This is a genomic window from Rhizobium sp. SYY.PMSO (assembly GCF_046840415.1).
In the GTDB taxonomy this organism is placed as follows: Bacteria; Pseudomonadota; Alphaproteobacteria; order Rhizobiales; family Rhizobiaceae; genus Rhizobium.
In genome coordinates, this window is record NZ_CP177349.1 from 1581930 (window position 1) to 1638622 (window position 56693).

The window sequence follows — 56693 nt, forward strand, 5'->3', positions numbered from 1 at the left end:
CGAACAATCCGGCGATCGGATCATTCCCATCGGCATGCGTCATGCGCTCCTCGCGCCGATAATCGCTCGGCCTCTCGAAATCGCCGGCCCAAAGGCCGGCCTTTGCCTGCCGCGCGATGCGCTCTTCGTTGGAATAACCGCCATACGAAACGGCCATGCCCTTGCGAACCATGGCAGCGTTGATATCGAAATCTCCGGCGACGCAAGTCACCAGCAGGCGGCCGTAGCGATCCCTCTCCCGCCCGCGGCACTCGGGCGCGGCAGTCTTAATCATTGTGGCGAGCGCGTTTCGCGCCTCTTCGCCGCAGGCCCAGTCAGCGCCGTCGCGCCGGCAGCGTTGCCGATATTCGGGGGCATCGATCCCTTTGAGCCTCAGGCGCTCGCCATTGGTGGAAAGCGTATCGCCATCGACAACATAAAAGCTACCGTTTTGAACCAGTTCCGGTCGATTGTTCATCTTCAGTGCGAGCAATGCGAGAATGGCGAGCAGAGCGAAAGTGGCCACGCCGTCGCGAAACAGGCGGCCTGACCGCATCACCTTCTTGCCTCCTTTAAGAACAAATCCTTGGCGAAGATGGCAAACAAATCATTTCGGCGCAGCATCTTCTTAAGGTTTGGACGCTAGTCTGTAGCCTCAGGCAGGCCAAGTATCAATGTAACCATGAGCACCGGCGTCAGCACATCGACAGATAAAAACATTGTCGACCGATCGCGCAGTCACCGTAACAGGGCTGTATCGAAGGCCGTGCGGCAAACGCGCGAGCGCCTGCAAAGCGGCCATAGCCGCAATTTCGATCGAGAACTTATCATGATGCATATCGACACGTTGCGGCAGAGCGCCGCCGTCGTGCCGATCTTCGTCATCGTCGTTGCCGTTCTCGGCCTCTACCTGACGCGCGAGGCGGGCATTTTCTTATGGACCGTCCCGATCCTGACGGCGCATGCGGTCAACATGCTGATCGGACGGCGTGCGAAGAAACAGGAAATCACCGCCGAACGCGCCAGGAAGTGGCGGCAACTCCTGTTGCTGGGCCAATTGCTCGTCGGCTTCTGTTGGGCTCTCTTCGCCATGCAGGGCTGCGCGACATGCGGAGGCGACAGTTTTGCGCTCTATAAGGGCACCATCCTGCTCGTGGCGATCTGCATCACGGCGATGTCCAGCTTCATGCTGCCGCGCGCAGTGCTCTTCTCTTTCGCGCCGGCCACGGTTGCGCTTGCAGTGACGGCCGCCCTCACCCACAAGCCATCGGACATCGCGCTTACCGCGGCCGTCTCGGTTGCCGTGGTGTTCTTCACGTTCATCACCAACCGCATGTATCAGTCCAACCTGAAGATCCTTTCCTTCCAGTCGGAGAAGGACGATCTGATCGCCGAGCTGGAAGTCGCGAAATCCATGTCCGACGAGGCCCGCCGGCGCGCCGAGGAAGCGAACCTCGCCAAGTCTCGCTTCCTGGCCTCCATGTCGCATGAGCTCAGGACGCCGCTGAACGCCATACTCGGCTTTTCCGAAGTCATGTCGGCCGAGGTCATGGGGCCGCTGAACAACGCGACCTACCGCGAGTACACCAGCGACATCCATCGATCCGGACAGCACCTGCTCAACCTGATCAATGAAATCCTCGATCTCTCCCGCATCGAAGCCGGCAAATACGAGTTGAACGAGGAGGCGATTTCGCTCCTCGATATCGCCGAGGATTGCATCGGCATGGTGCAGCTGCGCGCCCGCGCCAAGAATATCTCGATCTCCTCGCAATTCGAAGCGCAACTCCCCGCCGTCTGGGCCGATGAGAAATCGTTGCGCCAGGTGATCCTCAATCTGTTGTCGAACGCGGTGAAATTCACGCCGCAGGGCGGCGAGATCAGCGTCAAGGTCGGCTGGACGGCCGGCGGCGGCGAATATGTGGCCATCAAGGACAACGGGCCTGGCATTCCCGAGGAAGAGATACCCGTGGTGCTCTCCGCCTTCGGACAGGGCTCCATCGCCATCAAGAGCGCGGAGCAAGGCACAGGCCTCGGCCTGCCGATCGTGCAGGCCATTCTCGCAAAGCATGACGGTCAGTTCGTGCTGAAATCAAAGCTGCGGGAAGGCACGGAAGTCATCGCCATCCTGCCGGCCAAGCGCGTGCTGCAAAGCCTGCCGGCTGTCGAGGATGCCCCGCTCGTCGAGCGGCGCAGAAAGAGCTTCGCCTGAGAAAAGGCAGGCTCGGCGCATGAATCGGTTCACGCGATTCCGGACGGAAAATCGTCGCGCACTTTTCCTGGAAACGCTTTAGCGGAACAGCAGGTGGCTGCCGATAACGTAGAGAAGGTAGATCCCGGAAGCGACCAGCATGCACAATACGGCGAATGAACCGAGATCCTTGGCATGCTTGCCGACATTGGAGATTTCCGGCGAAATGCGGTCAATCACCTCTTCCACCGCCGTATTCATCGCCTCGATCGCGAAGACGCCGAGGAACAGCACCATAGCAACGACGATCTCGCCGATGGTCGCGCCGACGGCGATCAACAGGATCAGCGCAACGGCAGCAAAGAGCAGTTCCTGTCGGAAGGCCGACTCCTGCAACAGCCGTTGAAAGCCGCCCCAGGAATAACCGGCAGCGGCAAAGAAATGCCGGATACCCGTTTCCTTGGTGACTGCTGGTTTCGAAAACTCGGCCATTCCCGTTCCGCCCGTCATGTTCCGGTTTAAAGTTCGACGCTTTGCGAATACCGCCTCGCCGTGGGCGAAGCAAGGCGGCAGCTCGAGCCAGCCTCGGAATTCATTACAGATTTGTGACGAAAACCGATAGTCTACAGGGAAATTCGGCGGCAAAACGCCCGTCTCAACATATTGCCGCTTTCGTTTTCAGTGCTTGTTGGTAACGCCGGCGCTTTCGAACGTCGCCATGCCGGAATGGCATGCGGCCGCAGCCTTGACGATGCCGGCTGCCAGCGCGGCCCCCGTTCCCTCGCCGAGCCGCATGCCGAGTGCCAGAAGCGGCGTCTTGCCGAGCTTCTCGATGGAGCGCAGATGGCCAGGCTCCGCCGAGACATGTCCGATCAGGCAGTGATCGAGCGCGGAAGGGTTGGCCGCCTTGAGAATGGAGGCCGCAGCCGTCGCCACATAGCCGTCGACGATGACCGGAATGCGCTCCATGCGCGCGGCAAGGATGGCGCCGGCCATGGCGGCGATCTCGCGGCCACCGAGGCGACGCAGGATTTCCAGCGGATCGGAGAGGTGGTCGCGATGCAGCGCCACCGCCTTCTCGACTGCCGCCACCTTGCGCTTCAGCATCTCGCCTTCGGAGCCGGTGCCGGGGCCCACCCAGTCTTCGGCCTTGCCGCCGTAGAGTGCATAATGAATGGCAGCGGCGATCGTGGTGTTGCCGATGCCCATCTCGCCGATGCAGAGCAGATCGGTGCCGCCGGCAATCGCCTCCATGCCGAAGGCCATGGTCGCGGCGCAATCGCGTTCGCTGAGCGCCGGTTCTTCGGTGATGTCGCCCGTCGGAAAATCAAGCGCAAGGTCGAAGACTTTCAGACCGAGATCGTATGCGACGCAAATCTGGTTGATGGCTGCGCCGCCCGCAGCGAAATTCTCGACCATCTGCTGGGTGACGGATGGCGGAAACGGCGTAATGCCCTGCCTGGTGACGCCATGATTGCCGGCGAAGATCGCCACCAGCGGCCGGGTGACGGCCGGCGGCCGGCCGGTCCAGGCGGCAAGCCAGAAGGCGATTTCCTCAAGCCTTCCAAGCGCGCCGGGCGGCTTGGTGAGCTGTGCGTCACGTTCGCGCGCAGCCACGAGTGCCCGGGCATCCGGCCCCGGAAGGTCGCGCAGCAATGCGCGGAAATCGTCGAATGGGAGGCCGCTGACGCTCATGAATGCGTTCCTTGTCTTTTGGTCTCAAATCGGGTTCTTTGCGTGCGACTCTATTAGTCTTCGGAATCGGCGCGAACAACTCCAAAAGCGCCCGATGCTGTCGCTCGCATGGCGGGGAGAGGAAGAAATGCGGGAATATATGCGCGACACGGCGCGCGCCGTCGCCTTTCTCAGCCGTATTCCGGTGGCATCATCCTTTTTCGAGGGTTATGACGGCAGGCTTGCGCGCGTGTCTCGTGCTTTCCCCCTCGCGGGCCTGTTGATCGTGGTGCCGGCCGCCCTCGCCTTCGCCGTGCTGCTCGATCTCAGAGCCGATCCCCTGATGGCGGCGCTGCTGGCGCTCACCGTGCAGACCATCACGACCGGCGCGCTTCATGAGGATGGGTTGAGCGATACGGCGGATGGGCTCGGAGGCGGCAAGGACCGCGAACGCGCACTTGTCATCATGAAGGACAGCCGCATCGGCACCTATGGCGCAGCCGCGCTCATCCTCTCCTTCGGCTTGCGGGGCGCGGCACTGGCCGCCCTTGCCCGCCACCTGCAGCCCTTGGACGCCGGAATTGCCATTCTTGCGACCGCGGCGCTGAGCCGGGGCGCGATGGTCTGGCACTGGTACGCTCTGCCTCCCGCCAAGCCGGATGGAATAGCCGCCTCCGCAGGCAGGCCGGATGGTGATGCCATGCAGCTGGCGCTGATCGCCGCGCTCGGCCTTGCCATATTGCTTGTCGGGCCTGCCCTTGGCGTTCCGGCGCTCGTCGCCTGCCTTCTGGCGACCGGCGCCGCAACCTTTCTCGCCACCACATACATACGGCAAAAACTGTCCGGCCATACCGGCGACACCATCGGCGCGACCCAGCAGATTTGCGAGATCGCGTCCCTCTGCACCCTTGCCATGTGCGTTTGAAGCATCGATATATGATCTCATGCTCACACCCTGCATCCTAGTCTGCTCCATCGACCAAGCGACCGGCTATTGCTTCGGCTGCGGCCGCACATCGGCGGAAATCGGTGCATGGATGACCTATAGCGACGACGAACGCCGCCAGATCATGGAGGCGCTTCCGGAGCGTCTGACGAAAGTCGAGCGCAAGCCGCGCAGGGAAACCCGCCGCCAAAGAATGGCACGGGAGCGCAGCGCCGTATGAACCGCCTGAACATCGTTCTCGCCATTCTCGGCATCGGTCTCGCTCTACTCATCTTCAACAACAATACCGGCTCGACCTTCGGCATGCGCAACGACGACTTCGCGCGGGTCGTCTATCTCCTGCCGATTGCCCTGATGATGAGTGCCGCCGTCTGGGCAAGCCGCTACACCGTCAGCCAGTCGATCCGCAATCTCCTGATCTGGCTGGTCATCATCATGGCGCTCGCCACCGCCTATATCTATCGTCACGATGCCGAGCAGGTCGGCAACCGTGTCTTCGCCGGCCTGATGCCGGGCCACGCCGTCGTCGTCACCACGAGCGAAGGCGGCCAGGAGGTCATCCTTCACAAGCGTTCGAACGGGCATTTCGAAGCCGTGGTCAAGATCAACGGGCAGCCGATCGACATGCTGATCGACACCGGCGCCAGCACCATCGCCTTGTCGCAGGAAGACGCCGAGCGCGTCGGCATCATTCCGGAAAACCTCACCTATTCCATGACCGTTTTGACGGCCAACGGCCGCGCAAGGGCAGCTCCGGTGGAACTCGGCTCCGTGGCAATCGGCCCGATCAGGCGCCGGGACGTCGAGGCGAGCGTGGCCGAAGCCGGCAAGCTCGATCAGAGCCTGCTGGGCATGAGCTTTCTCGAAACCCTGGGCTCGATGCAGATGCAGACCGACGAACTTCGGCTTCGCGATTGATGGAAGCGCACAACCGGATTCGATAGTTCGGCGGGAAGCGAAGCATTCCCCCATCCCTTCACTCTAAAGACGGCAATTCCGAACCGCACGAAGAGTGAGACCCATGGCGCCTGCAAGAGCCAACCCAACCACGGAACTGCTGCTTCTCCTTGCCCTCGCAACTTGCTGGGGCGCCTCCTACACCTTCATCCGCATCGGCGTGGCGACCATTGCGCCGATCACGCTGATTGCCGCGCGCACCTTGATCGCCGGTCTCGTTCTGCTGGCGATCATCCGCTGGCGCGGCCTGCGCCTGCCAAGGGATGCGGCGACATGGAGGCGCTTCCTCATCCAGTCCTGCCTCAACAGCGCCGTTCCCTTCACATTGATTGCCTGGGCGGAACAGACGGTCGATGCCGGTCTCGCCACCATATTGAATTCCGCGACACCCATCTTCGCCTTCCTGATCGCCGCATTCCTGCTGCGCAGCGAACCGCCGACCGGGCGCAAGCTGTTCGGCGTGATGGCCGGCATGGCCGGCATCTGCCTGATCATCGGCCTCGATGCGCTGCATGGCATGGGCAGGCAGTTGCTGCCACAGCTCGCCGTCGTCGCGGCCTCGATCTGCTATGGCTGCGCAGCCCTGTTCGGTCGCAATTTCAAGGAGTTGGACCCGATGATGCCCGCAGCGGGCTCGCTTCTCTGCGGCGCTGCCCTTCTCATTCCCGCCGGGCTGGTTTTCGAGCATCCGTGGCAGATCGTGCCGTCGACGGCTTCCGTCCTAGCGCTACTCGGCCTGTCGGTCGTTTCGACCGCGCTGGCGTTCAGCATCTACTTCCGGCTCATCCAGACCCTTGGCTCGGTCGGCACGACGGCACAGGCCTATCTGCGCGTCCCGATCGGCGTCGGCATCGGCGTGGCCTTCCTCGGCGAGCCGCTGTCCCCGACGGCAGCCATCGGTCTCGTCTGCGTCGTGGCAGGGGTCATGGCGATGACCATCGCACCGCGCGAGAAAATCGCGGCGGGATGAACCCCGCCGGGTTCGACGGGCGCCGGGCGCTCAGGTCAGCAGAGACAAGTCGTCCCATGCGAAAACGAGATTATCAGAGCGCCAGATCGGCCCCGGATCGGTGTACCGGCCGACCGGTCGTCCGCCAAGCGCGCGATAGAAGGCGATTGCCGGTTCGTTGCCGACGACGACGCCGAGCCCGACTGCCGAATACCCCATCGATGCGACCTCGAGCGCCAGCTCGTGCATCAACCGGCGACCAAGCCCCTGACGCTTGACGGAGGCATCGATATAGAGCGACTTTATCTCGCAACGGTGGCCAAAGGCGGGCTCGGATGGCGCGGCAATGGCGCCGATGCCGACGAGCCGCCCGTCCTGGACTGCCAGCAGCACATGCTGATCCTTCCGGGGATTGGCGAGCAGATCGGCCCATCGCACGCGGCGAAAATCCTCGTCCAGCGCGCGATAGACGTCGGCAGGCGCAAGATCGCGATAGGTCTCGCACCAGATCGCGCGATGCAGCCTTGCGATATCGGCGACGTCGTCGACGCGGGCCGGCCTGATGGTGATTTCAGTCGTCACCCGGCATTCCTCAGAACCGTGCTTCGCAACGCGCCGACAAGATAGAGCGAACCGGTCACAAGCACCCAGCCGCCGCGTTCGGCCGCCTTCGAAATGGCGCGATCCAATGCCTTCAGCGGGTCCGGTTCAGCCTCGCCCGCCATGCCCATGGATGCCCAGAGTGCGTCCAGTTCCTCTGCCGCATGGGCATGGCCGGAACCGGATGCTTCGGTGAAGACGGCATGGGAGACGTAGCGCGACAGCACGCGCAGAAAGCCAGGCGCATCCTTGTCGGAAGCCAAGGCGACGACGGCGACACAATCGCCGCCGACGCCGGGCGAACGTGTGATGTCGCGCAGCACAGCCTCGATATTGAACGGCACATGCGCGCCGTCCATCAGCATGGGCACCGCCTGCCGCCCGTTTCGCAATGCAGGCGGCAGCGCGAAGTCGAAGCGCTCCATCCGGCCCGGCAGGCGAGCCTTGGCGACCACGGCAGGTTCGAGCAGCCACGCACCGACGGGCTGGCCCGCTTCGCTCCCAGGATGAACACGCTCGCCTTGTCGCCCCAGATGGTCGAATACCAGGCCGACCAGTGCGATATTCGTGTCCGCAATGGTCGCATCCTTGCGAAGGTCCGTCCGCAGCACCTCGCATCCGAGTTCATCGGCACGCTGCTGCAGGACCTCGCCCGCCTCATCGTTGGCCGCGAGCGTGGTGACAAGCACCGCGCCGGGCTTCAGGATGCCGACCTTCTCGCGCGCGATCGCCTCCCGCGTGCCCCCAAGAATCTCCGTATGTTCGAGCGCGATATTGGTGACGATGGCAATCTCGCCAAAGACGACATTGGTAGAATCCAGCCTGCCGCCGAGCCCGACCTCGACGACGACCCAGTTCAAGCCGGCATCTGCGAATACGACGAAGGCGGCGGCCGTTATCACGTCGAACCAGGTGGCCTCCTCCCCGGCGGTCGCGGCTCGCTTTGCGCTTTCATAACAGTCCAGAACCTGCATGATCGCCTTCGCCAGCGCGTCGTCCCCGACTTCCTGGCCGAGAACGCTGACGCGCTCGTTGACCCGGTCGACATGCGGTGACGCGTAGCGGCCGATTTTCCAGCCGGCCCGCAGCAATCCGGCTTCGACAAGCGCGCTGACAGAGCCCTTGCCCTTGGTGCCTGCCACATGGATGGCGCGAAAACTCCGGTGAGGGTTGCCCAGGCGCTGCATGAGATCGAGCATCGGCTCAAGGCCAACCCGCATCTCTCCGCGCGGCTTGCGCTCCCAGTTGGTCAGTTGGTCGAGCCGGCGAAGAGCATCGGATAATGCCTGCCTGGAATGGGACTGCGACATGGGGTGCCTTTTTCAACGATTTCCATGCGGCGACGAAACCGCAAGCTTCCTTAAACCCGCCGCACCCGCACCGCCATCAGTTTCTCAGCCGATAGCCGGTCCGGAAGATCCATCCCAGGATGGCAAGGCAGATGACGAGGAAAAGCGTGATCATGGCAAGGCTCAGCACCGGGTTGACATCGGCGATGCCGTAGAAGCTCCAGCGGAAGCCGCTGACGAGATAGAGAACCGGGTTGAGATGGCTGACCGCCTGCCAGAAGGGCGGCAGCATGTTGATCGAATAGAAGCTGCCGCCGAGGAAGGTGAGCGGCGGCACGACCAGCATCGGGATCAGGTTCAGCTGCTCGAAATTGCCCGCCCATATGCCGATCATGAAGCCGAACAGGCTGAAGGTCACGGCCGTCAGCACGAAGAACAGGATCATCATGAACGGGTGCTCGATCCTGATGTCGACGAAGAAGCTCGCGGTCGCCAGGATGATCAGGCCGATCAGCATGCCCTTGGTCGCCGCAGCCCCGACATATCCGAGAACGATCTCGGCCATGGCGACGGGGGCCGACAGCACCTCATAGATCGTGCCCGTGAATTTCGGGAAATAGATGCCGAAAGAGCCATTGCTGATGCACTGGCCGAGCAGGGTCAGCATGATCAGGCCGGGCGTGATGAAGGCCCCATAGGAAACGCCCTCGACCAGATTGATGCGCGAACCGATCGCCGCACCGAAGACGATGAAGTAGAGCGAGGTGGAAATGACCGGCGAAACCACGCTCTGCAGCAATGTGCGGCGCGTGCGGGCCATTTCGAAAGCGTAGATGGATTTGATCGCCTCGAAGTTCATTTGCCTGCTCCTACCAGCGATACGAAAATATCCTCGAGCGAGCTCTGGCGCGTCGAAAGATCCTTGAAGTGAATGCCCTCGGCAGCAAGCTTCGACAGCAGGGCAGCAATGCTCGACTGTTCGTTCTGCGCATCGAAGTCATAGATCAGCGTGATGCCGTTCGGCCCGAGCGAAAGCCCGTTGCCCTCGAGACAATGCGGAATGGCTTCCAGCGGTTCGTTCAGGTCGAGGATAAGCTGCTTGCGGCCGAGTTTGGCCATCAGCGCCTTCTTTTCCTCCACCAGCAGCAGCTCGCCGCCATTGATGACGCCGACGCGATCTGCCGCCTCCTCGGCCTCCTCGATGTAATGGGTCGTCAGGATGATGGTGACGCCGGAAGCGCGCAGGCGCTCGACCACATGCCACATGTCCTTGCGCAGCGTCACATCGACACCGGCCGTCGGCTCGTCGAGGAACAGGATTTCCGGTTCGTGCGAAAGCGCCTTGGCGATCAGCACGCGCCGCTTCATTCCGCCGGAAAGCTGGCGAAGCATGTTGTCTTTCTTGTCCCAGAGCGAAAGATCGCGCAGGACTCTTTCGATATATTCCGGGTTCGGCTTCTTGCCGTGAAGACCGCGCGAAAACCGCACCGTGTTCCAGACTGTTTCGAACTGATCGGTGGTCAATTCCTGCGGCACCAGCCCGATCAGGCTGCGCGTGGCGCGAAAATCGCGCACGACGTCATGGCCGCCGACCGTCACGGACCCCCCGCTCGGGTTGGCGATGCCGCAGACGATGGAAATCAGCGTCGTCTTGCCGGCGCCGTTCGGCCCCAGCAGCGCCAGGATTTCGCCCCGCTCGATGTCGAGATCGACGCCTTTCAGCGCCTGGAATCCGTTGGAGTATGTTTTCGTGAGATTACGGATAGAAATGATCGGAGCCATGGCGAGGCAAAATCCGGCTTTTGTGATGATTTTCGCGGCGTTTGCCCGCTATATAGCCGGTTTAGCGCTTTGACCACCCCGCGGTGGTGAAACACAGCGTTCGTCTAAGCCAAATAAGCTGTCATCAAATCGTGACCTTCGTCGGGCATATACCAGCCCCAGGTGAGCAACGTTTGTCGCAACTCCGCCCAATGCCTCTTGGCGGCACCGTCAGCGCCTGTTGTACTGGCCGATTTATTGCCCTCGCATTGATATTGCACGCATCATTGCAAAAATGAAATTCTTTTCTGGAGCAGGCAAGGATCCCCCGTCGTTGCCACGCGCCACTCAAGCCGGCACTCGCCGGCTTTTTCTTTTTCGCCGGCTTGCGAACGGCAAAGCAATCGTCACCAGCTGCCGTTCACGCCGCAACCGGCCGGCGGCAAGGTCCTGTGCTCGAACCGCGCCTTCAGCATCTCGCAACCCTCGTCGCGAATGGGTCCGGGCATCATGGTGTTGAGACCGATGCCCACTTCGTCGAACGGATCGTCGGCATAGGCGACATAAGCATACCAGCGGCCGCCGATGACGATGACGATGGCAACCAGCGCGGCAATGAGCGCCCTTCCCAGGCTTCTTTTTCGTTTCGGTGCGTCTTCCATGAAATCCTCTATGCCGGGGCGGCGCACTTAAGCCCGATTCCCCTCGAAAGGTAAATCGGCCTCACGGTCCTGCAAGGGTGAATGCCGCTCCGGCAGGGAGCCGGTCAAAGGCTGCAGTAGCGCCGGCCACCCTTCCGGTCCCTGAGGTCGAAATGGAAATGATTCCAATGCTCGGGATTGCTGCCCGGCCCGAGAACCGTATCGAAATAGCGGCAGCTGTCGACGCGAACGGCCTTGAGCAGCTGGCCTTCGCGGAAGGAGAAAAGCCCCTTCTTGCGCACGTCGATCACATGACCGTTCTTCAGGATGAAGGTGCCGACATCGATGGCGTTGCCGTGGGCATGCTCGGACATGGGATTGTAGCGTTGCCGGCTGTTGTTCATCCGCCGGCAGGAATAGCCGCCGAGCGGCACGATGGTGCCGATGCCGGACCAGTAACGCGTTCGCGCCGCCGGGGCGAGCTCGTTCTTTACCCATTTGGCGAAAGCCAGCGTCACCTGGCAGTTCAAGGTGACGGCGGGCCTGACGGCGATGTTGCCGGAAAGACCGCTGAGCGAGATCGGATAAGGGACCTGGCAAGCCGCACCGTTGGATATGGCCGGCTTGTCCGTATAGACGACGCCCATGCGCCTCAGTTCCTGGCGGCAGGCGACTTCCGAAGGCGGCATCATGCCCGGCGTCGATTGCGGCGCTTCGAACTGCTGATCGAGACGCGGCAGCGGATTTTCGATGCGCGGCAGCATCGCGACCTGGGTTCCCGGCTGCTGGCGCGGTATCCGCGACTGATTGAGCTCGGCCTGCACGGCTGGCCTCTGGAGCGTGGAGCGATTGGTCTGCACCGGCGTATCCGTGCCGATGCCGCCGACGACGGGCTCGTCCGACTGGCCTTCGGCGATGTTCTGCTGTTCTTCCTGCGCCAGTCCCACCACCGATGGGGACTGCGCCTCCTCGCTTGGCCCGACGCCGAGTTCGGCATCCATATTGACGCCTTGAGACGGAACATCCGATTGGCGCGCCAGCCCGGTTTCGACATCCGACGTGGTCACGGCCTCGCCGGTTCCCGTGGAACGAGCGGGACCATTGTTATAGTTGCTCGAAGCGGAAACGACGGGATCCTGCACGCCCTGATAGGCGAATTGCCGCTGCGGCACGCTGCGATGCGGCTTGATGGAGCCGACGCGCGAGGAGTTGTCGATGCCGGAGGGCGGCACGAGACTGTCTGCCGTGCAGGCGACCAGCGCAGACGACAATAGCAATGGCAGCGCGACCCGCCGTAGAATGGGTAAAATGGTCATACTCCTGATCCGCTGCCCCAGCCACGGTCGGTAACGATGACAAATCCTAAATGGGAAGGGTGAACGAATGCTTACCGCAGCGGATCGCGATGTTCCGGGGCGGCACGCCATGGCGCGGAAACCGGCTGAAGCACCGCCCGCGGCCCACAGAAGTCCCTTGCGGAAATGCCCGATACGGCTTTTCCATTGCGGCCGGATTGCATAGGTTGAATACCGGAATCGGGCAGCACGACAGGAGCAGATGAATGAACGACAGCGTCAAACCGAGAGGCGAGCTGACATTGCGCACGCTGGCCATGCCCGCCGACGCCAATCCCGCCGGCGATATTTTCGGCGGCTGGGTCATGGCGCAGATGGATTTGGCGAGCGGCATCCGCGCTGCGGAACGCGCGCGCGGCCGCGTCGTCACGGCAGCGGTCAAGGAAATGGCGTTCGAGTTGCCGGTCAAGATCGGCGACACGCTGAGCGTCTTCACCGATATCGAACGCGTCGGCCGCACATCGATCACGCTGAACGTCGAGGCCTGGGCGCACCGTGCACGCTACAACACGCTGGAAAAGGTGACTGGCGCAACCTTCATCATGGTCGCGCTCGACGAGAACGGGGCGCCGAAGGCCGTATCGGAGGAGAGCTGACGCGATGGGCGCGCACACACCGGAAGTCTACGTCTATATCAGGACGGTCATGAGCATGGTGATCGGCCTTTCGCTCGCCCAACTCCTCACCCGCCTCGCCGGTTTCGTGCAATCGCCCGGCAAGAACAAGATCTACCTGGTCCACATCGGCTGGGTGCTGTCGATGTTCCTGTTCATCATCCATTTCTGGTGGTGGGAATACCGGCTGCAATCCGTCGCGCAGATCAATTTCGGCGTCTATCTCTTTCTCATTTGCTTCTGCTGCCTTTTCTACTTCCTGTGCGTACTGCTGAACCCGCCGTCGGTCGAGGACTACGGCGGCTTCGAGGAATATTTCATCTCCAGACGCGGCTGGTTTTTCGGCCTGCTTGCCGTGACCTACGCCGTCGATCTCATCGATACGCTGTTGAAAGGCGAGGCCTATTTCCACTCGCTCGGCTGGGAATATCCGACGCGCAACATCGTCTACATCGTCCTGTGCATCGTTGCCGCCATCACCGCCAACCGACGTTTCCAGGCGGCATTCGTGATTGTCGGGCTGATCTATCAGGTCACATGGATCTTTCGTCTCTATGACGTGCTTCCGGGATAGGCATCCCATTCCCGGCGATAAAATGGCAGCCATTTCGATGCGCTGCGATCATTGACCAAGACATCGCCATATTGTTCAGATCGATTGCCGTCCGAGACGCAGGTGGGAGACGCAGCCTTGAAGATGAAGAGCTATGCATTGGGTTTGGCGATCGCTCTTTCGCTGCCGTGGCTCGCCCATGCCGAAGACCCCGCGCCCGGACCGGCCAGTACGACGATCGACCTCAAATACTGGGTGGAATTCGCAAAGCAGGGCAATCCGGCAGCGCAATACGGGCTGGGCTATCGCTATGCCAATGGCCAGGGCGTCGAGCAGGACGACGAACAGGCGGTCGATTGGTATCGGAAAGCGGCCGATCAAGGCAATGCTCAGGCGCAATATGCGCTGGCTTATATGTATGCCAGCGGTCGCGGCGTCGATGCGGACATGAAGCAGGCGAACGACTGGTATATGAGGGCGGCGCAACGCGGCAACGCCGACGCTCAATATGCGCTCGGCTACTCCTATGCCAATGGCCGCGGCATGGATGCCGACAGCGAAGGCGCAGTCGGCTGGTACAGGAAATCCGCCGCCCAGGGGCAGGCTCAGGCGCAATATGCGCTCGGCTACATGTATGCCAACGGCCTCGGCGTCCAGCAGGACCAGGCGGCCGCGCTCGATTGGTACCGCAAGGCGGCCGATCAGGGCCGCTCCGACGCCCAGTACGCGCTCGGCTATATGTACGATAACGGCCAAGGCACCGAAGAAGATCTCGCAAAGGCCGTCGACTGGTACAGGAAGGCGGGCGATCAGGGCAACGCACAGGGCCTGTATGCCGTCGGCTACGCCTATGCCAACGGCAGAGGTGTCGAGCGGGACGATGCCGAAGCCTATGCCTGGTATATGAAAGCCGCCGAAAAGGGCCGCGCCGATGCGCAGTATGCCGTCGGCTACAGCCTTGCGAACGGCCTCGGCGTCGCGCGGGACTACCGGCAGGCGCTGCAATGGTATCGCAAATCCGCCGATCAGGGGCGTTCAGACGCCCAATATGCCATCGGCTATCTCTATGCCAACGGTCAGGGCGTGAAAGTCGACGACGACAGCGCCGTCAGATGGTATCGCAAGGCGGCCGGCCAGGGTGACGCGCAAGGCGAATACGCCCTGGCCTACATGTATGCGGGCGGGCGTGGCGTTGCGAAGAACGACGCCAAAGCGTTCGAATTGTATGCGAAAGCCGCCGGCCAGGGCCATGCCGATGCGCAATATGCCCTGGGCTACATGTACCAGAGCGGCCAGGGAACGAAGCCGGATAAGGCGGCCGCAGCCAACTGGTATCGCAAGGCGGCTGACCAGAACAATTCGCAGGGCCAGTATGCCCTCGCCTACCTTTATTATCAGGGTGACGGCGCGGCCAGGGACTACGGTCAGGCCGCAGAGCTGTTTCGCAAGGCGGCCGAGCAGGGCGATGCCCGCGCGGAATACGGCCTTGGATATCTGTATTATAATGGGTATGGCGTGCCAAAGGACTCCACAATTGCCGCCGACTGGTTCAACAAGGCGGCAGCGAAAGGATTGCCGGAGGCACAGCATGGACTCAGCTATATGGCAGCCAATGGCGAAGGCCCCATCAGGGATCTCGGACCATTGAGACAAGGAGCCACAGGGCAGAAGGCCGCCTCCGATATGACGGGCTGGGTCATATTTCATTTGCTGATGGCGCTCGTGCCCTGACGGTCGCGAAGTGCTTGCCATCTTGATTCAACGGATTTTCGACTGAGGGGTAGATCGTGAACTGGAAGAAGGGGGCCATCGGCTTGCTTTTCGCGCTGGCGTCCATGGGGGCAGCGCACGCCGATGTCGGACGCAACGGCTTCGATCGCGGAGAGTTCAAATCCGGACTGGATTACTGGCGCCCGTTGGCCAACAAGGGCAACGTCGCGGCACAGATAAAACTCGGGCAAATGTACGAGGAAGGCGACGGCGTCGAGAAGAATCTCACCCAGGCTCTGAACTGGTACAGGAAAGCGGCCGATCAGGGGAACGCCGAAGCGCAATTCAACGTCGGCACCATGTACGATCAGGGCGAGGGAATCACCGCCGACAAGAGCCAGGCCATTCTATGGTACAGGAAGGCGGCCGATCAGGGATATCTCAACGCGCAATACAATCTCGGTGTCGTCTACGACACCGGCCAGGGCGTCACGCAGGACAAGCCGCAGGCTTTCGCCTGGTACAGCAAGGCCGCCGAACAGGGCGATGCGGACGCACAGTTCAACGTCGGCACCATGTACGACCAGGGAGACGGCGTCGGGAAGGACAAAGGCAAGGCCGTCCTTTGGTATGGCAAGGCCGCCGCGCAGGGCAAAGTCGAGGCGCAGTTCAATCTCGGCATCATGTACCGCGATGGCGAAGGCGTCGCCAAGGATGGCGCCGCCGCCCTCTCCTGGTTCCGCAGGGCGGCCGACCAGGGAGATGCCAGTTCCCAGTTCAATATCGGCGCCATGTATGCCGATGGCGACGGCGTCAAGCAGGACGATGCCCAGGCGATCGCATGGTTCCTGAAAGCCGCCGCGCAGAACGACGTCGAAGCGGAATACAATCTCGGCGTCATGTTCCGCGACGGCGAAGGCATCGCCAAGAACGGTCCCCAGGCGATCTACTGGTTCAAGCGCGCGGCGGAGCATCGCTATGCCGACGCCGCCTATAATCTCGCCATGATGTACCGCGACGGCGACGGCGTCCCGGCGGATGCGGCCAAGGCGGCGGAATGGTTCCGCAAGGCAAAACACCTGGGCTATGACGGCGGCGGCGAAGCACCGGATGATTCATCGGGCGAACAAAGCATTCCGATATGAACTGGTTGGGCAGGCCGAACGCTCTCGTTCGGCCTCCTGAATCTCCTGTCATTGCTCCCGGCCAATTGCGGCAGAGCAGGCAACGCCTGCGAATCGACGGGCGCGACGCGCCATGTGGGCATCGCGACACGCGTCGACCCGGCGGGAATGCATGGGCTTCCCTCCTTCCATTCATCAAGCCGTAACCATCAAATGATGGGGATTGCCTTGGCAAGTGAAGAGATGGAAGACTATGCGGCGCCGGGCCTGATTTGCTGCTTCTTCTCTTGCAAGGATAGATCGCTGTGAACCTGAAATATCCCATATCCTCCTTCTCGTTCCTGCCGCCTCTTCGCATGGCTTTGCTCGCCTCCGCGATTGTGTTGCCTTTCTCTCCGCTTCCGATGGCGGCAGGGCCGGCGCAAGCGGCGCCCGGCTCGTGCTGGTCGCTGTTGCAAAGCAAATTCGGCCCGCAGATCGAGAAATCGGTGAACGAGGCCGATCCGTGCAAGAAACTGCCGGGCGTCGATCATAAGGACAAGTTCGAGGTGAAGTCGCTCGATGTCTGCGACGCTCCGGGCGGCGGCGTGCAGATCAACGCGCATGCGGAAATGGCCTGCAAGTCTCATGGAGTGCTGAAGACGACGCTCAAAGGCCAGCTGGACGCTTCCATGACGGTCGATGTCGGCGCATGCCACATCACCGACATGCACCTCGGAATCAACGGCCCCATCGGCGAGTTGATATCCTCCGTCGGAGGGCTGCAGGATCTCGCGCGCGGTTTTGCCCAGGCCAAGATCTCCGAAATCTGCGGCAAATAATAATGGCAAAGGGCCGGCGCGAAACACCGGCCCCTCCCAATTCAGATAGCAAAGCGGCTCATACGCGCATGGCGCTATCGGTTCGCTCGGCATCCTTGCTGCCGAACCGGACGCCTTTCTTCTCGAAGCCGAAGCCGGCGAACAGCGCCACCACGACGGCCACGATGCAGGCGACGATCAACAGCGCGAGCGCATAGTCCCCGTTCCACTGCTTTGCCAGCCCTGCCTGGATCGACGCATTGCCCGACGCCAGCAGATTGCCGAGCTGATAGGCAAATCCGGGGAACGTGCCGCGCACCTCGTCCGGCGACAACTCGTTGAGGTGCACGGGGACGATGCCCCAGGCGCCCTGCACGAAAAGCTGCATCAGGAACGCGCCGATCGCGATCATCACCGGCCCCTGTCCATAGACCCAGAGCGGTGCGACAGGGATGGCAAGAAGCGCGGCAATGACGATGGTCCGCCGCCGGCCCCAACGTTGCGACAGGGCACCGAACGCCAGGCCGCCGACGATCGCGCCGATATTGTAGACGATGGCGATGGCGCCGACCGTATAGGAATCATATTGCCGCTGCGTTTCGAGGAAGGTCGGATAGAGGTCCTGAGTGCCGTGACTGAAGAAATTGAACGCCGTCATCAGCAGCACCGCCCAGATGAACAGCGGGACATTCTCGCGCAACACGGTCAGGAACGGCCGCTGCGGTTTCGACTGCCGCTGCAGGAAGGCGGGAGACTCCTCCACATTGCGCCTGATGTAGAGCACCAGCAGCGCCGGCACCGCGCCTACGATGAACATGCCGCGCCAGCCGATCACCGGAAACAGCAGGAAGAAGACGATCGAGGCGATCAGATAGCCGGAGGGATAGCCCGCCTGCAGAATCCCCGACACGAGGCCGCGCGAATCCTCGGGTATCGTCTCCATGACAAGCGATGCGCCGACACCCCATTCGCCGCCCATGGCGACGCCGAAAAGCGCGCGCAGCACGAGGAACATCGTCAGGCCGGTCGAAAAGCCCGTCAGGAACTCGAAGATCGAATATAGAAGCACATCGACCATCAGGGTCGTTCGCCGCCCGAAGCGATCCGCCGCGAGCCCGAAGATCAGGGCGCCGAGCGGCCGCATGGCGAGAGTCAGGAAGATGGCCACGGCGACGGCCGGGACATCGGTGTGAAATTCTTCGGCTATGTGTTTGAGAACGAAAACCAAAATGAAGAAATCGAAAGCGTCCAGCGTCCAGCCGAGATAGGCTGCGATGACGGTGTTGCGTTGCTGGGGCGACAAGGAACGTAAGCTATCCAATGCGGTCATCATGATCCTCCGACCGGATGGCGGCGGCGAAGCGGGCGATACCGGGTGCCGTCGAAGCTGGGGGAACCCGGCATCGGGCCGGGCATGTCGACGTTGCGGCCGGCTCCTCCTTGGGCGCCTGCGAGGATCGCGCTATACGGACTTCGGGATCGGCAATAACGCGTCGGCCGCCCTTGGGTTGTAACATATTTGACATCTCCGGCGAATGGAAAAATCCGCCCCTCTGTTTCCCTTTTGTACTCTTTGCCCCTTCACATCCGTACGATCTGTCGCCATATTCGCCTCATGGCCAGATCACCGAAAAAATCCCCCGCCCCGACCGGTTTCGAAGAGGCGCCGCAGGCACCGTTTGAAGGCGCGCCACTCAGCGGCAGCGTCTCCGATTGGGTCAAGCAGCTCGAAGCGGACGCCGAAGCGTCTGCCGTCGAGACTCAGCGCGAGATTGCCTCGAAGGCAGGCAAGCACCGCAAGAAGGTGGAAATCGCCGCGTCGAAATCGGCGCGCGGCACCTCGATGGGCGGTTCGACCGATCCGAAGACGCGCGCCGCCGCCGGCCTCAACCCGGTCGCCGGCCTCGATATTTCGCTCGAGGATGCCGACAAGGTATCGCCCGGCGGGGTGACGGCGACCGTGGAAGCGCTGTCGAAACTGATCGAAAGCGGCAATCCGCTCTTCAAGGACGGAAAGCTCTGGACGCCGCACCGCCCTGCCCGCCCGAACAAATCCGAAGGCGGCATCTCCATCCGTATGGTCTCGGATTATGAGCCGGCCGGCGACCAGCCGACCGCCATCCGCGATCTCGTCGAGGGTCTGAACAACGGCGACCGCAGCCAGGTCCTGCTCGGCGTCACCGGCTCGGGCAAGACCTTTACCATGGCCAAGGTGATCGAGGCGACGCAGCGCCCGGCCGTCATCCTGGCGCCGAACAAGACGCTGGCCGCCCAGCTCTACTCCGAATTCAAGAACTTCTTCCCCGACAACGCGGTCGAGTATTTCGTCTCCTACTACGACTACTATCAGCCGGAAGCCTATGTGCCGCGTTCAGATACCTTCATCGAGAAGGAATCCTCCATCAACGAGCAGATCGACCGCATGCGCCATTCGGCGACGCGCTCGCTGCTGGAGCGCGACGATTGCATCATCGTCGCCTCGGTCTCCTGCATATACGGTATCGGCTCGGTCGAGACCTATACGGCGATGACATTCCAGATGAATGTCGGCGACCGGCTGGACCAGCGCCAGCTTCTCGCCGACCTCGTGGCGCAGCAATACAAGCGCCGCGATATGGATTTCATTCGCGGGTCCTTCCGGGTGCGCGGCGACACGATCGAGATTTTCCCCGCCCACTTGGAGGATGCCGCCTGGCGCATCTCCATGTTCGGCGACGAGATCGACGCCATCACCGAATTCGATCCGCTCACCGGGCAGAAGACCGGCGATCTGAAATCGGTGAAGATCTATGCCAATTCCCACTACGTCACGCCGCGCCCGACACTGAACGGCGCCATCAAGGCGATCAAGGAAGAGCTGAAAATCCGGCTTGCCGAGCTGGAAAAGGCCGGACGTCTGCTCGAAGCGCAGCGTCTGGAACAGCGCACTCGTTATGATGTCGAAATGCTTGAGGCCACTGGCTCCTGCGCCGGCATCGAGAACTATTCGCGCTACCTGACCGGCCGCAACCCCGGCGAACCGCCGCCGACGCTGTTCGAATACATTCCCGACAACGCATTGCTCTTCATCGACGAAAGCCACGTCTCCGTCAGCCAGATCGGCGGCATGTACCGCGGCGACTTCCGGCGCAAGGCGACGCTTGCCGAATACGGTTTCCGCCTGCCCTCCTGCATGGACAACCGGCCATTGCGCTTCGAGGAATGGGATGCCATGCGCCCGGATACGATCGCCGTTTCGGCGACGCCGGGCGGCTGGGAAATGGAGCAATCCGGCGGCGTCTTTGCCGAACAGGTCATCCGCCCGACGGGCCTCATCGATCCGCCCGTCGAGGTCCGCTCGGCCCGTACGCAGGTGGACGACGTGCTCGGCGAAATCCGCGAGACCGCCGCCAAGGGCTATCGCACCCTCTGCACCGTGCTGACCAAGCGCATGGCCGAAGATCTCACCGAATATCTGCACGAGCAGGGCGTGCGCGTGCGCTACATGCACTCCGACATCGACACGCTGGAACGCATCGAGATCATCCGCGATCTTCGCCTCGGCGCTTTCGACGTGCTCGTCGGCATCAACCTGCTGCGCGAAGGTCTCGATATTCCCGAATGCGGCTTCGTCGCCATTCTCGACGCCGACAAGGAAGGTTTCCTGCGTTCGGAAACGTCGCTGATCCAGACCATTGGCCGTGCCGCCCGTAACGTCGACGGCAAGGTCATCCTCTACGCCGACACCGTTACCGGCTCGATGAAGCGGGCAATGGACGAGACCAGCCGCCGCCGCGAAAAGCAGATGGCCTACAACCTCGAGAACGGCATCACGCCGGAATCGGTCAAGGCGAAGATTTCCGACATTCTCGACAGCGTCTACGAGAAGGATCATGTTCGCGCCGATATCGGCGGCGTCTCCGGCAAGGGCTTTGCCGATGGCGGCCACCTCGTCGGCAACAATCTGCAGGCCCATCTCAATGCGCTGGAGAAAGCCATGCGCGATGCGGCAGCCGACCTCGACTTCGAAAAGGCCGCCCGGCTGCGCGACGAGATCAAGCGCCTCAAGGCCGTCGAGCTTGCCGCGATGGACGACCCGCTGGCGCGCGAGGAAGCCAAAAGCCTTGAGAGCAAGAACGGCCGCGCCAATCCGTCGAGGCTGGCTCCTTCGGGCTCGGCATCTCAGGACGAGAGCGGAGCGGGCGCCGAGGCGCAGCGCTCCTCGAAGAGCTACTTCGCCAAGCCCACCCTCGATGAAATGGGTCCCGGCAGCGACGGCGGCACTCCGCTTTTCCGTAGGAACACGCTGGACGAGATGACGGTCGGCCGCACCGAGAAGCCGGTGCTGGGCAAGGTGCCGGACAAGCCGATCACGCGGGCAAAGCCGGGTGTCGGCTCCTACGAGGATCCGGTGGACGAGAAGCAGCGCAGGGCGCGCACGAAAGGCAAGACAGGCCGGCCCGGACGATAGGACGGATTCCAAAGGCCATGCCCTCTAGCGATGTTGGGCGGACGCTGCTGTTGACGTCGCAAGACCGCGAACCGCGCGGGACTGCTGGCCCTTGCGCGATGTTTACCTCGGCGGAAAACCGGAGTTCCGGAAATCTTGGATCTGTCACTGAGACGCAAAGGCTCTTGCCAAGCGGCGATAAGGCGCCTTTTGCAACCGCGTTTCATGCTGGCGTCTCACCAATAGATAGCAAGCTTATTATACGATTTGAAAATAATAGATTCGTTATGCATCGAAGTGGACGATGCTCAACCGATTGATTTTCCTGTCGTTCCGCTCCCCGTCTAAAACACCCCTTGCCTTTTTCGCAAAACCCTGTCACCCATATACATGCTCGGGCATTTGCTTGCCGGTGACTGGACTGATTTGGTGATCCGCTGGCGGCAGGCAGCGGTTGGGTTTAAAAGACCCGCGCAGACGTTCTTTCCCCGTACGTGACTTCTCGACTAGCTTTCGCATGGCGCGGAAGCAAAGCCGTCCGGGTCTCCCGGATAAACTAAGACTGATGGGTAAAGGACTATCCCCCATGGCCACCAAGGGCACCGTAAAATTCTTCAACCAGGACAAGGGTTTTGGTTTCATCACTCCTGATGGCGGCGCAAAGGACGTTTTCGTCCATATCTCCGCTCTCCAGGCTTCCGGCATCCAGTCGCTGCGCGAAGGCCAGCAGGTCACGTTCGACACCGAGCCGGATCGCATGGGCAAGGGCCCGAAGGCTGTCAACATCCAGGCTAACTAAGCCTCGGGTGAGAGCCTGAACAAGGTTTCGGACGGCGCGGTGCAAACCGCGCCGTTTTTCGTCTGTCAAACCTTTGCGCTGTGAGGTCAGCAGCCTCTCGTCCATCGAACGACGGCCACTGTCGCGGGACAAGGACCGGGTGAGCCGCATGACGCTGCTGAAAGCCGATTTTATCAGGCCGGCCGCAAGCGACGACCAGCCCTAAACGGCCCCGAAGAACCCGCAAACCACGAAACTGGGATCACCGGCCCCTCAGGCACTCACCCGCTCGCGCTCGCCGGTAAAATCCACGGCGGCGAAGGCGGCCGCGATCACTTCCGGCCCCGCCCCTGGCTTGTTGGCATCGGTCGAAAGGATCTGACGATAGCGGCGCGAACCCGGCAAGCCGGTGAAGAGACCGACCATGTGGCGCGCGACATGCTGCAGACGGCCGCCATTTCCGATATGGCGCTCCACATAGGCCATCATCCGGTCGCGCAGCCCATTCCAATCAGCCTCGACGGCTGGTTCGCCATAAAAGCGATGATCGACATCGGCAAGGATCGCGGCATTCTGATAGGCGGCGCGGCCAAGCATGACGCCGTCGACCTGGGCAAGATGCGCCGCGGCCCGATCCAGCGTCTGGATGCCGCCATTGATGCCGATGAAGACATCCGGCCAGCGCTGTTTCATGCGATAGACGATATCGTAGTCCAGCGGCGGTATCTCGCGGTTTTCCTTCGGCGACAGCCCCTTCAACCAGGCCTTGCGCGCATGGATCCAGATCGCGTCCGCACCGGCATCGAGCACGCGCGTCATCAGATCGGGCAATGCCTCTTCCGGTTCCTGCTCATCGACGCCGATGCGGCATTTCACCGTCACGGGTGCCTTCGATATCGCTTTCATGGCCGCGACGCAGGAAGCCACCGTCTCGGGCGTCAGCATCAGGCAGGCGCCGAAGGTGCCGGACTGCACGCGATCGGACGGACAGCCGACATTGAGATTGATCTCGTCATACCGATACGCCTCGGCAATCCGCAGCGCCTCGGCAAGCTTGGCCGGATCGGAGCCACCGAGTTGCAGGGCGACGGGATGCTCGGCCGCATCATGCCCCAGCAAGCGATCGCGCGGCCCATGGATGATCGCATCGGCTACCACCATCTCCGTATAGAGCAAGGCATGCCGGCTGATCTGCCGATGCAAGTATCGGCAATGGCGATCCGTCCAGTCGATCATGGGGGCGACCGCAAAGATCTTGCGGCCATTTTTCAGCGCGTCGCTATACATGGGAAACCTTTCTATCCCGCGCTCTACACCAAATCCCTTAAAAAGGCCAGTTTTCGCGGGAGCAACAATGATGCTAGTTTGCCGAACGGAGTCGGAGGGCGATGCGCCCTTCCGAAAAAGATGAAAGTTTCGAAAGCCTATATGAACGTCCCGCTGACCACAGTCATTCCAGCACCTGCCCCGGTCTTCCTGCCGATCGAGGGCGAGACCGAGCTTTTCCCGGTGCGCCGCGTCTATTGCGTCGGCCGCAACTATGCCGACCATGCCATCGAGATGGGGCATGATCCCAGCCGCGAACCGCCTTTCTTCTTCCAGAAAAACCCTGACAACCTGCTCGTAGCGAGCGATTTCCCCTACCCGTCGCTGTCGTCGGATGTGCATCATGAGGTCGAGCTCGTGGTGGCGCTGCGCAGCGGCGGCACGGACATCCCCGTCGAACAGGCGCTGGATTGCGTCTACGGCTACGGTGTCGGCATCGATTTTACCCGCCGCGACCTGCAGGGCGAAGCCAAGAAGCTCGGCCGTCCCTGGGAAATCGGCAAGGCCTTCGATCATTCCGCCCCGGTTTCAGCACTCGTGCCGGCGACCCGGGCCGGCCATCCCGACAAGGGCGGCATCTGGCTGATGCGCAACGGCGAAGCCGTGCAAAGAGGCGACCTCTCGCAGATGATCTGGAAGGTGCCGGAAATCATCGCCGAACTCTCGAAGCTCTTCACGCTCGCGCCAGGCGACATCATCATGACCGGCACCCCCGCCGGCGTCGGTCCCGTTGTGCGCGGCGACCGGATCAGCTGCGCCGTCGATGGCGTCGCAACCCTGGTATTGAACGTCGTCTGATCGAGGAGGATCGACCATGCCGCTCTACGCCCTTGCCGGCCTGACACCGAAGACGCCTGGCCCGGGCCGATACTGGATAGCGCCGGACGCAACCGTCATTGGCAAGGTCGAGATTGGGGAGGATGTCGGCATCTGGTTCGGCTCGGTGCTGCGCGGCGACAATGAACTGATTGCCATCGGCAAGGGCACGAACATCCAGGAAGGTACGATGGTGCATACCGACCCGGCCTTTCCGGTCGCGATCGGCGAAGGCTGCACCATCGGACACCACGCCATCATCCATGGCTGCACCATCGGCAACAACTCGCTGATCGGCATGGGCGCGACCGTTCTGAACGGAGCACGGATCGGCAACAACTGCCTCGTCGGTGCCAACGCGCTTGTTACCGAAGGCAAGGAGTTTCCGGACGGCTCCCTGATCGTCGGCTCGCCGGCCAAAGCAATCCGCACGCTGGACGAGGCGGCAATCGAGGGCTTGCGGCGCTCGGCCCGCAACTACATCGCCAACTGGCAGCGCTTCGCCCGCGATCTTAAAAGATTAGATTAGAATATATCGATAAACTACTGGAGAACAAGCTCTACGCCGCGCAATTGGCGCAATGGCCGCGGATCTCGATGGTCGACTTCTCCGCCTTGAACTTCTGCGACTTCAGCCAATCCATCAGCCGGTGATCGACCTCGTGATCGTGGAACTCGATCACCTGCCCGCAGCTTTCGCAGATGGCAAAGGCAACAAGGCCGTGACTGTGGCAATCCTCGTTCGGATGCGCGCAGGCGACGAAGGAGTTGATGCTTTCGAGCCGGTGGACGACGCCGTATTCCAGCAGCTTGTCCAGCGCGCGGTAGACCTGCAACGGTGCGCGAAAGCCCTGATCGCGCAGCTTGTCGAGAATGGTATAGGCGCTGAGCGGCGCTTCCGCCTTGGTCAGGACGTCAAAAACGAGAGACTGGTTCTTGGTGAGCATCGGAGTGGTCATGACGACTGTCCTCTCTGTTGCGCCGCTGGGGTGCCGCTCCTGCGAACGAGGGGCAGCAGACTGATGATAAACAGAACGAGCGCCGCGACGACGATGGAAGGGCCGGACGGCGTATCATAACGCAGCGATCCGAACAGGCCGCCGACGACAGCGACGGCGCCGAGCAGCGAGGCGAAAATCGCCATCGTCTCCGGCGTCGCGGCAAAGCGGCGCGCCGTGGCGGCAGGAATGATCAGAAGCGCGGTGATAAGCAATATGCCGACGATCTTCATGGCGATCGCAATCACCACGGCCATGAGCAGCATGAACAGCAGCCTTGCCCGCTCCGGCCGCAACCCTTCGGCTTCGGCAAGCTCCGGATTGACGGTCGAGGCCAGCAGTGGCCGCCAGAGCAAGGCGATCGCCACCAGCACGAAAATGCCGCCGCCCCAGATCACCGCGATATCGGACTGGCTGACGGCCAGAATGTCTCCGAACAGGAAGGCGATGAGGTCGATCCTGACCCAGCTCATGAAGGCGACGATGACGAGGCCGATCGCCAGCGTCGCATGCGAAAGAATGCCGAGCAGCGCATCCGCCGACAGCGCCTGCCGCCGCTGCAGGAAGAGGAGCAGGATGGATACAAGCGCCGCAACCGCGAAAACGGAGAGCGTGAGGTTCAACTGGAAAAGCAGGGACAGCGCCACACCCAGCAGGGCCGAATGCGAGATCGTGTCGCCGAAATAGGCCATGCGCCGCCAGATGATGAAGCAGCCGAGCGGCCCCGTCGTCAGTGCCAGCCCGACGCCGGCGACGACCGCGCGCAGGAAGAAGTCGTCAAACATGGCGCTCTCCGTCTGCATGATCGTGATCGTGGCTATGGCGATCATGAGCGCCGTGATCGTGATGATCATCGTCGTGCTCATGATGGTGATGGCCATCCTCAGCATGGCAATGGTCCGTGATCGAGCCATCCGCATGCTGCACGCGACCATCGGGCAGATGTGTATGGTCGTGATGGTGGCTATAAATCGCCAGAGACTGCGCCGCGCGCGTGCCGAACAGCTTCACATATTCCGGGCTCTGGCTGACGGTCTGCGGCGTGCCGCGGCAGCAGACATGACCGTTCAGGCAGACGACGGTGTCCGTCGCCGCCATGACCACATGCAGGTCGTGCGAAATCAGCAGGATACCGCAGCCTTGAGAATTACGGATCGACTTGATCAGGTCGTACAGCGCTATCTCGCCGCTGAAATCCACACCCTGCACTGGCTCGTCGAGCACCAGAAGGTCCGGCTTGCGGGCGATGGCACGCGCAAGCAGCGCCCGTTGGAATTCGCCGCCGGAGAGATGCTGCACCTCGGCCTTGGCAAGATGAGCGATCCCGACGCCTTCGAGCGCGGCAATCAGGTCGCGCTCCGGCAAGGGACCGGTAAGGGTCATCAATCGCTGCACGCTGAGCGGCAGGGTCCAATCGATGGCAAGCTTCTGCGGGACGTAACCCACTTTCAGGCCGGCAACGCGATCGACGCGCCCCTCATCCGGCTTCAGGACGCCGATCGCTGCCTTGGCGCTGGTCGATTTGCCGGAACCGTTCGGACCGATCAGCGTGACGATCTCGCCGCGGCTTACGGAAAAATCGACGCCGCGAACGAGCCAGCGGCCGCCGCGACGGATGCCGACATCATGCAGCGACACGAGAGGCCGGCTCTTGCTGTCGATGGAAGAAAGCATGAAATTTCCAATTGCACTATTGCGCCATGCTATTGCACACGTTATAGCATAACGCAATTGATGTAATAACATAACAGACCCATTCAAGGGCATTTATCGCATGAACGCAGCAAAAGCCTTTCTTCCCGCAGCCGCCCTGCTCTTTTCGGGCCTGCTTGTCAGCACCACCGCAACCGCAGCCGATGCCCCACGGGTCGTGGTTTCCATCAAGCCGATCCATTCGCTTGTCGCCGCCGTCATGCAGGGGGTCGGCACGCCCGATCTGATCGTCGACGGCGCGGCCTCGCCACACACTTATGCGCTCAAACCTTCCAATGCCCGCAGCCTTCAGCAGGCGCAGTTGGTTTTCTGGGTGGGCCCGGGCATGGAAGCCTTCCTGCAGAAGCCGCTCTCCGCGCTCGGCTCCAATGCGACCGTTGTCGAGCTTGACCATGCCCCCGGCATCACGAAGCTCAAGTTCCGCGAGGGCGGTGCTTTCGAACCGCATGACGATGGCGACGAACATGAGGCCGAAGATCACGATCATGACCATGGCGAATTCGATACCCATCTCTGGCTCGATCCGCACAATGCCAAAGCCATGGTCACCGAAATCACCACCTCCCTGGTCGCCGCAGATCCCGCCAACGCCTTGACCTATGAAACGAACCAGAAGGCTCTGAACGACAAGCTCGATGCCCTGGATACGGAGATTGCCTCGACCCTTGCCCCGGTGAAGGACAAGCCCTTCATCGTCTTCCACGATGCTTATCAGTATTTCGAGCATCGTTACGGCGTGCGCGTTTCCGGTTCTATTACGGTGAGCCCCGAGACCATTCCGGGCGCGCAGCGCGTGGCCGAGATCCACAGCAAGGTCGCCGGCCTCGGCGCGACCTGCGTGTTCGCCGAGCCGCAGTTCGAACCGAAGCTGGTCAATGTGGTGCTGGAAGGAACATCCGCAAAGTCGGGCGTGCTCGACCCGGAAGCCGCGACCCTGCCGCAAGGACCGGATCTTTATTTCGATCTGATGCGCGGTATCGCAAGCTCCCTGAAAACCTGCCTCTCCTGAGACAGGCTACATATCGCCAAAAAAAGCGAGCGCATGGCTCGCTTTTTTCATTCCAACAAATGTAATGATATTACATTACAAGGAGGATGCCATGAACAAGAAACTCCCGGTCACCGTCCTTTCCGGCTTTCTCGGCGCCGGCAAAACGACCCTGCTCAATCATATCCTCAACAATCGCCAGGGCCTGCGGGTTGCCGTCATCGTCAACGACATGAGCGAGGTGAACATCGACGCGGCGCTGGTGCGCGACGGAGGCGCCAATCTCTCCCGCACGGAGGAACAGCTTGTCGAAATGACCAATGGCTGCATCTGTTGCACGCTGCGCGACGACCTGCTGAAGGAGGTCCGTCAACTCTCCGAGCAGGACCGTTTCGACTATCTGCTGATCGAATCGACGGGCATCGCCGAGCCCCTGCCCGTTGCTACAACCTTCGAGTTTCGCGACGAGGACGGCAGCAGCCTCTCCGATGTCGCCCGGCTCGATACCATGGTCACCGTCGTCGATGCCGCCAACCTTCTCGCCGATTACGGGTCGACGGATTTCCTCGCCGATCGCGGTGAAACCGCCGGCGATGGCGACAATCGGACGATCGTCGATCTGCTGGTCGAGCAGATCGAATTTGCCGATGTCGTTATTCTCAACAAGGTCGGCTCTGCAACGCCCGAACAGCGCGATGCCGCCCGCAAGATCATCGTCGGGCTCAATCCCGATGCACGGCTCATCGAGGCGGATTTCGGCATAGTCGAACCCGCCGAGGTTCTCGGCACCGGCCGTTTCGATATCGATCGTGCCGAAACCCATCCGCTTTGGTATAAGGAATTGCACGGCTTCAAGGATCATGTTCCCGAAACGGAGGAATACGGCATCCGCTCCTTCGTCTACCGCGCGAAGAAACCGTTTGATCCGCTTAAATTCCAAGAATTTCTCAACCGGTCATGGCCCGGCGTCGTTCGTGCCAAAGGCTTCTTCTGGCTTGCGACCCGGCCTTATTATGTCGGGGAGATGAGCCAGGCCGGCGCTTTGGTGCGGACAAGCAAGATGGGCCTCTGGTGGGCGGCGGTGCCGCAGGAGCAGTGGCCGAGCGATCCGGGCTTCAAGCGTGCGCTGGCACCTTATCTCGACCCGATCTGGGGCGACCGACGCCAGGAGCTGGTATTCATCGGCGCTGATCCGATGAGCGAAAAGCAGATCACCGCCGAACTGAATGCCTGCCTCATCGAGACGGATCGCTTTACGCCGGAACGCTGGCGCGACCTGCCCGATCCCTTTGCAAGCTGGAACAGGTTGACGGCATGAAGAGGCCAAAAACGATCAGATTTCGTTGCTACTGCTTCGAATGCGACGGCAACGACAAACCGGCAGGCGATAATGGATTGCGATCCGACGCAACGAAACCAGATCAGGATCAGCCCGACACCATATCGGGCGAAACAGATCCTCACCGGATGCAGGAGGCGATCGGAAAAATGCTGTTCGGAGCCTGAGCGTAAGCTCAGGCTACCAGCATCCCGTCCGGAACAGCAATGATCTCATGCATGACGAGCAATGCACCGATCACTTCCGCCTTCGCGCGCAGCGGCGTCATGGTGCAGTGAAGGACGTTGCCGGGGTTGACCTGGTGACAGGATGGATAAAGACACTCCACTTTTTCGCCTGCAAAACAGGCATCCAGCTTTGCCTTCACGCTGCCTTCGAAATATTCGGAGCCGACGAATTCCGAGATATGACGCCCCAGGAGCTCCATCGGCTTCGATTTCAGAAACTCCGAATTGGCCGCATTGCTGTAAAGATAGCGATAGTCACGCGTGATAACGGCGACGCGATCGGGGAGATTATCCAGAATGGCATCGTTGAGAACGAGGCCCTCTTCCAAGCCGAATACGGCGTCGCGATCGATCTTCTCGTGCGAGAATGTTCTGATTATCTCTCCGGCCGACTCGTTTGCACCGCCGAAATAACGGTCGAGCAACAGCGCAAGCGATGCGGAATTGCGCAAGACCCGCGTGCGATCATCCGCTTCCTCCCGCAGGAGATTGTTCGTGAACTGAAGCTGCATATAGATTTCGAGCAGGCTCGTGGCCTTATGGGCCAGAATAGCCGTGACAAGCGGCTCCAATTCGCGATCGAGTGACGCTACAAGCTCGTCATCGCCAAGTTTTATCGCACGCTGAATCTGATTGCATTTCCTGGAGAAGGCATGAAAGAGTGCCAGCAAAATTGCCCTCCTGTCCTTGATCATGACAGGACGCAGGGCCTCGTTTCCCGGCGTTGCCATGCCCAAGGATATTCAGTTTGATGTCCGCATTCTCATCAAACTTTCTACATCGTGAATTATCATGACTTACCCACACTTTCAATCCGGGTGAACGGGAGTTCGCGGGAAACGAGAAGTTTCCGAAATCCAAAGCTTACCAAAGGCAACGGCCGCATGGCGATGGGATCAAAGATCCATGCCGGCTGTTCAGGCACGCGCCGGATAGCGAAAAGCCTAGAAAACGGTCTTCTTGATATTCCAGCGATCGTGATACCAGAGCCATTGTTCGGGATGCTCCTTCACCCAGCCCTCGACCTTGTCGTTCAGCATCTGTGCTGTTGCGGTCAGATCGAGGCCACCCGCTTCGTTGCGCGGCAGTTCCATCTTCGGCTCGATTTCCAGCCGGTAGCGGTTGCCGGGCAGACGGATGCAGCGGGCCGGGTAAACCTCGCAATTGAACTGCCGCACGAGCTTCGGCAGCAGCGGATTTGTCTTCACGTCCCGGCCGAAAAACAAGGTCTTCAGGCCCTTGCGGAACTTCTGGTCGACCAGCACGCCCACACCGCGGCCAGCTTCCAGCTCCCTGGCCAGGGCGAAGGACGACCCCGCATGCGACGGCACGAGATTGCCCATGCGCTTTGCTCGGAAATCGAACACCTTCTTCGCCACATAGGGATTGTTCGGCGGACGAAAAAGCACCGTTACCGTCAAACCGAAGGCCGCGCCCGCAACGGGCAGCAGTTCGAAATTCCCCGTGTGTCCGGTAAAGACGATGAAAGGCCGCGGATTGTCCCTGAGATCCAGGAAGATCGGAATGCCGGAAACTTCAATGCGGCCAGGCTTGTCGCTATGGGGATCGAAATCGAAAAGCCGGTCGAGGAAGACGTACTCCGCCGCGAGCCTGCCCATGTTGCCCCAGCTCGCCAGCGCGATCCCTTCTATCTCCGCCTCGCTCTTTTCCGGAAAGGCGTTGCGCAGATTGGTCAGCATCAACTGATGCCTGCGCATCCGCGGGCCGAGCATGCGGGTCAGCCGATCGGCAAAATTGATGCCCGCATCCGCCGGAAACAGCTTCAGGAAATTGAGGAAGCCGAAAATGACCTGCGCCACCAGCCACTGCCGGAAATTTCTGAGCGCAAGGACGATCCGGGTGATGAAGAGCTTCACGCGGCTCAGTCCATCTTCAGGATGATCTTGCCGAAGATCTGACGCGATTCCATCCGCTCCAGAGCCCGGTCGATATCGCTGAAGCTCACTTCGGTATCGATCACCGGATGCACCAGCCCGCGCGCCATCTTCTGCATCGCATTGGCCATGTTCTCCATACGGCAGCCGAAGGAGCCGAGCAGCTTCAGCTGCTGCTGGAACAGCATCATCAGGTTCATTTCGGTGGAAACGCCCGAGGTGGAACCGCAGGTGACGAGGCGGCCGCCGCGCTTCATGCAGAGCATCGAGCCCGCCCAGGTGTCCTTGCCGACATGTTCGAACACGACGTCGACACCCTTCTTCTTCGTCAGCTTGCGCACGACGCCCTCGAAGCGGTCGGTGCGGTAGTTGATGACGTGATCGGCGCCAAGAGCCTTCGCCTTCTCGATCTTGTCGTCCGAACCGACGGTGGTGATGACGGTGCAGCCGATTTTCTTGGCAAGCTGGATGGCAGCCGTGCCGATGCCCGAGCCGCCGGCATGGACGAGAATCGTCTCGCCCGGCTCCAGCTTGGCATTGTCGAACAGCATATGCTCGACCGTACCGAAGGTGACGGGAGCCAGCGCGGCACCGATCGCATCGACGCCGGGAGGCGCCGGAACAAGCAGACGCGCCGGAAGGTTGACCTTCTCCTGCGCGAAACCATCGAGATGGAAGCCATGCACGCCGCCGACATGTTCACAGAGATTGTCGCGGCCCTCGCGGCAATGGCGGCAAAGGCCGCAGGTGCGTGCGCCGTAGATCGATACCAGCTGTCCGGGCAGTACGTTGGCCACGCCCGGCCCGATCGCTTCGACCACGCCGGCGGCTTCCGCCCCGATGACGAGCGGCATCTTGCGCTTGGCGAACGCCATGCCGCGCCAGCCCCACACGTCGATATGGTTGAGGGCGACGGCCTTGACGCGCAGCGTCACCTCGCCCGCACCCGGCGCTTCCGGCTCCGGCAGATCGGTGATCTCAAGTTTGCGGTCGTCGATCAGTTGCAAAGCACGCATGGCAAAGTCCTTCGCCCCTCGGGCGCATTATTATTGGTTCTTCAAAAGTCCGATTAAGCCGGTTCAAGCGCCATGACAAGGCTGGCGTTCTGGCCGCCGAACCCGAAAGAGTTCGAAAGAACGGCATTCACCTGCGTCTCACGCTTGCTGTTCGGCACGACGTCGAGGATGATCGACGGATCGGGGTTGTTGTAGTTGATGGTCGGCGGCAGCGTTCCGGTCAGCATGGTCTGCAGCGAGAACACCGCCTCGACGGCGCCTGCGGCCGTCAGCGTATGGCCGATCATCGATTTGTTCGACGAAACCGGAATGGTCGGAAGCCGCTCGCCGAAGACGGCGGACATGGCGCCATACTCCATCTTGTCGTTTTCCGGCGTCGAGGTGCCGTGGGCGTTGATGTAGCCGATATCGGTTTCTTCCATGCCCGCGTCGGCCAGGGCGGCGCGGATCGTCGCGATGGCCGGGCCGCCGTCGGGCGAAGAGCGCGTGCGATGGAAGGAGTCCGCCTTGTCGCCGGCGCCCTTCATGATGCCGAGAATCTTTGCGCCGCGTGCGACCGCCGCCTCCAGCGATTCCAGCACCAGCGTCGCGGCTCCTTCCGCTATGACGAAACCGTCGCGGTCCTTGCTGAAGGGCTTCGAAGCCTTGGTCGGCGGGTCGTTCTGCGTCGACAGCGCCGACAGCAGCGAGAAGCGGATCAGCGCCTCGGCGCTGAGCGAACCGTCGGTCGCAACGGTAAGTGCGCGGGTGGTGCGGCCCTGGCGAATCGCCTCGATACCGAGCTGGATCGCGGTCACGCCGGAGGCACAGGCAGTCGACAGCGTAACCGGCAGGCCGCGCGTGCCGAAGCGGTCGGCAAGACGCTCGGAAATGGCGCCGAAAAGGGCTGCCTCATGAAAGGCTGGATCGGGACGCTGGCGCATGGCAGCGAGGAAACGCTCATAGGCGTCACCCTGATGATCTGCCGGCGGCGAACGGTCGGCAAGCGCGAAGCGGGCACTCCATTCCGGCTCGATCGGCGGTGCGGCCAGGAAAAGCGGCGCATCGAAATCGCCCGAGAGGCCGGCCTGCGCCAGAGCCTCGATAGTTGTTTCACGCGCGAAGGCATAAGAGCGCTCGACGGCGTTCGGCGCCGGAATATCGATGAAATCCACCGTGCCGGCGATACGCGTCGAAAGCCCGTCGGTCGGGAAACGCGTGATGTCGTGGATACCCGAGGTGCCGGACGAAAGCGCGTTCCAGTTGTCCTGCAGCCCCTGCCCCAATGACGTGATGATTCCCATGCCGGTAACGGCGACGATCGGGCGTCCGAGATGATCCTTATAAGCGGTCATATCCTGTTCCTCACGCTTCAGCGGAAAGTACGGCGATGCCTTCGCCGCGCGCATGGCCGACGGTCGTCACCACGGCCTTGCGTGCGCCCGTTGTCATCGGCTTTTCATGCTCGGCATCGAAGGGAGGCACCTTGGCCCTGTTGGCGACGGCAAGTGCCGCGAAGGCAAGCCCGAGCGTAAACTGACTTTCGAGTCCATGGCCGGAAATGCCGGAATAAGCACGAATGGCCGAACCCGGAAGCTGGGCCTCCAGCACGGCCTTCTCGCGCTGGGCCAGGTCGTGGATCGCCGTCGTGCCGGAGAAGACGATGGTCCCCTCGCCTGCCTCTTGCTTGGCGGGCGCCAGCATGCGCTCAAGCCGCGCTTCGAACTTGCCCTCGTCGCGGCGACCGCGGTCGCCCTCGACGGAATCGATCGTCGCGTAGATATGCGCGCCGCGGCCCTCGGCGTGAGCGCGCGATTCAAGCACCAGGAAGGCACTCAGCGAGCCCATGATCATCCCGCCGCCGTCTTCCGGCTTGCGCGACCAGACGGGATGCCAGTCGCCGACAGCATGCGCGTTAATGGACTCGATCAGGAGGATCATGTCGAGACGTTCGGCCGAAAACGCGCCGCCCACCAGCGCATGGCTCGATTCGCCCGACTTGATGCGATGGAAAGCGGTCTCGACCGCCGAAACGCCGGCAGCCTCTTCGCCCATGAAGGTGCGCGACGAGCCGGTGACCTTTTGAACGATCGAGATATTGCCTGCGAGCAGGTTCGAAAGCTGCGCCAGGAACAGGGTCGGCCGCAGTTCGGTCGTCAGCTTCTCGTTCAGCAGCAATTCGCGGTCGTTGCGCTTCAGGCCCTCGTCGACGATCAGCGTATCGACATTGATGTCGCGCTCGCCGCCGCCTGCCGCGACGATCATGTCCATCGTCCCGCAGGCTTCCATGTCATCCTTGAAGCCGGCGTCGTCCAGCGCCAGGCCGGCGGTGAAGACGCCGATACGCTGCCAGTTTTCCATCTGCCGCTGATCGCCCCGCTTCGGAATCTGCTGCGACCAGTCGATCTCAGGCAGCGGATGCACGGGATAGGGCTTGAATTTCTCGGTTTCGACGATGATCGGCGGCGCCTTCTCCGCAGTCAGCAGGGCCATATGCGCATCCTTGCCGACACCCTGGCAAGTGACGACGCCGATACCCGTGATCACCACATCATTCTGAGCCTTGCTCATTCATCAATCCTCTTCGAATGCGATGCCGGGCACGCCGGCAGCATCAACCGTTGGCAGCGATGGCGTCGAAAAGCCCGACTTCCCCTGCCCGCTTGCGCACGATATCGGCGAGCGGCACCTCATTAAACGGCATGGTGCGCAGCTTCAACTGCGCATCGCAGACCTTCTTTCCCGCAATGGCGATGCGCGCCTTGGTGACGGCAAAGCCCGAGCCGTCGTGCTCCAGCTCGGCTTCGATATCGAGTTCCGCTTCCGGCTCGACGAAGGTCCGCATCTTCGCACCGTCGACCGACATCAGGAACGGCATGTAGGCAAATTTCGTCGCCGCGAGCACCAGCATGCCCGAGGCCTGCGCCATCGTTTCGATGAGAAGAACGCCGGGAACGAGCGGCATGCCTGGGAAGTGGCCCTCGAAAACCGGGCTTTTCGCCGGAACGACGGAATGCGCCTTCAACAGGCCCTTGGACAGATCGACGGATTCGATCCTGTCGATCATCTGGAAATATTCCAGCAGCATCAATGCCTCCGCTCCTACCCGGCAGCGCAGGATGCTCCGGGCGGGATACGCTATTTAAGAATGAAACCGCCCGGCCGCCATATTCAGGGGCGGCTGGGCGTCAAAAAAATGCAAGGATGATGCTCAGCCCTTGGCGGCGCGCAATTCATCGATCTTGGCACAGAGATTCTTCAGAACGAAGTATTCTTCGGTCGAAACCTTGCCTTCGTTGACTTCCTGCGTCCACTGCTCGAGCGGGATCTTGATGCCGAATTCCTTGTCGATAGCGAAGACGATATCCAGGAAGTCCAGGCTGTCGATGCCGAGGTCGTCGATCGTGTGGCTATCCGGAGTGATCGTATCACGGTCGATTTCGCTGGTTTCAGCGATGATGTCGGCAACTTTGTCAAATGTAGCAGTCACTGCCCATACCTCTTGAAATAATAATTCATCCCCCTCATAGGGAAATCCATTCCAAAAGCCAATGGTTTCCGCCAGAAACCCCGGCAATTTGGTAAAGCACTGTTGCGCAAACAGCAAAATGACACTTGCGTCATAATTGCGGAATCATGGCGACATGCGCGCAAGATGCGGCAGCATTGCGGCCCGACCGCAACGGCGCGAACCGGCGCCTTGGCAAAAGATCAATCGCTGATCACGATGCGCGTATTGCGAAGCCCCGCATCCGCCGCCATGGCGAAGAAGGTCGCGGCGTTGCGCGTATCGAGCCGCACGCAGCCATGCGACGCCGGCCGGCCAAGATGCCTTACCTCATAGGTGCCATGGATAGCATAGCCGCCGTTGAAGAATACGGCATAGGGCATGGGCGCATCGTCGTATTTCTTCGAGCGATGGTCTCTGGAGAGCCATTTGGCCGTGTAAGAGCCGATGGGCGTCACGTAGCCTCTGCGGGCCGTCGACACCCGCCAGCGATACCGGAAAGCTCCATCCTCGGAAACGGTCATCGTTTGCGATCGAAGATCGACCACGGCAAGAACCGTTCCGGCATGCGCCGAAACAGTATGAAATTGCATGCATAGACAGGCTGCTACAGCCAATACGGCAGGTTTCATCTTGTCCCCTCCGACTGTTTGCTTCGTCGTGAAGCAATTCAGACGATGGAGAAGCTTATCAGCATGCCAATTATACCAAATTAATACGTATAGTGAGCGATCTGTTAATATAACGGAGCATCACAGCAGCAGCAGAAATCCCACGAAGGCGAGAAGCACCAGCATCGAGCATGCGGAATAGAAGATGGAAATGCCGGCTTCGATATCGCTGACGGTCGCCGTGTCGCGGCCCGCGCCGTTGATCATAGGCTCACGCACGAGTTCCCCGCCATAGATGCGCGGCCCGGCAAGCTGGATATCGAGCGCGCCGGCCATCGCCGCTTCCGGCCGGCCGGAGTTGGGCGAACGGTGCAGCCCGCCGTCCCGGACCCCGATGCGGATCGCGTTTCCGAGCGCGGAGATCCCCCGCTTGGCCAGAGCGCCGACGGCGATCAGCAGGATCGAGAGCCGTGCGGCCGGCCAGTTGGCGATATCGTCGAGGCGCGCGGCGGCGCGGCCGAAATCGATATAGGTTTCGGATTTGTGGCCGATCATCGAATCGGCGGTATTCAGCATCTTGTAGAAGAAAAGACCCGGCAGGCCGAAAACGCCGTACCAGAGCGCGGGAGCGACCACGCCGTCGGAAAAATTCTCGGCGAGGCTTTCGATGGCCGCGCGGCAGATGCCTGGCTCATCCAGCGTCTCGGGATCGCGACCGACGATGCGCGAGACGGCAAGCCGCCCGCCCTCCAGGCCATCGTCACGCAGCGCCCGCGACACCTCCGCGACGTGATCGGCAAGACTCTTCTGCGCCAGAAAGACCGCCACGAGCACCGCCTCGGCCAGAATGCCGAGCCAGCCGAAGAAAGCGAGAAATCCGTGGACCGCCCAGCCGGCGATAATCGCCCCCATCAGCAATGCGACGATCGACATGATCCCGTTGCGGCGGCGAAGCACGCCCGGCAGATGCCTCGCATTGAACCGGCGGTCGAAGGACGAGATCGCCTTGCCGAACAGCACGACCGGATGCGGAAAACGCTGCCAAAGCCAGTCGGGATCGCCGACGATGCGGTCGAGCAGCAATGCAAGAACCAGAATGAGCAAATGTTCGTCGGCGGTCATGTCGAATAATCCTCCAATACCCCGGCGAGTCTTTGGTCCGCCTCCTCATCCGGAGCCAGCCCGAAACGCAGCCAGTTGCGCGCATAATCGAACTTGCGGACCAGAATGTGATGACGGCAGAGATGCGTATATATGCCCTCGGCCCGGTCGTCTGCAACCAGCGCAAACAGCGCCGTGCCTCCGGCGACATGGAGACGGGAGCGGCGCAGAACCGTCTCGAGCGCCGAATGTCGTTGAAGGATACGGTTCCGGATAGCGCTCGTGTCGCTTTCCATGAGCGACGCCGCGATCGAGAGCGCAGGGCCGGAGACCGCCCAGGGGCCGAGCCAGTCCTCGAAACGGGTCATGATGGAACTCTCGGCAATGACGAAGCCGAGACGCAGGCCGGCCAGACCGAAAAACTTTCCGAAGGAGCGGAAGATAACAAGATTTGGCATCGAGGCGGCGAAGGGCGCCATGCTGGCCGCCGGCTCGATATCGCCGAAAGCCTCGTCAACGACGAGGATGCCGCCTCGCCTTTGCAGCCTCTCGTGCAACTCCCGCAACTGGTCGATCTGCAACGTCCGCCCATCGGGATTGTTGGGATTGACGGCAACGACCAATCTGTCCTCGGCTGTGAGTTCCGCGATCGTCGAGACCTGACGCACCTGCAAGCCCGCGAGCGTGAAGGCGCGCGCATACTCGCCATAGGTCGGCGACAGGATCGCCACGCGACTGCCGGCTACGAGCCTGGGCAGCAATTGAATGACCGATTGCGTGCCCGGAACCGGCAAAGGCAGAAGATCGCCGCTGCGGTAATAGCGCCCCGCCGCTACCCGCGCCCGCTCCTGCAAATACTGATCCGGCAACCTGTGCCACGCCGCAACGGGGATGTCGGGCAAAGGAACGGGATGGGGATTGATACCCGTCGACAAATCCAGCCACTCCTCCGGACGCCCGCCATATTGACGCGCCGCAGCGGTAATGCCGCCGCCATGCGCAATCCTGTTCGTCATGAGGCATCTCCGGAAAGATCGATCAGATGCATGTAGGAGCCCGCGACATTGCCGCGCTGCAAGCCTGCCACGCCCAGATCGGCATCGAGCGCATCCCGGACCGCAAACAGGCGGTCCGCCTCGCCTTCCGATACGACGGTAGAATAGTGAAACTCGTGCGCCGTCATCGGCTTGTCGAAAAAGGACCCGGCAAGCGGCGTCACGCGCCGATAGCCGAGATGGCGCTGGCGCTTCTCGTAGCTGGTGACGACGGGCAAGAGGCCAAGCATCTCGTGGCGGGCGCCGGCCGCATCGACCAGTCCCTCGCCAAGCACCATATACCCTCCGCATTCGCCATAGACGCGAGCCCCGCGCGCGGCGGCGGCTTTCACGCCCTCGCTGAAATGCCGGGAGGAGGCAAGCTTTCCCGCGTGCAGTTCCGGATAGCCGCCAGGCAGGTAGATGGCGTCCGCATCGGCCGGTGGCGCCTCGTCCGCCAGCGGGGAGAAAAAGGAAATCTCGGCACCGCGGCGCTTCCAACCGAGCAGCATATGTTCGTAGCAGAAGGCGAAAGCGATATCCCGCGCGACGGCGATCCGCTGGCCGAATGGCATCAGCCGCGCGATGTTCGCCGCCGACGGACGCACGATATTCTGCTGGGCTGCCCGCAAAAGAAACCCGAAATCGCATCCCTTGGCGACGACATCCGCCGCCGCCTCGATGAAATTCTCCAGCGCCTCATGCTCGCCGGCCTGCACCAGGCCGAGATGCCGTTCCGGCAGATTCAAGCCCGGGTCGTTGCGAATGACGGCAATGACGGGCATTCGCACCACATCCAGCGCCTGACGCAGCATCTTCTCATGCCTTTCGCTGGCGACGCGATTGAGCACGACGCCCGCAATGCGGATATCGGCGCGGAAGTTGGCAAAACCGCTGACGACAGCCGCAACCGATTGCGACATGCGGGAGGCATCGACAACAAGAACGACGGAGAGGCCGAGAAAGGCGGCGAGATCGGCAGGCGTCCCCGTACCATCGGCAGCGCCGTCGAACAGGCCCATCATTCCCTCGATGACGAGCATCCGCCCGCCGGCGCGATGAAGCGCGGAATTAGCGGAAATGAGTTCCGCACGCATGGCCCAGGGATCGAAATTGAGGCAGGGCGAGCCTACCGCCGCCGCGTGAAAGGCGGGATCGATATAATCTGGCCCCGCCTTGCCCGAAACGACCGCAACACCCCGGTTCCGCAGCGCCCGCAAAAGACCGAGCGTGAAGGTCGTCTTGCCGGAGCCCGAAGAGGGTGCAGCGATCAGGAAGCCGCTCATGCCGACACCTTGCGTCCGCCTTCGCCATGCCGTTCCACCGCCGGCAGAAGCTTGCGGCCGGAAAGAGCGCCGAGCCAATCCAGCGACGGCCGAAGTTTCACCACTTCGCCGACGACGACGATGGCGGGCGGTTCGAGACCGGAAGCCTCGACATCCTCCGACGCCCGCCCGAGGGTCGTCTCGAGCACCTGCTGAGACTGCGTCGCGGCATTGCAGACGAAAGCGACGGGCTCCTCGGCCGAACGGCCGGCAGCGATGAGGTTGGCGCTGATCTGGGCGATATGCTTCATCGCCATGTACATGACGATCACAGGCGATCCCCTGCCGATCGCTTCCCAGTCGATCGCGTCGGGCACGAGGCCGGAGGAATCGTGTCCGGTCAGGAAGGTGATGGCATGATTGACGTCGCGATGCGTGACGGGAATGCCGGCATAGGCAAGCCCGCCGATACCGGCGGTAATGCCGGGCACGATGCGGAAGGGAATGCCGTGCTCGACAAGCATCAGTGCCTCCTCGCCACCACGTCCAAAAACGAAGGGATCGCCGCCCTTGAGGCGCAGAACCCGCTTGCCGGCCCGCGCCAGTTCCACCAGCCGCAGCGAGATGTCCCGCTGGCTGGCCGATGGCTTGCCGCCGCGTTTGCCGGCATATTCCAGCACCGCGCCCGGTCGAGCAAGCTTGAGGCAGTCGTCGTTCACGAGCGCATCGTGCACGACGATATCCGCCTCCGCCAGCCCCTTGGCGGCCAGCAAGGTCAAAAGCCCGGCATCTCCCGGCCCGGCGCCGACGAGCCAGACGGAGCCCGGCTCCAAAGCCGGCAGATTGGAAAAAGCGCTATCGTTCATCCCCTGTGTCCTATGCCCGGATGGCTGAAATTGCAATGTTGAGAACGGGATAAGGCAGGCGCATCCCGAGGTCGTTCCATTGCCGATAATATGCGACACAAGGTCTGAACTGCGGCGATGACGCGCTATGGGCTTTGCCAGCGGCGACAGTTCGCGGAAAAACAGGGGACGGGCCGTACTGGCTTCCGGATTCGATATATCCGGATAATCGAACAACCATATGAAAAATCGAAAGAAGTACGACGGGGACTCGATCGCCCCCGTCGCGTGGATCTCAGTGTTTCACCTTGCCCAGAATCACGTCGCGGATCAGATCGACGACCTGCTGCGAGCGAATACCGGTGCAGACGATCTGGCTCGGCAGATTGTCCCAATCGCCCGGCGGGAAATGACGGCCGTTCGGCTTCACGATCGTCTGGCCATCGGCGATGCCGCCGCAGACGACGCGAACCGCGCCCTCGATCGTATCGAACAGCTCGGGCGCGACGACATAGACGCAGGCGCAGCTGTCATGGACCATCATGCCGTCTTCGACGGCGTGCTTGTAGAAATCGATATAGGACTGCGACAGATCCGACAGCAGCTGAACCGAAGGTCCGCCAGCCTTGGCCATATCGGCCAGATAGCTGCGGCTCATGGTCGTGATCGCCGTCACGTCGAGACCGACCACGACCACCTTCCAGGCTGCCGTCATGACGAAATCGGCTGCTTCCGGATCGCCGTGAATATTGGCTTCGGCAACCGGAGAGACATTGCCCGGCACATAGAAATTGCCGCCCATGATCACCACGTCCTTCACGAGCGAGGCGATTTCGGGATCGTGCTTCAGCGCCAGGGCCAGATTGGTCATGCGGCCGACCGCGACCAGGGTGACTTCGCCGGGATGGGCGCGAACGGTGTCGATGATGAACTGGTAGGCCGGGCGCGGATCGGCCGGCAGGTCGATCGTGTCAGGCACGTCGATATCGCCAAGGCCGTTATGGCCGTGAACCATCGTCGGCCACGGACGCTCGCGTCGCGAGGGATCGAAAGTGACGCTTGCGCCCCGCGCGACCGGGCACGGAATATTCCACTCGCGCTTGAGGAACAGCGCGTTGCGTGTCGTCGTGTCGACGGAGGCATTGCCGAAAACCGTCGTCACGCCGAGAAGGTCGATATCCGGGTGACGATGCAGGAAGAGGAGCGCCATGGCGTCATCGACGCCCGGATCCGTATCATAAATGACCTTATGCATGATTTTTCCTTACGAACATACTGAATAAGCTTGATCTTCCGGAAAATTCCTCCCGTCGCGGATCATGCTTGAACTACCGGCATACACGAGAACGGACGGCGGCGGAATGCCGCCGCGGCGTCCCATGCGGCATTTGTGAGGTTTGCGGGGGAAATTCCATTCTCAGGCGATCCTGGCAATCGCCGCCGTGGCAAAATTGGACTTGATCTTCGGAAGCGCAAGCTCCGCATCCGGACCCGCCGCCGCAAGTGCCGCTGCTTCGGCAACTCCGTGACAACCGACACGGGCGAAGACGACCTCGGAGGGATTTTTCAGCCGGGGCGTCTCCCGCTCCAATACGGCTGCCTCGAAGAATCGCGCGGGCAGGCGAAGATGCGCCGCCGTATCGAGGATGGCCGGTTCTTCCATGCGCGCATCGATCGACGCCACGGCCAAGACCTGCCCGCTTTCGATTCCGATTTCCCGGAAGGCCCGCTCCGCAAGCAGAAGCACATCGTTCCAGTCCGTACCGCGCTCGCAGCCGAGGCCGAGAACATAGCGGCGATCGGAATTGACATGTGCCGTCATGCTCGACTCCCCAGCGGCAACAACTCACACGGCAGATGTAGCCCCCGCTTTCCGGGCCGTCAATTTTCCGCCGTATGCTTTCAGGCGGATTGCATTGCGGCAAATGAAGTGCCAGAAGGCCGCTGGTTTCCCGCCCCAGAGTTCCCCGCCTTGCAAGACATTACCCTTCAGATCCTGTTTCTGCTCTTTGCCGCCGCTTTCTTTGCCGGTTTCGTCGATTCCATCGCCGGCGGCGGCGGGCTGGTGACTGTGCCCGCCATGCTGCTGGCCGGCATTCCGCCGCTGCAAACGCTCGGCACGAACAAGGTGCAATCGATCTGCGGCGCGGCCTCGGCGACGATCGCCTATGCGCGGCAGGGGCATGTCGAGCTTCGCGAACAGCTTCCGATGGCCGCAATGGCCGTCATGGGAGGCATGCTCGGCGCCATGCTGGCAACCGTCATGCCGAGCGAAGTCCTGCGCATAGCCCTGCCCTTCCTGCTGATCGCCATCGCGCTCTATTTCGCCATCAAGCCCAATCTCGGCGATGTGGAAAAACACCGCCGCATGAGCGCCGGTCTCTTCGGCGTGACGCTGGTGCCGCTGATCGGCTTCTACGACGGTGCATTCGGACCCGGAACCGGTTCGTTCCTGATGCTTGCCTTCGTGACGCTCGCCGGCTTCGGTCTGCTCAAGGCGACGGCGCATACGAAGCTGCTCAATTTCGGCTCGAATCTCGGCAGTTTGATCGTCTTCATCTTCTCCGGCGCCATCCTCTGGAAGGTCGGCCTGACGATGGGGCTTGGCCAGTTCCTCGGCGCCCAGGTCGGCTCGCGGCTTGCCATGCGCATCGGCGCGAAGCTGATCAAGCCGTTGCTGGTCGTCGTCTGCATCGCCTTTGCGGTCAAGCTGCTGGCGGACCCCGCTCATCCCGTCCGGCTTTGGCTCGGCCTGTAACAACGGGCCTTTGATTACCTCTGACGTAATTGATAGTGCTTCGGTACGCGCCGATGATCGCCCTGCCTGAACGGTTCAGGCGATCCAAGGGAGTTGACCGATGACTGATGCGACTACCATTGCAGAACGCTATATCGCCATCTGGAACGAAGCCGACGCCGAACGCCGGCGCGCACTCATCGCCGAGGCATGGACGGAGTCCTGCAGCTATATCGACCCGATGATGCGCGCCGACGATCGCGAGCAGATCCATGCGCTGGTCACGGCGGCGCACGAGCGCTTTCCCGGTTTCCGCTTCAGCCTGATCACGGACGGCGACCGCCATGGCGACAATCTCCGTTTCTCCTGGGGCTTCGGTCCGGTCGATGCCGAACCGCTGATCAAGGGGACGGATTTCGCCATCCTCGAAGGCGACCGGCTGAAGTCCGTTCACGGCTTCATCGATCAGCTTCCGGCTGCCGCATGATGAGCCCGGTCCGCTCTCTGGGCGATTACCTGCGCGAATGGCGGCAGCGACGCCGGCTGAGCCAGCTCGAATTCGCCCTCGAAGCCGAGATATCGCAACGACACCTAAGCTTCCTCGAGAGCGGGCGCGCACTGCCAAGCCGAGAGATGCTGATGCATCTCGCAGAACGGCTCGGCATACCCTTGCGCGAGCGCAACCCGATGCTTCTCGCAGCGGGATTTGCTCCAGTCTTTCCCGAACGCAAGCTGGACGATCCGGCGCTGGCGCCGGCGCGACGCGCCATCGACATGCTGCTGAAGGGCCACGAGCCCTTCCCGGCCCTGGCTGTCGACCGGCACTGGACACTGGTCGCCGCCAACGCCGCCATCGCCCCGCTGCTCGCTGGCGTGGCCGACCCCTCGCTGACCGAAGGGCCGATCAATGTGCTGAAGCTAAGCCTGCATCCGCAGGGGTTGGCGCCCCGCATCGCCAATCTCTCCGAATGGCGCGCGCATCTGCTCGAACGGCTGCGCCAGCAGATATCGGCAACGGGCGACCCTGTGCTGATAAGGCTGCTGGAGGAATTGTCGGCCTATTCTGCCCCGGCCACGTCCAGATCGACGGCGCCGGACCGGGATTTTGCCGGTATCGCCGTACCTCTGGAACTTGACACCGCGGCGGGACATCTGTCCTTCCTGTCGACCACGACCGTCTTCGGAACGCCCGTCGATGTCACCCTGTCGGAGCTTGCGATCGAATCCTTCTTTCCCGCGAACCCGCAGACCGCGGAGGCGTTGAAGGCGATGCTGCCGGGCCGCTGAACGCCCGGCGAGCGATCAGAACTCCACGCCGGGCTGCCCTTTGATGCCCGAGCGGAAGGGATGCTTGATCAATTCCATCTCTGTCACAAGATCGGCGATCTCGATCAGCTCTTCCTTGGCGTTGCGGCCGGTCAGGACCACATGGGTCATATACGGCTTCTCGTTCTTGAGGAATTCGACCACGTCGTTGATATCGAGGTAATCATAGCGAAGTGCGATATTGATTTCGTCCAGAAGCACCATGGAGTTCCGCTCGTCACGGATCAGCTCTTTCGCCTTTTCCCAGGCGGCAGACGCCGCCGCCACGTCGCGAGCACGATCCTGCGTCTCCCAGGTGAAGCCCTCGCCCATCGTGTGGAACTGGCAAATGTCGGAGAAATGCTTCTCGATCAGGTCGCGTTCGCCGGTCCACATGGCGCCCTTGATGAACTGCACGACGGCGCTCGGCTTCCCATGCGCGATATGGCGGAAGATCATGCCGAAGGCGGAGGAGGATTTCCCCTTGCCCTTGCCGGTGTGGACGATGATCAGGCCCTTCTCATCGTTCTTGGTCGCCATGATCTTGTCGCGCGCGGCCTTCTTCTTGGCCATCTTGTCGGCATGACGGGCATCGTCGCTCTTTGGGGTTTCCGCACCGGTTTCGGCCAATTCGTCGCTCATTGCATTCTCCCTGATATGATCGATTTCTGTGCCAGCGGCCCACCGCGCCAGAGGTAGAGCGCGACGAGCGGCTCATCGTCCGTCCGCATGGCGTGGCGGATATTCGAGGGGTGGTGGATTATCTCGCCCGACCAGTGCGGCAGGAAAGGCTGGGCATCCTTGCTCCACAGCGAGCCGTCGCTCAGAGGGATATAGATCTCCTCGGCCTCGTGATGATGGTCCGGGTAATGCACGCCGGGCCCAAGCAACAGGAAGCCGCCGGCCATATCTTCGCTAGCGAAATGTCCGCGCGTGCCGAACAGCTCGATCCAGCCATACCGTTGCAGGAAATCGGCGCCGAAATCGGTGATGCTGTAGGTCTGGGCCCAATGCAGCACATTCGCGGCATCTGAAAGCCTGTGGAGCAAGGCGCTTTCCGCTCCATTGCCCGGTCGACGAGGCTCATGAAGATACCGAACGACAGGCAGATCGTGCGGCGCGAGCGCTCGCTCTTCCATCGGCCAGCGAAAGCCCTCAATGAAATGGTGCAGTCCCGGATCGCTGCGCGACAGGAGATAATCACGAAAGGCTGCCAGAAGCTCGCCGACCGCACTCATGCCGCCGTCTCCTTGCCCGTTTCCAGGCTTTCCAGATCGAACCGCGCCGAATTGCTTCTCGGCGTCCAGAGCTTGCGGTCGACCGCCTCCAGCAGGCGCTCCCGCAGATCCCGAAACGCAGCCGGGTTCTTTTCCGCCATGAAGTCCCGCACACGCTGGTCAACGACGAAGGCTTGGTAGACGGCCTCGAAATGATGATTGCGCACCGCACCTGTCGTCGCCGCAAAGGCGAAGAGATAATCCACCGTCGCAGCGATCTCGAAAGCGCCCTTATAGCCATGGCGCATGACACCCTCGATCCACTTGGGATTGACGACGCGCCCGCGCACGACCCGTCCGATCTCCTCTTCGAGGGAACGGATAACAGGCTTTTCCGGTCTGGAATGGTCGTTGTGATAGATCGACGGCCGCGCGCCGCCAAGCTGCTCGGCCGCCGCCGCCATGCCGCCCTCGAACTGATAGTAGTCGTCGCTGTCGAGCAGGTCGTGTTCGCGATTGTCCTGATTCTGCACGACCGCCTGGATCGAACGCAATCTTTCCTCAAAGACGCCGCGCTCGGCCCTGCCCTCCTCGCCGGCGCCATAGACATAGCTGCCCCAGACGAGATAGGCCTCGGCCAGATCCGCGCGCCGCTCCCAGCCTTTTTCGTCGATGAGAGCCTGCAGACCGGCGCCGTAAGCGCCGGGCTTGGAGCCGAAGATGCGGTATCCGGCCCTGCGGCTGGCGGAGACCGTATCGAGGCCGGCTGCTTCCAGCCGCTCTATCTCGCCGCGCATACGCGCCGCAATCGGATTATCCGTCTCATCCTCTTCGAGCATGCCGACGGCCCGGATCGCCTTGTCGAACAAGGCGATCTGTTCGGGAAAAGCATCGCGGAAAAAGCCCGAGATGCGCAGCGTGACATCGACTCGCGGCCGCCGCAGCATGGCCGGCGGGATGATCTCGTATCCGGTGACGCGGCGCGAGGTCATGTCCCAGATAGGCTTGACGCCGATCAGCGCCAGCGCCTGCGCGACATCGTCGCCGCCCGTTCTCATGTTCGACGTGCCCCAGGCTGTCAGGCCGAAGGAAACGGGCCATTCGCCGTGATCCTGAACATAGCGGCGGATCAGCAATTCGGCCGATTTCCGGCCAAGCTCGTAAGCTGCCGGCGTCGGTACGGCGCGGCTGTCGACCGAGTAGAAATTCCGCCCCGTCGGCAGAACATCCGGCCGGCCGCGCGTCGGCGCGCCGGAAGGACCGGGCGGCACGAAACGGCCATCTAGGCCCTTGAGCAGAGCCGAAATTTCGGCATCGCCGCAGGCGAGGATAGATGGCTGAAGCTTTGAGGCTATCTCGCCCAGAACGATGCGTGTATGTGCCCAGCCCTCGGGGCAAGTTATTTCACCCGAGACCAATTGTGCAGCCAGCAATTCGATGCGTTCGACCGTATCGCCTTGCGTGCGCCAGGGCGCCTCGGCAACCTCCTGGAGGATAGAGGGGCGCGGGCCAATCCATTCCGCAGCCATGTCGCAGTCCAGCGGGTCGAATGGTTTGCTCGGAGAGATACCTCCCTCTGTCAGCGTTGCTGACATCTCCCCCGCAAGGGGGGAGATTGAAGGGAGTATGCCGCTCCGCTCTCCCGATCCATCACCAATAGTTCCAACGGCCTCGACATCAGTTTGATACGAGCGAGCGCCATGGGTTAACGATCTCCCCACTTGTGGGGGAGATGTCGCGAGAGCGACAGAGGGGGGTATCGCACCCTCCGCACCCTCAAAAGCATCCCGCGCAATCGCCCGCTGCAGGCTCTGATCGCCGCCCTCGCCCAGCCCGCGCGGCACGCGAGCCAGCGCCACCGTCAAATCCGTCAGCAGCCTTCCGGAAGGCGAAACGCCGAAGATATGCAGGCCATCGCGGATTTGCATTTCCTTGAGGTCGCAGAGATAGGCGTCGAGCTTGCGCAATGCCTCGTCTTCGCCTTCCCCCTTGGCGATGCCGGCGTCCTGATCCAGCCCGATATCGGCGACGAGATCGAGGATCTGCTTGCGTAGCAGGCGGATGCGGCGCGGATCGCCGCCGGACGCCTCGTAATATTCATCCACCAATGCCTCAAGGTCCTTCAATGGACCATAGCTCTCGGCGCGAGTCAGAGGCGGCGTCAGGTGGTCGATGATGACAGCACTCGTACGGCGCTTGGCTTGCGTGCCTTCGCCGGGATCGTTGACGATGAACGGATAGAGGTTCGGCAGCGGCCCGAGGATCGCTTCGGGATAGCAGCTCTCCGACAGCGCCAGCGCCTTGCCCGGCAGCCATTCGAGATTGCCGTGCTTGCCCATGTGAATGACCGCATGCGCATCGAAGGAGCGGCGCAGGAAGGCATAGAAGGCGAGATAACCGTGCGGCGGTACGAGATCGGGAGAATGGTAGCTCTCCTTCGGATCGATATTGTAGCCGCGCGCCGGCTGGATGCCGACGAGCACATCGCCGAACCGGGCGAACGGCAAGGCAAAGGCATCGTTCAACGCGTAAGGGTCCGCCTCAGGATCGCCCCAGCGACCCGTCATCTCATCCTGAATCTGCGTCGGAAGAGACGAAAAGAAATGCTTGTAATCGCTGAAGGAAAGCATTTCGCGAACGACGCGGCCATCATGACTCGAATTTGTCGGGCCTTCCGCCAGATGCCGCATCAGCGCATCGCCATCGGCCGGCAGATCGGAAACCCCATAGCCGGCCCCCTGCATCGCCTTCAGCACCTCGATCGTGCCGGCAGGCGTATCGAGCCCGACGCCATTGCCGAGGCGCCCATCCCGATTGGGATAGTTCGCCATGACAAGCGCGACGCGGCGATCGCCGGGCGGCGTATTGCGCAGCCGCGCCCAGTTGGCAGCCAGCCGCGCCGTGTAGCGCATGCGATCCCCATTGGGTTCACTGGCGACGATATTGGCCTCGACCCGCTCGTCATAGCGGGCGGCGGCCTTGAACGACACGGCGCGGGCGAGAACGCGCCCGTCGACTTCGGGCAGCGCCACGTTCATGCCGAGATCGCGCGCCGAAAGGCCCTGAGAGGACGCCTCCCAGGCCTCTTTCGACGAAGCCGAAAAGATCGCTTGGAGAACGACGGCTTCACCCGTTTCGAGCACCGTCGGCTGGCGGTCCGCGCCCGGTGCCGAAACGGCAAAGCCGGTGGTATTGATGACCACACCCGGTTTCAACTCGGTAAAGACGCTTTCGAGGATACCGACGGACACGGCATCTTTCAGACTATAGGCAAAGACCGGCAGCGGCCGCATACCCTCGGCGACAAGAGCCTCTATCACGGCTTCGACAGGCTTCGTCTCACCGCTTTGAACCAGCGCGCGATAAAAGGAAATCGCGACCGTTGGGGGATTGAATCCCTCCTCCGCTACCATCGAAGCTTTGGAAACTCTCCGCCATTCCTCGACACCGATCACGCCCCGTCCCGGCCACCATATGCCGGCCTTCATCAGGGGCACGGCAGGCATCGGCTTCTCGGCGCCTGAGAGCATCGCCTCGGCATAGGCAAGGAATGCACTGGAATTCGCCTCGCCGCCTTCGATCAGATAGGACCACAGCGCATTGAGATCGTCGAGAACGACATTGGAAAACGGGGTCAATCCGGGATCGGGCTTCGAGTCGCCCGGCAACACCGCAATCAAGGCCCCCTGACGCGCCGCACAGGCATGCAGCGCCTCCAGTGCATAGTGAAAATAGCTCGCTCCTCCGAGCGCCCGCACGATGATGAGCTTCGCATGCCGGGCCGTCCTGTCGATATAGGTATCGACGGACATCGGATGCTTTAGGCTCATCAGGCTCGCAAGCCGAAGGGAACGGCCGCCTTCGCCGTGCGCTGCGGCAACAGCCGCAAGCTCGGTATCGGCGGCAGACAGAAAGAGGATATCGCCGGGCGACTGGCCAAGGTCGATTGCCTCCTCGCCGTCGCTGATCGTTCCTTTTTGAGCTAGAAGGAGGTGCATTGGACCTCAGAGTACGCAGCTGCATACCCCCCTCTGTCACGTCGTGACATCTCCCCCGCAGGGGAGGAGATCATTCCAAGCAATGCCTTACACGCTCCATTCCCCAAACCTCCTGAAACTTCAGAGGTGAGTTGTTTGAGGACGATGAAGCCACGAGCTCCCAATCTCCCCCCCTGTGGGGGAGATGACGCGAAAGCGACAGAGGGGGGTATCGCACGGCAAAGGCTCAGCATCGATCAGACCAGCGCCTCGATTGCCTTGCGCACGATCGTCTCGTCCATCTCATGCAGGCCGATCACCACGAGCCGGGTCGCCCGTGCTTCGCCCGGCGTCCAGGCACGATCGAAATAGGTGTCGATGCGGCTGCCGACGGCCTGCACCTGTAGGCGCATTGGCTTGCCGGGCACGTCGACAAAGCCCTTGAGGCGCAGGACATCGTGTTCCGCGATCACGCCCTTCAGCGCCTCGACGAAGGCTGCCGGGTCGGCAACCGGGCCGAGCTCGACGACGAAGCTGTCGAATTCGTCGTGATCGTGCGGCGTGCCGTCTTCATGCTCGAGCTCGTGATGCGACTTGCGATTGACGATATCGCCTTCCGTGCCGATGCCGAGGCCAAGCAGGACGGCGGCAGGAACATCGCCGTTCTTCGCTTCGATGATCGTCGGCTTGCGGGCGGTACGTGAGGCGACCTCGGCGCGGACGCGGCCGAGACCGTCGACATCGATCAGGTCGGTCTTGTTGAGCACGATCAGATCGGCGCAGGTCAGCTGATCCTCGAACAGTTCCTCGATCGGGCTTTCATGGTCGAGCGAATCGTCCTCGACGCGGCGAGCCTCCACGGCGTCGTGATCGTCGGCAAAGCGGCCGGCGGCAACGGCCGCGCTGTCGACCACGGTGATGACGCCATCGACGGTAACGTGCGTGCGGATATCGGGCCAGTTGAAGGCGGCGACCAGCGGCTGCGGCAGCGCAAGGCCCGACGTTTCGATGACGATATGATCCGGACGGGCATCGCGCTCCAGAAGCTTCGTCATGGTCGGAATGAAATCGTCGGCGACGGTGCAGCAGATGCAGCCGTTGGTCAGCTCGATGATATCGTCCTCGGTGCAGTTCTCCGCGCCGCAGCCTTTGAGCACGTCGCCATCGACGCCGAGATCGCCGAACTCGTTAATGATCAGCGCGATCTTCTTGCCGCCGGCATTCTGCAGGAGGTTGCGGATCATCGTCGTCTTGCCGGCTCCCAGGAAGCCGGTAATGACGGTGGCGGGAATCTTTTCCTGGTTCATGTGGATCAACCCTTCATTTTCAGCGGCAAGCCCGCTGCGATAAAATAAACTTCGGCACTCGCCGCCGCGACCATCTGGTGCAGGCGGCCGGCATGATCGCGAAACTCGCGCGCCATGCGATTTTCCGGCACGATTCCGAGGCCGACTTCGTTGGATACGAGAACGAGCCGCGATCGCGCCGTCGGCAGAAAGGCGGTCAAGGCGGCAAACTCCGCCGCCATATTCCGTTCCGCCATCATCAGATTGGTCACCCAGAGCGTCAGGCAGTCCACCAGCACGGCGCGCCCTTCGGCATCGATCGCGGTCAGTCGCGACACGATATCCAGCGGCTCCTCATGCGTCTGCCATAGTTCGCCGCGGTCGGCGCGGTGCTGCGCGATGCGCTCGCGCATCTCATCGTCCCACGCCTGCCCGGTCGCCACATAATGGCGTTCGAGACCGCTATCCGAAATGAGGGATTCGGCGAATCCGGATTTGCCGGAACGCGCCCCGCCGAGGACGAAAACAGCCCGGGAAGTCAAAGAGGACATGCGCTATTCCCGCTCCCGCGCAACTGCGCAGGCCGGCAGCGCGGAGCTGAAACCGAAAAACAGGCGCCTCCCCGCCGAAAACTCGTCTTGTGCCATGACAACCTCCGTGCTGGCAGCGGAACTCACGTTCCTGGAACAGGCTCTGCGCCCGGCACGCGTGGCAGGTCTCCTGGCTCGCGGATAAAGCGCCGCGACGGGGGCGAACCGAAACCGGTCGCCCCCGACGTGCGCCAGCGGATCTTCCTCGCCTTCCCGGCAATGCATCATGAAAAGGCGGACGATTCGTAGAATGAGAGGCGTCCTGCCCCGGCTGATCATGATGCCCCGCCAGTGGCTTTTCCGGCTTGACGCCGTCCCGCCCGTTCGCCCCATGCGAACCACCGGCGGAATGCCATTCAAACCGAACGAAAGACCCTGACCGCTCTACAGTCGCGGGGTCGGCTGTGATGAGAACGCCCGGATTGGGTCCGTCCCTTCACATTCCCTTTTCATCCCATGCGGCAGATCGCCGCTCGGGAACCATTCGTTATGCCGGCAATGATTAGGCTTTCACTTCCTTCAAGTCAATCAAGGGCATGGATGCGACGCCCATCGTCCTGATTGCGAAACAGGCAAAATATTCCTGCAAAATCGGCGGCTTTTTTGCCGTATTTCTTTGATGTTAGGAGTTTATAGAGGATAAGTCCTCACATTCGAGTAAAAACGTATCGTCCGTTTCCCATGTTGCAGAAATTCCAACCGCGCCGCCTCGGCGTCTTCTCGGCCCTATTCGACCTCGGTCGGTTCAGAGCATTGCTGCGCCGTGGCGAATTGGGACTTGTTTTCGCCGGCGCGCTGGTGGGGGTAGCCTCCGGTTGCGCCGTGACCACGATGAGCTTCATCTCGCGCAAGCTCCACAGCATCATCTACGGCATCACTGACTACGAACGCCTGAGCTCGGCGGCGGTGGCGATTCCCGACAAATCCGTGCTGCTGATAGCGCCCATAGCGGGCGGCATCATCCTCGGCATCCTGCTCTATATATTGTCGCGCACGCGCAAGAAGCCGATGGTCGACCCGATCGAAGCCAACGCGCTGCATGGCGGCCGCATGTCGCTCACCGACAGCATGCTGGTCGCCGTGCAAAACCTGATTTCGAACGGATTCGGCGCCTCGGTCGGGCTCGAGGCAGGCTATACGCAGCTTGCCGCCGGCATCGCCTCGAAGTTCGGCTACAAGATGCAGATGCGCCGGGCGGACCTGCGCATGCTCGTCGGCTGCGGCGCAGCCGGCGCCATTGCCGCCGCATTCAACGCACCGCTCACCGGCGCCTTCTATGCCTTCGAGCTCATTATCGGCAGCTATTCCATCCTGACCCTGACGCCGGTCGTCGTTTCGGCACTGATATCGACGATGATCGCAAGGTTGCTCGCCGGCGACGATTTCGCCATCGACATCGATCATTTCGGCGCGATCGTTCCGGCGGACTATCTTCCGGCCGTCCTGCTCGGCGCCTTCTGTGCCGGCATCGGCATCCTGATCATGCAGGGCGTCGCCTGGGTCGAAGAGCTCGCACGCAAGAGTTCGATCGCACCGGCCTTCCGTCCCGCGCTGGGCGGCCTCGTCGTCGGGATGCTGGCGCTGATTTCGCCGCAGGTTCTGTCCGCGGGTCACGGCGCGCTGCATCTCAACCTGTCGACAAATGCAACGCTGGGGGCGCTGGTCGGCCTCTTCATTCTGAAATCGCTGGCCTCCGCGGTATCGATCGGCTCCGGCTTCAGGGGCGGCCTGTTCTTCGCGTCGTTGTTCATGGGCGCGCTGCTCGGCAAGATCTTCGCCTATTGCGCCCCGTATCTCGATCACGCCACGCTGACACCGGTCGTCTATGCCGTGGTCGGCATGAGTTCGCTGGCCGTCGCCATCATCGGCGGCCCGCTGACCATGACGTTCCTGGCGCTCGAAATCACCGGCGACTTTCCGATCACGGCGCTGGTGCTGGCGGCCGTCATCACCTCGTCGCTCGTGGTCCGCACGACCTTCGGCTACTCCTTCGCCACATGGCGCTTCCATCTGCGCGGGGAAAGCATCCGCAGCGCCCACGACGTCGGCTGGATCCGCAGCCTTACCGTCGCCCGCATGATGCGCCCCGACGTGCACACTGCAAGCGTCGGCATGAGCATCGAGGAGTTTCGCCGGAACTTTCCGATCGGCTCGGCCCAGCGCGTCATCCTGGTCGATCAGAACGAGAAATATTCCGGAATGGTTCTCGTGCCAGACATCTACGCGAGCCCCGTGGAAAAGGACGACGAGGAACACGGACTTTCCGACTTCATCCGGCATCGCAATGAATTCCTGCAGCCGCAGATGAACGCCAAGCAGGCCGCCGCCATGTTCGACCAGACCAAAAGCGAAGCGCTCGTCGTGGTCAACGACCTGATCGAGCGCAAGGTGATCGGCCTGCTGACGGAAAGCTATACGCTGCGCCGCTACAGCGAAGAACTCGACCGTCGACGCCGCGAAGTCTCGGGCGAGCTCTGAAGGGCTCGGCTGCGCAAGAGCGCCGCGCATCCCTGGTCGACACGCTTTACCGGACCAGGCTGTCGAGCCAGGCCGGATCGAGCACGCTTTCCAATTCGGCCGCGATGTCGTCCAGCGCCGTGTCGACACCGGCGCGGTAGTCCGTGCGCTCGCCGGCCAGACCAAAGCTTGCGAGCAGCCTTGCCCGATAGGCGTCGCTGCCGAACAGCCCGTGCAGATATGTGCCCATGACGCGGCCGTCCGGCGACACCGCTCCGTCGGGGCGGCCGTCGATGACGGTCGAGGGCCGTTCGCAGTCGGCGCCGCGCGTCACGCCGAGATGGATCTCGTAGCCGGAGAGCGGCACGTCATATTCCTTCGATACGGCAAGGCTGTTGCGCACCGTCTTTTCCGGCGCCATCTCCGTCTCGATGTCCAGAAGACCCAATCCGGGCGTCTCGGTGAGCGATCCCTCGATGCCGAGTGGATCGTGGACCATGCGGCCGAGCATCTGGTAGCCGCCGCAGATGCCGATGACACGGCCGCCCCTGCGCACATGCGCGGCGATGTCGTGATCCCATCCCTGGCCGCGCAGATCGAGAAGATCACCGATCGTCGACTTGGAGCCCGGCAGCACCACAAGTCCTGCGTCGGCCGGCAAGCGCTCGCCCGCCCGGACGAAGACGAGATCGACGTCGGGCTCCGCCCTCAACGGATCTAGGTCGTCGAAATTGGCGATGCGCGACAGCACCGGCACGGCAACCTTCAACGCACCGGTGGAGCCGCGCGCAAGCCGCTCCAGGACGACGGAATCCTCAGCCGGCAGGCGGGCCGCTGCCTTCAGCCACGGCACGACGCCGTGGCACTGCCAGCCCGTAAAGCCGCCGACAGCCTCTATGCCCTCACCGAAGAGCGAGACATCGCCGCGAAACTTGTTGATGATGTAGCCGCGGATCATCCGCCGGTCTTCCTCCGGCAGGATATGATAGGTGCCGACCAGCGACGCGATCACGCCGCCGCGGTCTATGTCCCCGACCAGCACCACGGGCACGTTGGCGCGTGTCGCAAAACCCATATTGGCGATATCGCCCCGCCGCAGATTGATCTCGGCGGGGGACCCAGCTCCCTCCACGATGACGAGATCGGTTCCCGCGCGCATCGCGGCGAAGCTTTCCAGCACCGCGCCGAGCAATTGCGGCTTGAGTGCCTGATAATCCCGTCCCTTGGCATGGCCCCAGACCTTGCCCTGCACGATAATCTGGCTACCCGTCTCCGACTGCGGCTTCAAAAGCACCGGGTTCATATGCACGGACGACGGCACGCGCGCCGCCAGCGACTGCAGCCATTGCGCCCGGCCAATCTCGCCCCCGTCCTCGGCAACGGCAGCATTGTTGGACATGTTCTGCGGCTTGAACGGACGAACGCGCACGCCCCGGTTGGCGAACAGACGGCACAGTCCGGCGACCAATACCGTTTTTCCGACATCGGAGCCGGTCCCCTGCAGCATGATCGCCTTTGTCATTCCCCACCACCTCGATAGGCTGCAGCCACTGAAAACGCGGAGCTTCGCCTTGATTTCGCCGCGATCTTCAACCGCCGGAAACGGCCGTGACGATACAAAAATACATCACTTTCAATCATGCTCTATTTGCGACACCGGATGACGATTCCGTCCATTGTTAGTTCCGCGGAAGAGGATTATCTCCAGCGCGAAAACATACAACGAAACGGGCCGATCCGGCTCTGAGGATACCCCAATGCTCTTCATCTTCAACAGACAGAATTCCATCCAGATCGCCTGGAACGGCAAGGTTCCGACGTATCGTCCCGAGAGCCGCCTGCAGCAGCTGGACACACGCTTCGGCATGATCGGCTTCATCCGCACGTATAATGCCGGCTGAGATCGCGTCAAGCCACCCGTCCGATACATGAGAAGCCGCCACGCGACAGCGCCGGCGGCTTTATTCTGGATGCCCATCGAAAATTGAAAATTTGAGCCTGCGTGCCGCGCCGGCCCCGGATCGTTTCGAAACGGGACCCTTTAAATGCGAAAACCGCGCGATCCCGAGATCGACGCGGTTTGCCAAAAACGCCGGCTTCCCTGCACGTACAC

55 protein-coding genes and 1 riboswitch (1 of these 56 only partly in view) are annotated in these 56693 nt (G+C 61.8%); of the genes, 21 read left to right on the forward strand and 34 right to left on the reverse strand.

What is annotated here, in order from left to right; translation table 11 throughout:
- Positions 1-538, reverse strand: the 5' portion of a protein-coding gene (locus tag ACJJVH_RS07660) for a thermonuclease family protein (protein ID WP_412065025.1). The gene continues 38 nt to the left of window position 1, outside the view; 538 of the gene's 576 nt are visible here — the first part of the coding sequence; the start codon lies at positions 536-538; its stop codon lies beyond the left edge, outside the window.
- Between the two features lie 123 nt (positions 539-661).
- Between ACJJVH_RS07660 and ACJJVH_RS07665 the strand changes: the two genes are divergently transcribed.
- Entirely contained in the window at positions 662-2191 is a 1530-nt protein-coding gene (locus ACJJVH_RS07665) for a sensor histidine kinase (protein ID WP_112797697.1), read from the forward strand.
- Positions 2192-2269: 78 nt separating this feature from the next.
- Here the strand turns inward: ACJJVH_RS07665 and ACJJVH_RS07670 are convergent, their stop codons facing one another.
- Positions 2270-2662 (reverse strand): diacylglycerol kinase, encoded by a 393-nt coding sequence (locus ACJJVH_RS07670; protein ID WP_112798142.1) that lies wholly within the window; start codon positions 2660-2662, stop codon positions 2270-2272.
- A 186-nt stretch (positions 2663-2848) separates the two neighbouring features.
- Positions 2849-3865, reverse strand: coding sequence for a nicotinate-nucleotide--dimethylbenzimidazole phosphoribosyltransferase (gene cobT / locus ACJJVH_RS07675; RefSeq protein ID WP_113371267.1), 1017 nt, complete (start codon positions 3863-3865; stop codon positions 2849-2851).
- A gap of 127 nt (positions 3866-3992) precedes the next feature.
- Between cobT and ACJJVH_RS07680 the strand changes: the two genes are divergently transcribed.
- The 4 genes from ACJJVH_RS07680 (at position 3993) to ACJJVH_RS07695 (ending at position 6717) form a co-directional block, all read left to right on the forward strand.
- Positions 3993-4769 carry an adenosylcobinamide-GDP ribazoletransferase gene (locus tag ACJJVH_RS07680; protein WP_112798144.1) on the forward strand — a complete coding sequence of 259 codons (777 nt, stop codon included), beginning with the start codon at positions 3993-3995 and terminating at the stop codon, positions 4767-4769.
- 19 nt (positions 4770-4788) lie between these two features.
- Complete coding sequence (locus ACJJVH_RS07685; RefSeq protein ID WP_112797701.1) at positions 4789-5010, forward strand: DUF1289 domain-containing protein; 222 nt, start codon at positions 4789-4791, stop codon at positions 5008-5010.
- Complete coding sequence (locus tag ACJJVH_RS07690) at positions 5007-5708, forward strand: TIGR02281 family clan AA aspartic protease (protein ID WP_112797702.1); 702 nt, start codon at positions 5007-5009, stop codon at positions 5706-5708. The genes ACJJVH_RS07685 and ACJJVH_RS07690 overlap by 4 nt, the downstream gene beginning before the upstream one ends.
- Before the next feature lie 103 nt (positions 5709-5811).
- A complete protein-coding gene (locus ACJJVH_RS07695; RefSeq protein ID WP_113356755.1) occupies positions 5812-6717 on the forward strand; it encodes an EamA family transporter in 906 nt (301 codons plus the stop codon).
- A gap of 30 nt (positions 6718-6747) precedes the next feature.
- Here the strand turns inward: ACJJVH_RS07695 and ACJJVH_RS07700 are convergent, their stop codons facing one another.
- The 6 genes from ACJJVH_RS07700 to ACJJVH_RS07725 all read right to left on the reverse strand — a co-directional run bounded on the left by ACJJVH_RS07700 (position 6748) and on the right by ACJJVH_RS07725 (position 12303).
- Positions 6748-7278 carry an N-acetyltransferase family protein gene (locus ACJJVH_RS07700; protein ID WP_412065026.1) on the reverse strand — a complete coding sequence of 177 codons (531 nt, stop codon included), beginning with the start codon at positions 7276-7278 and terminating at the stop codon, positions 6748-6750.
- On the reverse strand, positions 7275-8606 hold the full coding sequence (locus ACJJVH_RS07705) for a bifunctional folylpolyglutamate synthase/dihydrofolate synthase (protein WP_412065027.1): 1332 nt from the start codon (positions 8604-8606) through the stop codon (positions 7275-7277). Before ACJJVH_RS07705 ends, ACJJVH_RS07700 begins: the two co-directional genes overlap by 4 nt.
- A 76-nt stretch (positions 8607-8682) precedes the next feature.
- A complete protein-coding gene (locus ACJJVH_RS07710; RefSeq protein WP_112797710.1) occupies positions 8683-9444 on the reverse strand; it encodes an ABC transporter permease in 762 nt (253 codons plus the stop codon).
- Positions 9441-10367 (reverse strand): ABC transporter ATP-binding protein, encoded by a 927-nt coding sequence (locus ACJJVH_RS07715; protein WP_113404736.1) that lies wholly within the window; start codon positions 10365-10367, stop codon positions 9441-9443. The genes ACJJVH_RS07710 and ACJJVH_RS07715 overlap by 4 nt, the downstream gene beginning before the upstream one ends.
- Positions 10368-10753: 386 nt before the next feature.
- The gene (locus ACJJVH_RS07720) at positions 10754-11008 is read right to left on the reverse strand and encodes a hypothetical protein (RefSeq protein WP_113404737.1); all 255 of its coding nucleotides are present in this window, start codon (positions 11006-11008) and stop codon (positions 10754-10756) included.
- Between the two features lie 104 nt (positions 11009-11112).
- Positions 11113-12303, reverse strand: coding sequence for an extensin family protein (locus tag ACJJVH_RS07725; protein ID WP_113434847.1), 1191 nt, complete (start codon positions 12301-12303; stop codon positions 11113-11115).
- Between the two features lie 245 nt (positions 12304-12548).
- Here ACJJVH_RS07725 and ACJJVH_RS07730 point away from each other — a divergent pair, with 245 nt between their 5' ends.
- From ACJJVH_RS07730 to ACJJVH_RS07750, 5 genes are all read left to right on the forward strand, one after another.
- Complete coding sequence (locus ACJJVH_RS07730; protein WP_112797717.1) at positions 12549-12938, forward strand: acyl-CoA thioesterase; 390 nt, start codon at positions 12549-12551, stop codon at positions 12936-12938.
- Between the two features lie 4 nt (positions 12939-12942).
- Positions 12943-13530: a hypothetical protein gene (locus ACJJVH_RS07735; protein ID WP_112797719.1), complete on the forward strand. Its 588-nt coding sequence runs from the start codon at positions 12943-12945 to the stop codon at positions 13528-13530.
- A 123-nt stretch (positions 13531-13653) separates the two neighbouring features.
- Positions 13654-15240 carry a sel1 repeat family protein gene (locus ACJJVH_RS07740; protein WP_412065147.1) on the forward strand — a complete coding sequence of 529 codons (1587 nt, stop codon included), beginning with the start codon at positions 13654-13656 and terminating at the stop codon, positions 15238-15240.
- A gap of 56 nt (positions 15241-15296) precedes the next feature.
- Complete coding sequence (locus ACJJVH_RS07745) at positions 15297-16364, forward strand: SEL1-like repeat protein (protein ID WP_412065028.1); 1068 nt, start codon at positions 15297-15299, stop codon at positions 16362-16364.
- A 284-nt stretch (positions 16365-16648) separates the two neighbouring features.
- A complete protein-coding gene (locus tag ACJJVH_RS07750) occupies positions 16649-17164 on the forward strand; it encodes a hypothetical protein (protein ID WP_113371274.1) in 516 nt (171 codons plus the stop codon).
- Positions 17165-17222: 58 nt separating this feature from the next.
- Here the strand turns inward: ACJJVH_RS07750 and ACJJVH_RS07755 are convergent, their stop codons facing one another.
- Entirely contained in the window at positions 17223-18473 is a 1251-nt protein-coding gene (locus tag ACJJVH_RS07755; protein ID WP_112798148.1) for an MFS transporter, read from the reverse strand.
- 285 nt (positions 18474-18758) lie between these two features.
- Between ACJJVH_RS07755 and uvrB the strand changes: the two genes are divergently transcribed.
- Together uvrB and ACJJVH_RS07765 are read left to right on the forward strand one after the other, a co-directional pair.
- Positions 18759-21593 carry an excinuclease ABC subunit UvrB gene (gene uvrB / locus ACJJVH_RS07760; RefSeq protein WP_412065029.1) on the forward strand — a complete coding sequence of 945 codons (2835 nt, stop codon included), beginning with the start codon at positions 18759-18761 and terminating at the stop codon, positions 21591-21593.
- Positions 21594-22158: 565 nt separating this feature from the next.
- Positions 22159-22371: a cold-shock protein gene (locus ACJJVH_RS07765; RefSeq protein WP_004109325.1), complete on the forward strand. Its 213-nt coding sequence runs from the start codon at positions 22159-22161 to the stop codon at positions 22369-22371.
- Between the two features lie 252 nt (positions 22372-22623).
- Here the strand turns inward: ACJJVH_RS07765 and dusA are convergent, their stop codons facing one another.
- A complete protein-coding gene (dusA, locus tag ACJJVH_RS07770; protein ID WP_412065030.1) occupies positions 22624-23637 on the reverse strand; it encodes a tRNA dihydrouridine(20/20a) synthase DusA in 1014 nt (337 codons plus the stop codon).
- Between the two features lie 120 nt (positions 23638-23757).
- Between dusA and ACJJVH_RS07775 the strand changes: the two genes are divergently transcribed.
- Complete coding sequence (locus ACJJVH_RS07775; protein WP_412065031.1) at positions 23758-24474, forward strand: fumarylacetoacetate hydrolase family protein; 717 nt, start codon at positions 23758-23760, stop codon at positions 24472-24474.
- 16 nt (positions 24475-24490) lie between these two features.
- Positions 24491-25021, forward strand: coding sequence for a gamma carbonic anhydrase family protein (locus ACJJVH_RS07780; protein ID WP_112797729.1), 531 nt, complete (start codon positions 24491-24493; stop codon positions 25019-25021).
- A gap of 31 nt (positions 25022-25052) precedes the next feature.
- On the opposite strand, the gene ACJJVH_RS07785 is transcribed toward ACJJVH_RS07780, so the two are convergent.
- The 3 genes from ACJJVH_RS07785 to ACJJVH_RS07795 are packed head-to-tail and all read right to left on the reverse strand — an operon-like array spanning position 25053 to position 27164.
- Positions 25053-25451, reverse strand: a complete 399-nt coding sequence (locus tag ACJJVH_RS07785; protein ID WP_037149480.1) for a Fur family transcriptional regulator — start codon at positions 25449-25451, stop codon at positions 25053-25055.
- The gene (locus ACJJVH_RS07790; RefSeq protein WP_113371383.1) at positions 25448-26275 is read right to left on the reverse strand and encodes an iron chelate uptake ABC transporter family permease subunit; all 828 of its coding nucleotides are present in this window, start codon (positions 26273-26275) and stop codon (positions 25448-25450) included. The genes ACJJVH_RS07785 and ACJJVH_RS07790 overlap by 4 nt, the downstream gene beginning before the upstream one ends.
- On the reverse strand, positions 26268-27164 hold the full coding sequence (locus ACJJVH_RS07795; protein WP_162703968.1) for a metal ABC transporter ATP-binding protein: 897 nt from the start codon (positions 27162-27164) through the stop codon (positions 26268-26270). Before ACJJVH_RS07795 ends, ACJJVH_RS07790 begins: the two co-directional genes overlap by 8 nt.
- Positions 27165-27264: 100 nt before the next feature.
- On the opposite strand from ACJJVH_RS07795, the gene ACJJVH_RS07800 reads away from it, so the two are divergent.
- Complete coding sequence (locus ACJJVH_RS07800) at positions 27265-28212, forward strand: zinc ABC transporter substrate-binding protein ZnuA (RefSeq protein WP_113393915.1); 948 nt, start codon at positions 27265-27267, stop codon at positions 28210-28212.
- Positions 28213-28303: 91 nt separating this feature from the next.
- Positions 28304-29509 carry a CobW family GTP-binding protein gene (locus ACJJVH_RS07805; protein WP_113371279.1) on the forward strand — a complete coding sequence of 402 codons (1206 nt, stop codon included), beginning with the start codon at positions 28304-28306 and terminating at the stop codon, positions 29507-29509.
- A gap of 196 nt (positions 29510-29705) precedes the next feature.
- Here the strand turns inward: ACJJVH_RS07805 and ACJJVH_RS07810 are convergent, their stop codons facing one another.
- From ACJJVH_RS07810 to ACJJVH_RS07875, 14 genes are all read right to left on the reverse strand, one after another.
- Positions 29706-30428, reverse strand: coding sequence for a PAS domain-containing protein (locus tag ACJJVH_RS07810; protein WP_112798156.1), 723 nt, complete (start codon positions 30426-30428; stop codon positions 29706-29708).
- A 273-nt stretch (positions 30429-30701) separates the two neighbouring features.
- On the reverse strand, positions 30702-31634 hold the full coding sequence (locus tag ACJJVH_RS07815; protein ID WP_112797736.1) for a lipid A biosynthesis lauroyl acyltransferase: 933 nt from the start codon (positions 31632-31634) through the stop codon (positions 30702-30704).
- A gap of 5 nt (positions 31635-31639) precedes the next feature.
- Positions 31640-32668 (reverse strand): zinc-binding dehydrogenase, encoded by a 1029-nt coding sequence (locus tag ACJJVH_RS07820; RefSeq protein ID WP_112797738.1) that lies wholly within the window; start codon positions 32666-32668, stop codon positions 31640-31642.
- Positions 32669-32721: 53 nt separating this feature from the next.
- Positions 32722-34002: a beta-ketoacyl-ACP synthase gene (locus tag ACJJVH_RS07825; RefSeq protein ID WP_112797740.1), complete on the reverse strand. Its 1281-nt coding sequence runs from the start codon at positions 34000-34002 to the stop codon at positions 32722-32724.
- A gap of 10 nt (positions 34003-34012) precedes the next feature.
- The gene (locus ACJJVH_RS07830) at positions 34013-35218 is read right to left on the reverse strand and encodes a beta-ketoacyl-ACP synthase (protein WP_113385569.1); all 1206 of its coding nucleotides are present in this window, start codon (positions 35216-35218) and stop codon (positions 34013-34015) included.
- 43 nt (positions 35219-35261) lie between these two features.
- Entirely contained in the window at positions 35262-35735 is a 474-nt protein-coding gene (locus ACJJVH_RS07835; protein WP_112797744.1) for a 3-hydroxyacyl-ACP dehydratase FabZ family protein, read from the reverse strand.
- Positions 35736-35858: 123 nt separating this feature from the next.
- Complete coding sequence (locus tag ACJJVH_RS07840) at positions 35859-36137, reverse strand: acyl carrier protein (protein ID WP_069613139.1); 279 nt, start codon at positions 36135-36137, stop codon at positions 35859-35861.
- A 221-nt stretch (positions 36138-36358) separates the two neighbouring features.
- Entirely contained in the window at positions 36359-36787 is a 429-nt protein-coding gene (locus ACJJVH_RS07845) for a L,D-transpeptidase (RefSeq protein ID WP_412065032.1), read from the reverse strand.
- Between the two features lie 120 nt (positions 36788-36907).
- The gene (gene cbiB, locus ACJJVH_RS07850) at positions 36908-37888 is read right to left on the reverse strand and encodes an adenosylcobinamide-phosphate synthase CbiB (protein WP_112797747.1); all 981 of its coding nucleotides are present in this window, start codon (positions 37886-37888) and stop codon (positions 36908-36910) included.
- Entirely contained in the window at positions 37885-38883 is a 999-nt protein-coding gene (gene cobD, locus ACJJVH_RS07855; RefSeq protein WP_412065033.1) for a threonine-phosphate decarboxylase CobD, read from the reverse strand. The genes cbiB and cobD overlap by 4 nt, the downstream gene beginning before the upstream one ends.
- Entirely contained in the window at positions 38880-40187 is a 1308-nt protein-coding gene (locus ACJJVH_RS07860) for a cobyrinate a,c-diamide synthase (protein WP_412065034.1), read from the reverse strand. The genes cobD and ACJJVH_RS07860 overlap by 4 nt, the downstream gene beginning before the upstream one ends.
- On the reverse strand, positions 40184-41032 hold the full coding sequence (gene cobA, locus ACJJVH_RS07865; RefSeq protein WP_412065035.1) for a uroporphyrinogen-III C-methyltransferase: 849 nt from the start codon (positions 41030-41032) through the stop codon (positions 40184-40186). Before cobA ends, ACJJVH_RS07860 begins: the two co-directional genes overlap by 4 nt.
- A gap of 274 nt (positions 41033-41306) precedes the next feature.
- A complete protein-coding gene (locus ACJJVH_RS07870) occupies positions 41307-42266 on the reverse strand; it encodes a nucleoside hydrolase (RefSeq protein ID WP_112797754.1) in 960 nt (319 codons plus the stop codon).
- 162 nt (positions 42267-42428) lie between these two features.
- Positions 42429-42833 (reverse strand): cobalamin biosynthesis protein, encoded by a 405-nt coding sequence (locus ACJJVH_RS07875; protein ID WP_113393907.1) that lies wholly within the window; start codon positions 42831-42833, stop codon positions 42429-42431.
- Positions 42834-42983: 150 nt separating this feature from the next.
- Here ACJJVH_RS07875 and ACJJVH_RS07880 point away from each other — a divergent pair, with 150 nt between their 5' ends.
- From ACJJVH_RS07880 to ACJJVH_RS07890, 3 genes are all read left to right on the forward strand, one after another.
- Positions 42984-43769 (forward strand): TSUP family transporter, encoded by a 786-nt coding sequence (locus ACJJVH_RS07880; RefSeq protein ID WP_112797758.1) that lies wholly within the window; start codon positions 42984-42986, stop codon positions 43767-43769.
- A gap of 100 nt (positions 43770-43869) precedes the next feature.
- The gene (locus ACJJVH_RS07885) at positions 43870-44235 is read left to right on the forward strand and encodes a nuclear transport factor 2 family protein (RefSeq protein WP_112797760.1); all 366 of its coding nucleotides are present in this window, start codon (positions 43870-43872) and stop codon (positions 44233-44235) included.
- Positions 44232-45035, forward strand: coding sequence for a helix-turn-helix domain-containing protein (locus ACJJVH_RS07890; protein ID WP_412065036.1), 804 nt, complete (start codon positions 44232-44234; stop codon positions 45033-45035). The genes ACJJVH_RS07885 and ACJJVH_RS07890 overlap by 4 nt, the downstream gene beginning before the upstream one ends.
- 15 nt (positions 45036-45050) lie before the next feature.
- Here ACJJVH_RS07890 and cobO read toward each other — a convergent pair whose 3' ends face one another.
- The 5 genes from cobO to cobU all read right to left on the reverse strand — a co-directional run bounded on the left by cobO (position 45051) and on the right by cobU (position 52084).
- Positions 45051-45695 (reverse strand): cob(I)yrinic acid a,c-diamide adenosyltransferase, encoded by a 645-nt coding sequence (gene cobO, locus ACJJVH_RS07895; protein WP_112797764.1) that lies wholly within the window; start codon positions 45693-45695, stop codon positions 45051-45053.
- Entirely contained in the window at positions 45692-46291 is a 600-nt protein-coding gene (locus ACJJVH_RS07900) for a dimethylsulfonioproprionate lyase family protein (protein ID WP_412065037.1), read from the reverse strand. The genes cobO and ACJJVH_RS07900 overlap by 4 nt, the downstream gene beginning before the upstream one ends.
- Entirely contained in the window at positions 46288-50268 is a 3981-nt protein-coding gene (gene cobN, locus ACJJVH_RS07905) for a cobaltochelatase subunit CobN (RefSeq protein ID WP_412065038.1), read from the reverse strand. The genes ACJJVH_RS07900 and cobN overlap by 4 nt, the downstream gene beginning before the upstream one ends.
- Positions 50269-50504: 236 nt before the next feature.
- The gene (gene cobW, locus ACJJVH_RS07910) at positions 50505-51554 is read right to left on the reverse strand and encodes a cobalamin biosynthesis protein CobW (RefSeq protein WP_112797770.1); all 1050 of its coding nucleotides are present in this window, start codon (positions 51552-51554) and stop codon (positions 50505-50507) included.
- A 5-nt stretch (positions 51555-51559) separates the two neighbouring features.
- Entirely contained in the window at positions 51560-52084 is a 525-nt protein-coding gene (gene cobU, locus ACJJVH_RS07915) for a bifunctional adenosylcobinamide kinase/adenosylcobinamide-phosphate guanylyltransferase (protein ID WP_113434835.1), read from the reverse strand.
- Between the two features lie 141 nt (positions 52085-52225).
- A riboswitch (cobalamin riboswitch) is annotated at positions 52226-52623 on the reverse strand.
- 181 nt (positions 52624-52804) lie between these two features.
- Between cobU and ACJJVH_RS07920 the strand changes: the two genes are divergently transcribed.
- The gene (locus tag ACJJVH_RS07920; protein ID WP_112797774.1) at positions 52805-54601 is read left to right on the forward strand and encodes a chloride channel protein; all 1797 of its coding nucleotides are present in this window, start codon (positions 52805-52807) and stop codon (positions 54599-54601) included.
- A 46-nt stretch (positions 54602-54647) separates the two neighbouring features.
- On the opposite strand, the gene ACJJVH_RS07925 is transcribed toward ACJJVH_RS07920, so the two are convergent.
- Complete coding sequence (locus tag ACJJVH_RS07925) at positions 54648-56102, reverse strand: cobyric acid synthase (RefSeq protein WP_412065039.1); 1455 nt, start codon at positions 56100-56102, stop codon at positions 54648-54650.
- Between the two features lie 235 nt (positions 56103-56337).
- On the opposite strand from ACJJVH_RS07925, the gene ACJJVH_RS07930 reads away from it, so the two are divergent.
- The gene (locus tag ACJJVH_RS07930) at positions 56338-56481 is read left to right on the forward strand and encodes a hypothetical protein (protein ID WP_412065040.1); all 144 of its coding nucleotides are present in this window, start codon (positions 56338-56340) and stop codon (positions 56479-56481) included.
- The last annotated feature ends 212 nt before the right edge of the window (positions 56482-56693 follow it).

Coding starts and splice junctions, on each gene's coding strand:
- ACJJVH_RS07665 (WP_112797697.1), top strand. CDS start 662: ATGAGCACCGGCGTCAGCACATCGACAGATAAAAACATTGTCGACCGA.
- ACJJVH_RS07670 (WP_112798142.1), bottom strand. CDS start 2,662: ATGGCCGAGTTTTCGAAACCAGCAGTCACCAAGGAAACGGGTATCCGG.
- cobT (WP_113371267.1), bottom strand. CDS start 3,865: ATGAGCGTCAGCGGCCTCCCATTCGACGATTTCCGCGCATTGCTGCGC.
- ACJJVH_RS07680 (WP_112798144.1), top strand. CDS start 3,993: ATGCGGGAATATATGCGCGACACGGCGCGCGCCGTCGCCTTTCTCAGC.
- ACJJVH_RS07685 (WP_112797701.1), top strand. CDS start 4,789: ATGCTCACACCCTGCATCCTAGTCTGCTCCATCGACCAAGCGACCGGC.
- ACJJVH_RS07690 (WP_112797702.1), top strand. CDS start 5,007: ATGAACCGCCTGAACATCGTTCTCGCCATTCTCGGCATCGGTCTCGCT.
- ACJJVH_RS07695 (WP_113356755.1), top strand. CDS start 5,812: ATGGCGCCTGCAAGAGCCAACCCAACCACGGAACTGCTGCTTCTCCTT.
- ACJJVH_RS07705 (WP_412065027.1), bottom strand. CDS start 8,606: ATGTCGCAGTCCCATTCCAGGCAGGCATTATCCGATGCTCTTCGCCGG.
- ACJJVH_RS07710 (WP_112797710.1), bottom strand. CDS start 9,444: ATGAACTTCGAGGCGATCAAATCCATCTACGCTTTCGAAATGGCCCGC.
- ACJJVH_RS07715 (WP_113404736.1), bottom strand. CDS start 10,367: ATGGCTCCGATCATTTCTATCCGTAATCTCACGAAAACATACTCCAAC.
- ACJJVH_RS07720 (WP_113404737.1), bottom strand. CDS start 11,008: ATGGAAGACGCACCGAAACGAAAAAGAAGCCTGGGAAGGGCGCTCATT.
- ACJJVH_RS07725 (WP_113434847.1), bottom strand. CDS start 12,303: ATGACCATTTTACCCATTCTACGGCGGGTCGCGCTGCCATTGCTATTG.
- ACJJVH_RS07730 (WP_112797717.1), top strand. CDS start 12,549: ATGAACGACAGCGTCAAACCGAGAGGCGAGCTGACATTGCGCACGCTG.
- ACJJVH_RS07735 (WP_112797719.1), top strand. CDS start 12,943: ATGGGCGCGCACACACCGGAAGTCTACGTCTATATCAGGACGGTCATG.
- ACJJVH_RS07740 (WP_412065147.1), top strand. CDS start 13,654: ATGAAGAGCTATGCATTGGGTTTGGCGATCGCTCTTTCGCTGCCGTGG.
- ACJJVH_RS07755 (WP_112798148.1), bottom strand. CDS start 18,473: ATGACCGCATTGGATAGCTTACGTTCCTTGTCGCCCCAGCAACGCAAC.
- uvrB (WP_412065029.1), top strand. CDS start 18,759: ATGGCCAGATCACCGAAAAAATCCCCCGCCCCGACCGGTTTCGAAGAG.
- ACJJVH_RS07765 (WP_004109325.1), top strand. CDS start 22,159: ATGGCCACCAAGGGCACCGTAAAATTCTTCAACCAGGACAAGGGTTTT.
- dusA (WP_412065030.1), bottom strand. CDS start 23,637: ATGTATAGCGACGCGCTGAAAAATGGCCGCAAGATCTTTGCGGTCGCC.
- ACJJVH_RS07775 (WP_412065031.1), top strand. CDS start 23,758: ATGAAAGTTTCGAAAGCCTATATGAACGTCCCGCTGACCACAGTCATT.
- ACJJVH_RS07780 (WP_112797729.1), top strand. CDS start 24,491: ATGCCGCTCTACGCCCTTGCCGGCCTGACACCGAAGACGCCTGGCCCG.
- ACJJVH_RS07785 (WP_037149480.1), bottom strand. CDS start 25,451: ATGACCACTCCGATGCTCACCAAGAACCAGTCTCTCGTTTTTGACGTC.
- ACJJVH_RS07790 (WP_113371383.1), bottom strand. CDS start 26,275: ATGTTTGACGACTTCTTCCTGCGCGCGGTCGTCGCCGGCGTCGGGCTG.
- ACJJVH_RS07795 (WP_162703968.1), bottom strand. CDS start 27,164: ATGCTTTCTTCCATCGACAGCAAGAGCCGGCCTCTCGTGTCGCTGCAT.
- ACJJVH_RS07800 (WP_113393915.1), top strand. CDS start 27,265: ATGAACGCAGCAAAAGCCTTTCTTCCCGCAGCCGCCCTGCTCTTTTCG.
- ACJJVH_RS07805 (WP_113371279.1), top strand. CDS start 28,304: ATGAACAAGAAACTCCCGGTCACCGTCCTTTCCGGCTTTCTCGGCGCC.
- ACJJVH_RS07820 (WP_112797738.1), bottom strand. CDS start 32,668: ATGCGTGCTTTGCAACTGATCGACGACCGCAAACTTGAGATCACCGAT.
- ACJJVH_RS07825 (WP_112797740.1), bottom strand. CDS start 34,002: ATGACCGCTTATAAGGATCATCTCGGACGCCCGATCGTCGCCGTTACC.
- ACJJVH_RS07830 (WP_113385569.1), bottom strand. CDS start 35,218: ATGAGCAAGGCTCAGAATGATGTGGTGATCACGGGTATCGGCGTCGTC.
- ACJJVH_RS07835 (WP_112797744.1), bottom strand. CDS start 35,735: ATGCTGCTGGAATATTTCCAGATGATCGACAGGATCGAATCCGTCGAT.
- ACJJVH_RS07845 (WP_412065032.1), bottom strand. CDS start 36,787: ATGAAACCTGCCGTATTGGCTGTAGCAGCCTGTCTATGCATGCAATTT.
- cbiB (WP_112797747.1), bottom strand. CDS start 37,888: ATGACCGCCGACGAACATTTGCTCATTCTGGTTCTTGCATTGCTGCTC.
- cobD (WP_412065033.1), bottom strand. CDS start 38,883: ATGACGAACAGGATTGCGCATGGCGGCGGCATTACCGCTGCGGCGCGT.
- ACJJVH_RS07860 (WP_412065034.1), bottom strand. CDS start 40,187: ATGAGCGGCTTCCTGATCGCTGCACCCTCTTCGGGCTCCGGCAAGACG.
- cobA (WP_412065035.1), bottom strand. CDS start 41,032: ATGAACGATAGCGCTTTTTCCAATCTGCCGGCTTTGGAGCCGGGCTCC.
- ACJJVH_RS07870 (WP_112797754.1), bottom strand. CDS start 42,266: ATGCATAAGGTCATTTATGATACGGATCCGGGCGTCGATGACGCCATG.
- ACJJVH_RS07875 (WP_113393907.1), bottom strand. CDS start 42,833: ATGACGGCACATGTCAATTCCGATCGCCGCTATGTTCTCGGCCTCGGC.
- ACJJVH_RS07885 (WP_112797760.1), top strand. CDS start 43,870: ATGACTGATGCGACTACCATTGCAGAACGCTATATCGCCATCTGGAAC.
- ACJJVH_RS07890 (WP_412065036.1), top strand. CDS start 44,232: ATGATGAGCCCGGTCCGCTCTCTGGGCGATTACCTGCGCGAATGGCGG.
- cobO (WP_112797764.1), bottom strand. CDS start 45,695: ATGAGCGACGAATTGGCCGAAACCGGTGCGGAAACCCCAAAGAGCGAC.
- ACJJVH_RS07900 (WP_412065037.1), bottom strand. CDS start 46,291: ATGAGTGCGGTCGGCGAGCTTCTGGCAGCCTTTCGTGATTATCTCCTG.
- cobN (WP_412065038.1), bottom strand. CDS start 50,268: ATGCACCTCCTTCTAGCTCAAAAAGGAACGATCAGCGACGGCGAGGAG.
- cobW (WP_112797770.1), bottom strand. CDS start 51,554: ATGAACCAGGAAAAGATTCCCGCCACCGTCATTACCGGCTTCCTGGGA.
- cobU (WP_113434835.1), bottom strand. CDS start 52,084: ATGTCCTCTTTGACTTCCCGGGCTGTTTTCGTCCTCGGCGGGGCGCGT.
- ACJJVH_RS07920 (WP_112797774.1), top strand. CDS start 52,805: ATGTTGCAGAAATTCCAACCGCGCCGCCTCGGCGTCTTCTCGGCCCTA.
- ACJJVH_RS07925 (WP_412065039.1), bottom strand. CDS start 56,102: ATGACAAAGGCGATCATGCTGCAGGGGACCGGCTCCGATGTCGGAAAA.
- ACJJVH_RS07930 (WP_412065040.1), top strand. CDS start 56,338: ATGCTCTTCATCTTCAACAGACAGAATTCCATCCAGATCGCCTGGAAC.